We start from the raw sequence: 57,671 nt of genomic DNA on the forward strand, positions 1-57,671 counted from the left end.
CCGGTGAGATACTGGCGCACAATCATTTCCACCTTAATGGGCTCGGCCTCCTTCACCAGCATGGCGTTGGCATCCACCAGCTTGATGACGTGGTTTGGGATGATGTGAGCCGTCTTTTCAAACCAGAAGTTGGCCAGGCCGTTCAACACGGCGCCTTTGTGCGGAATGGCGGTTTCGAGCACCGAATCGAACGCCGAAAGACGGTCCGTCACGATGATGAGGCGGTCGCCGGAAGGCGCGCGCAGGCTGTCGCGCACTTTGCCGCGGTGGAGGAGAGGAAGTTGGGGGGAAGCGAAGTGAGTGAGCGTGTTCATTAGTGACTTGTAAGGAGACTATTTCTGAATGGCAAATTCTGTAACGGAAGCTACAGCAGTACGCGTATGGGCAATGTGCTCCACAATATTTTTAAAAATCTGAAGGCCTTCTCCTTCTTCGGTAGCACTGGGGTTTTGGCGCCGCCGCCGCGCCCAGTCCGGGTGGTTGTAGGCCGATAAAAACGCCTCCGGGTGCGGCATCAGCCCAAACACCTGCCCTGTCGGGTCCGTCAGCCCCGCGCAGTTCAGCGCGGCACCGTTGGGGTTGAAAGGGTAAATGTCGGTGCCATCGCCGCTGGCGTCGAGGTAGCTCAGGCAGTTGAAGCCGCCAGTTTCGATGCGCTGCTGAATGGCGGCATCGGAAATCACGAGGCGGCCCTCGCCGTGGCGCACGGGCACTTCCAGCGTGTCGATTCCTTTCAGGAAGGGCGTGTGGGATTTGGGGTTCACGCGCAGCGTCACCCACCGGTCTTCGTAGCGGCCGCTGGCGTTGTGCGTCAGGGTTACTTCGGGGGTCATTTCGCCGCTCAGGTTGGGCAGCAGGCCCAGCTTCACCAGCACCTGGAAACCGTTGCAGATGCCGAGCACGAACTTGCCGTCGGCGATGAATTGCTTGATGTCGTCAAGCAGCGTGCGGCCGTTGGCACCGGTCTGGCGGTAGCGCAGCTTGTTGGCCAGCACCACGCCCGAGCCCAGGTCATCGCCGAAGCTGAAGCCACCGGGGAAGTTCAGGGTATCAAAATCGTGGATGCTCACCTGCCCGTGTAGCACCTGGTTGAGATGCACGATGGTGGGCTCGGCGCCGGCCATGCGGTAGGCGGCGGCGAATTCCTCTTCGCAGTTGATGCCAAAGCCCGTCAGAATCAACGCCCGCACCATACCAGCCGAAGCAGGCACTTGGGTTTGTGCCTCCGATTGAACTTTATGTGCTGCCTGCATGGCTTCTTGTACCATTTCAAAAGTGTTTTGGGCCAATGGAATTGAGTCTTGTGCCATTACAGTGAATTGGAGTGGCTGAGGTTTTCCTTCGACGCCACGCCAAGCAGCCTGTTTACCGGGCCATTGGTCCACACGCTTCGCAGCACATCCGTGTCGGCCGAAATCACCTCGTGGCCGCCAAGGCGCACCACCAGGCGCACATCCTTTGTCACGGTACCGAGGCGCGTGGCCCGGCTGCCGAGCAGCGCTTCAAATGCCACCACATCTTCCGGCGCCACCGTGGCCAGGAAGCGCGAGTGCGACTCCGAAAACAACTGCGCCGGCAACGTCAGGCCCGTTTCAGGCAGGTCGATGCTGGCGCCGCAGTGGTAGCCAAACGTGCATTCGGCCAGCGCTACGGCCAGGCCGCCATCGCTCAAGTCATGGCAGGACTGAATCAGGTTCTGGTCGTTGGCCTGGCCCACGAGGGTATAAAGTGCCTTGGCTTTTCCGAAATCAACCTTGGGCACGTTGGCTCCCAGCTCGCCGTGCAGGGCGTAGAATTCGGAGCCGCCCAGCTCGTCGTAAGTTTCGCCGAGGAGGTACACCACGTCATCAGCCTGCTTGAAATCGGAGGTGATGGCCCGGCGCACGTCCTCCATTTTAGCCGTCATGGAATAGAGTACGGTGGGAGGCACCGAAATCTTCACGCCATCGGCCTTGAAGTCGTTTTTCATCGAGTCCTTGCCGCTGGTGAGCGGGATGCAGTAGGCCGTCGTGGCGTCGCGCAGGGCTTCGCACATGCGCACCAGCTTGGCCAGCTTCTGCTTGCCGTCGGGGTTGCTGACGGGGTCGTACACCGAATCGGGCACGCAGAAATTGTCGTTCACCGACCAGAAAAGCCCATCGCCCGGCGTCAGGTTCGGGAGCTTCCCGCCCACCGCGATAATCTGGCGCACCGCCTCGTCAAACGAGCCGGCCGACATATGGTAAGCATCCAAATCGCCGTATCGCGGCAGGATGCCGTTGCTCACGGCCACGCCTTCCCAGCTCTCAAAGTTGAAGCGCACCACGGCCGCGTCCTGCGGGGCCTGGCCCGTCGCGCCCATCAGCGGCTTCACAATCGTGCGGCCCTTCACCTCGTGGTCGTACTGGCGAATGACCGACTCGCGCGAGCAGATATTGAGCGAACCCAGTAGCTGGCCGAGGGTGGCGGTGTAGTCGGTTGGCAGCATGATGTGCGGCTTGTTCACCTCACCCCTGCCGGGCACGGTCCCGGCCCCTCTCCGCGGAGAGGGGAGCCAGACAATTCCGTTGTGGGCATTCCCGGTGCCCCCTCTCCGCGGGAGAGGGGGTCAGGGGGTGAGGTGAACAGGGGCTCCGTCGCCGTCGGCCGGGTCCATTCTGCTTCCAGCACCTTGCGCGGCACGCCCTCGTGCAGGAACCCCATGTTCAGCCGCGCCACCGGCGCGCCATCGAAGCGCACGTCCAGAAACCCATCGGCAGTGAAGTGGCCAATATCGGTCAGCTCCACTTCCATTTCCTGGCCCAGCGCCATTATTTCAGCCATTTTGCCCGGCTCCACCACCAGCGTAAACCGCTCCTGCGACTCGCTCACGAAAATCTCCCAGGGCCGCAGGCCGGGGTATTTCAGCGGCACTTTTTCCAGCTCCACCACCGCACCGCCCGAGATGCCGGCCAGCTCACCCACGGACGACGACAGGCCGCCCGCGCCGTTGTCGGTGCTGCATTTCAGCAGGCCGCGGCGGGCCGCCAGCAGCAGGAAATCCATCGCCAGCTTTTGGGTGATGGGCGAGCCGATTTGCACGGCCGTGGCGGGCGCGGTTTCATCGAGCTCAATGCTCGAAAACGTGGCGCCGTGGATGCCGTCCTTGCCCACCCGGCCACCGGCCATGACGATGCGGTCGCCGGCATCGATGTTCTTTTCCCACGAGTTTTTGCCCGCGAACTGCATGGGCATCACGGCGCCGGTGCCGCAGTACACCAGCGGCTTGCCGGCATACCGGTCATCGAATACAATGGCGCCATTCACCGTCGGCACGCCCGACTTGTTGCCGCCGTCCTCAATGCCCTTGCGCACGCCTTCCAGAATGCGGCGCGGGTGCAGCTGCCCGGTCAGCAGCGGCCCGTCGTACTCCGGGTTGCCGAAGCACAGCACGTTGGTGTTGAACAGCAGCCGCGCGCCGCCAATGCCGGTGGCCAGCGGGTCGCGGTTGTTGCCCAGAATCCCCGTGATGGCCCCGCCGTATGGGTCGATGGCGCTGGGCGAATTGTGCGTTTCCACCTTCCAAACAAATAACGAATCGGAGTTGATGCGCACCGCGCCCGCGTTATCCGAAAACACCTTCACCAGCCAGTCGTTGCCGTTGGCGCGGAGCTGGCGGTCCACTTCCGAAGTGGCGTCCTTGATGTAGGTTTTGAACAACGAATCAACCTGCTTCTCCTCGCCCGTTTCCAGGTCTTTGTAGTTAATGAGGGCCGAGAACTCCTTGTGCTTGCAGTGCTCCGACCACGTTTGGGCAATAATTTCAAGCTCGCAATCCGTGGGGTCGGCGGGCATGCCGGCGGCCTGGCGCTCAGCCTGCGTGTCGGCGGCGGCAAAGTGGTTGCGCACGGCCCGCATCTCCTCTAGGTTCAGCGCGTAAATGTTCTCCTTTGAGAGCTGCACGAGTTCCGCATCACTCCGGCCGGTCAGCGAAATAACTTCGGTAATGGCCTCGGCGCCGCCGCCGGGGCGCGGCGTGTAGTCGCGGATGCCATCGGCCACGCGGCCCACTTCCAGCCAGTTGATGAGCTTGTTGCCGAGCAGCTCTTCCGCAATGCGGCGCAGGTCGGTTTCCGGCAGGTCGTTTTCGAGCAAATAGAGGCGCTTGCTGAAGATGTGCTGGGTATGGGTGTCCAGCGGCTCGTTCAGCAAGTCGGCCAGGGCGTTTTGGGCCGAGGTGCCTTCATCGTCGGTCACGCCAGGGCGGCGGGCTACCAGAATGTAAGTGGCAAAGCCTCCGGGGGCGGCCAATTCATTCAGGCGCACGTCGTGCAGCACCGGGTCGGCGAGGCAGCGGGTGGCAAAATCCCGCACTTGGGTTTTGCTCAGCGGGTAGCGCACGGTGTAGAGCGCGGCGCTGCGCACGTTGCCGGTGGCCAGGCCCAGGTGGCGGGCGGCGGCTTCGGCCACGCGCTGGCCGTCGCCGTCGTGCTGGCCGGGTTTCAGCGTGAGCTGGACGGTGTGGGTGGTGGTGTTATCGGACATTGAGAAATCAGAACGTCAGGGGGAAACCGTCATGCTGAGCGGAGTCGAAGCATCTCGCTTGTGGCAGTAAATCAATCGTTGTAGCATTATTGGTTAGTGATTGCAAGCGAGATGCTTCGGCTTCGCTCAGCATGACGGTTTTTTTCAACAACCAAAAATCAAAACGCTTTTTCCGGCCGACTGCCGGGCTTTACTACCGGTACGCCGGCGGCGCACAGGGGGCAATTCTCGGGGGCAAAGGTGGCAGCCTGCACCGAAAGGAGCGCGAAATGCGGGAAATCCAGCCCGCCATTCCCGCCCGTGCGGTCAATCAACGAAGCCACGGCCAGCACTTCGGCGCCCATAGCCCGCAATACGTTAGCTACTTCCAGCGTGCTTTTGCCAGTCGTCACCACGTCTTCGGCGATGATGATTTTTTCGCCCGGCGTCACCACGAAGCCGCGCCGCAGGGTCATCTGCCCATCGGCGTCGCGCTCCGTGAAAATGCCGGGCACGCCCAGCTGGCGGGCCAGCTCGTAGCCTATCACTACACCGCCCATGGCGGGGCCGACTACCACATCGGGCTGTAAACCAGCAGCCTTAATCTGACTGGCCAGCGCGGTCGCGGCGGGTGCAGCCAGCTCCGGACGGCACAGGAAGCGGGCGCACTGCACATAGGTATCGGAGTGCAGGCCCGACGAAAGCCGGAAGTGCCCGCGCAACAGGGCATCTGCCTGCTGCAGCTGCTGCTCCACCCGCTCGGCATCGAGGGCAATGGGCAAAGGGGCGGTTAAGGTGGTTGGGGTCATTGGTTGCAGAAAATCTAATACGCAAAAAGCCGCGGTGAAGCGGCTTCTTGGTCAGGCAGATTGAGGGCTTGTCACAACCCGGTGTTGGTTGATTTCTTCTTGCAGCTGGCGCGCCGCAGCGCCTGCGTCTTTCGCCTGCCAGATGCCCCGTGAGGAGTTTATCAGCAGGCCGCTGCCATCGGCGCGCAAGCCAGCTTGTAGCGTGGCCGAAAGGTCGCCGCCCTGCGCCCCAATGCCCGGCACCAGGAACCATTGCTCCGGGCATGAGGCCCGCAGCTTGGCCACTGTCTCGGGTTCCGAAGCGCCTACCACCAGGCCCACGGTGGACTCGGTCAGTTCCTCGTCCATGAGCTTGGCCAAGCGGGCGGCCCAGTCGCTGATGGAGCCGCCCCGCGTCATGGCGGCGTCCTGCAGGCCGTGCTGGGGTTTATTGGAGGTTTTGGCCAAGGAGAAAACCACCTTGCCGGGCCGGGCGAAGGGCCGGATGGTGTCGTCGCCCATGTAGGGGTTCACGGTCACGCCATCGGCGCCCACAATGTCGTAGGCGAAGCGGGCATACTGCTCGGCAGTGTTGGCAATGTCGCCAAACTTGCCGTCCAGAATCACGGGGATGTCATCGGGTATGCTTTGCACTGTTTGCTGGAGCAGGGCCACTCCGTTTTCACGGCTCAGAAAGAACGCCAGATTGGGTTTGAATGCGGCCGCGTAGGCAGCGGTTTCGGCTACCACTTCGCGCAGCCGCTGGGCCACAGCCGCGTCGTCGCCGGTGGGGTCGAGGCCCACACAAAGCAGGGAATTAGCAGTTTGAACGCGGTTGAGGAGCTTTTGCATCGGAAAGGGCGGGGAGTTTGGATGGAAAAGAAGTACGAATCAGGCTAGCGGGCCACGGGTGCTTTGTGGGCTACTTCCGAGGCCAACCGCGCCGAGAGGCCTGGCGACAACCATTCGCCGCTGGCCACTTGCACGGCCTGGGCACCCACCCGAAGGTAGTCTTCCACGTCGCGCAAGGTAAAAATACCACCCGTTCCAAAAACAGGAAGCTGCAGTTTCTCGTCATTCGCCAGCTCCCACACGCAACGCAGGGCCAGCGGCCGCAACGCCTCGCCCGAGAGGCCGCCCACCAGCGGCGCGGCGTTGGGGTTGGCGGGCAGGTGCATCACTTTCAGGGTGTTGGTGGCGGCCAGCGCGGTGGCGCCGCCCTCCTGTGCGCCCAGGGCCAGCCCCCGGATGTGGTCGGGCCACGGCGGCAGCTTCACAATCACGGCCGCGTCATCGCGGAGTTCGGTGCGCACGGCTTCGGTGGCTTCGCGCACGTAGCGGGCCGTTATCTCAGGACCCGCGCCAGAATGCGGAGCCGTGATGTACACTTCCACGCCGGCCAGTTGCTCGCCGGCCTCGCGCTGCAGGTAGCGCGCAATCTTGCGGAAGCCCGGCACGCCGGGCGCCGTGATGCTCACAAACACCGGCACGCCGAAGCGGCACAGACGCGGCAGGTGCTCCTGCACCAGCAACTCGGCCCCCTCGGTGCGCAGGTCGGTGCGGTTGAGCAGGGTCTGGTCGGCTACCTGCAGGATGCCTTCATCGCCGGGCAGGCCGGCACGGGGCTCCATGGTCACAGTTTTGGTGAATATTGCGCCCAGCTGCTCGTAGCCCGTCCCGTCAAGCTCCCAGGGAGCGGTGGCCAGGCACACAGAATTTTGTAACGTAATGGCGCCGAGTTTCATAGTCTTCAGTTGTTCGTTGCTCGTTGTTGGTTGTCGGGCCGTGTAATAGCGCGTTCAACCGGGGAATTCCGCTTCCTGAAGTTAGCACAACGGGAAAACAATTGCTGGTTGTCAGTTGCCAGCTTCGAGCCGGGCAACGCCCAACCCACTCACTAACAACTGACAACCAGCAATTTACAACTATAATTAGATAACGTTGTCGCGGTTAATCAGGAAGGGCACGCACTCGCGGATGTCCGTCTGGCCGAGGATGAACTGGGCCACGCGGGCCATGCCCACGCCGGCACCCGAGTGCAACTTCACGTCGTGCTCCTCGTGGAAGCCGAGGTACCACTCAAAGTCTTCCAGCTTCATGCCCTGGCGGATGAGACCGGCCAACATCGAGCTGGTTTCCAGCTTGTGGCGCAGCTTGGCCCCGTCAAACTCACGCTCGGCCGAACCCGCCGACTCGCCGGCCAGCGGCAACAGCAGGTCGGAGGAGTTCACCACGCGGGGGTCGTCGTCGTTGTTGCGCATGTTGAAGAACTTGATGTCGGCCGGGTAGTGGGTGATGAAAATGGGGCCCTCCAGCTCGGTGAGGCGGTTTTCTTCGTTCGCGCCCAGGTCGTCGCCCCACTGCAGGTCGGGGAAGCCCTCGGGCTTGAGGCGCTCGATGGCGTCGGCGTAGGTCATGCGCTTGAAGGTGAGGTCTTTGATATCCTCCGCGTCGCGGCCGAACAGGGCCAGCTCCTTGGCGCACTTGGTGGCTACTTCGTTGGCGGCGGTGCGCACAATGCCGCTCAGGTGGCCCAGCAGCTCGTCGAGGTCGCCGAGGTGCTCAATTTCGAACAGCGTGAACTGCGCCAGGCGGCGGTTGTCGGCGTTCAGCTCCTTGCGGAAGCTCTGAATTTCGCCGCACACGCGGCCGCCTTCCACGGCCTGGGTCAGCATTTCGATGTAGAGCTGGTTCGACTGGGGCAGGAACATCTTCTTGCCGTCGTACCAGTCCAGGGTAAACAGGGTGTCGGTGTTTTCGCAAGCCCCCGTCACGCCCACAATGTGGGGCATGTTGTGGATGGTCACGAAGCCTTCCTGCTCGCAGTACTTGCGGGCGCCGCGCATCATGGCGTCCCATACTTTGATTACCGCCATGCGCTTGGGGTCGGTGCTCAGGTTGCGGTTGCCGGCGTGAGCCGAGGCGAGGGTGGCAGCGGCCACTTTCGGGGCGAGGGTGTTGGTGTCCATTTTTCTTTTGTATGGGGGTTAAAAGAGAAGTAAGATTAGTCGAGGTAACTGAACCGATTGGACATAAAAAAACCGTTTCGAATCACGAAACGGCGGCGGGGCAACAACCAGAAAAAACGAAATGAAAATCGGCAAAACCGACGGCGGCTAAGACCTTCCGGTCTCGCTGCGGGGCTGTATTCAGCGTCCCGCACTTCATCAATTGGTGATTGGGTTGAAGCACGATGCAAAATTACGGAATCATTTCGCCGGGCAAATCATAGGTGATGTTAAGTTTTAATTACGACTTTTTTTCAACTTTTTTTTCGCCCGTCATTTTATGCGAATCAAAAGAGATAGCCGGGATTTTTAGCAGGTATAGTGCTGTAAATCTTTTTCTAACAAAATTTTGCGCTTGCGCCGCATTTGGGAAACCCCGTAACTTTGACTCTTTATTCCGAGATAAAAGCAATGTTTGCTTCCGGACACAAAAAAGACCGTGGTACTCGTCTGAGTACCACGGTCTTTTTTTGTCAGCAACGGCTTATCCTGCCGGGGTTGGCTCAGCTGGTGGGGCCGGTATCGACGTTGGCTTCGATGACGTCCTGCACCGAAGTGGAGACGGCCGATAGGATGTTGTAGCCCGTGGCCGACTCGATGGAGTTGACCGTGCAGCGGTAGGTGCCCCAGTCCGAATTGATGGTTTGAGAATTGGGCATGTTCACGGCGATGATGCGGGTGCTGGTGCTTACGCGGCCGGCATCGGAACTGCCTTCGGACAGCACCACCACCACCTTCCAGGTCCTGTTGGGCACGGTTACGCGGCCTGCGTCAATGGTGGTGGCGTAGCCGTTGGTGCCATCGCCGCCCTTGCCGTAGCTCCCGCAGATGATGTAGAGCTCCTTGCCCTCGCTTACCAGCTTGCGGCAGTAGCTTTCCAGGCTGGCCCAGGTGCGTTGGTTGTTGTTGGGGGCCTGGGGTATCATGTTGGTCATGAGAAACGTGGCCGAGTTATCGGTGATGGAACCGGTGCGGTCGGCGCTGGGGGTTTGGTGGCCGCGGTCGAAGCCCGAACCCGAGTAGCTGCTGCCGCCCACGCGGTACCAGCCGCTGGGCAGGGTGGCGTCGGCGCGGAAGTCGTCTTGGCGCGGGGTGCTGCCCAGCCAGGCGCTGCTCAGGTGCCAGCTCACCCAGTTGGGCGTGCCCCGGTCGCGGTGGTACGACATGGCGTACTGTGACTTGGACAGGAGGTAGTTGTAGTAATAGGTGGTATTGGTGGTGGCGCCGCTGGGGTTGCCCATGGCCAGGTGACTGTCGCGGGTGGCGTCCTGAGCCACTACGGCGGCGGTTGGTTCGGCAACGGGGGTCATTTCCTGTTTCGAACACGAAGTGGCCAACGCCACGAGTAGCGCCAGGCTACTAATTCTGATACAAGTAAGCTTCATAGGTGAGCGAAATGAGAAAATGGTGGAGTGGGCAGTGGCAGCAAAGGTCTCCGGCAGGAGTTTCGCTACCACCACTACAATGTTACGCGCAGGAAAAGATGCTGGCAATTAAGTGCCCTATAACATTATGTGCTTTTTATACAACCGTGTAGCGCTATAAGTGCTGGCTTTACTTTGGCAGATTCCGCCCGTGCAGGCCCACTTTCGGGTATTGGAAAAACCAGATGGGCCGGCATAAAGAGCCCCGCTGGAAGTACCAGCGAGGCCCTGTGGCTGCACAAAAGAGAGGTGCTTTAGCGGCCCTCTACTGCGAGGCGTTGCGTGGATAGCGCTTGACCGTTCGCTCCGCGCAGCACCACGTGGTACATGCCGGGGGCCAACGTGGCAGGCAGCACCAGGCGGGTTGCCCCGGCTCCGGTTACCGGCATCTGGCTTACCAGTTGACCGAGCGGCGAGTAGGTTTGCACGGTGCTGCCGGCGGGCAGGTCCTGGAGGCGAATCATCACGGAACGCACGTCGGAGGCAGGGTTGGGGTACACTTCCAGCCGCGTCGCGCTGATGCGCTGGTTCACCTTCACCGAAACAACGGGCGAGAAGGCTTGCTTGCCGTCTACATCCACCTGGCGCAAGCGGTAGTAGAGGATGGCCACGCCCTGGGTGGCCGCTTCTTGGTCACGCAGGGTGTAGGTTTGGGTACGGCTGCTGTTGCCCACCGACTGCACCTGGCCAATGGCCTGGAAGCCAGCATCCTTGCCCGTGGAGCGCTCCACTACAAAGTGGCTGCTGTTTTTCTCGGAGGCGGTGGCCCAGTTGAGGTCGGCAGCACCGTTGGCCCAGCGGCCGGTGAAGGCGGAGAGTTCCACGGGCAGCGGGGCTGCAAACGAGAACAGCGGTATGTCCTCGGCAAACCCGTAGAATACCCGCGTGTTGGAGGAAATGGATGCGGCGCTGTTCACTTCCAATGCGACGTACTGGAAGTCGCGCGTGGCCAGAAACGAAACCTTGAACTTGTCCGTCGAACCGGCCAGCAAGCTCACCGTGAGCAAGTCGGACCCGGTCTTGGTTTCGATGAGATTTTTGTCGGCGTCGTAAGTGAGCAGGGTCAGCCGTTGGAGTGCGGCCAGGTCGAGCAGCCCCGCGCCCTGCTGAATAACCACGCCCACGCGGTTGCCCGCGCGGCCAGTGCCGTTGAGTTTCAGCCGCAGGCTGGCCCTGGTCGTTCCGGTGATAAGTCCCAAACCCGTGGTATTTAGCTGCGCGAAGTTCGTCAAGATGCCATCGGCGGCGTTCTCCGGGTCAACCACCTGCGAGAGCGTGACCAGCCCCAGACCAACGAGCGAAATGGTTTGTGGGGCGCTGGCCAGGTATTGCTCGGGCGAGGTAGGGGCCGTAGTGTCAGTAAGCACGGGGTTCAAGCCCTCAAAAAACTGCGGCTGCAAGCCAAAACCGTAGTAAACGTTCAAATTGTCGACGGCGGTGAGCAGGCCCGTCCGCGAAATGCCGACTTCGTCGAAGGGCAGGGTGGTTGGAAACGAGACCTGGGCTTTGCCGCCCGGAAGCACGTTCAGTTCCAGCAGGCCGGTGCCAGTGCGGGACTCCTGTAGCACGCCGTTGCGGTAGGTACTAACCCGCAAGCCACTGAGCACGCCCGCATCGAGCAGCCCCGCCTGCCCCACCACAAACCCGGCGTAGTGGCCGGCCGGAACGCCACTGGCCGGCACGCCCGCCAGTTTGGTGCGCAGCGAGGGCTGGCAGTCCACGGTGAGCACGCTGCGGAACGTGGCGAAGTTGGTCAGGTCAAAGTCTGCCACGCGCTCCGGATTGTCCACGTCGGTGAGCACGCATGCCAGGCCCGTGTAGTCCCGGGTGTTGAACTCGGCGCTGGTGGGCGCGGCGAATTGCGACAGGTAACCCGCCGCCCGGGTTTGCACGCCCGGCTGCACCCCATAGGCGTAATAGATATTGGTGGTGTAGCTGACGCCGACCAATCCGCCAATTTCAATCTCCACGGCATCAAACGACTTAGACGACGAGAATTCCAGCTGCGTGGGGCGGTCGGTGGCCAGCAGCGAGGCCCGCACCAGGTCGGCACGCACCACTTTTTCTTCGCGCAGCTCGGGCGTGGCCCCGCTCAGGTAGGTGCGCAGCGTAACGGTGCCCAGCGCGTTGAGACTGAGCAGGCCGCTGGCGTTGGCCAGCAGCACCCCGGCGCGGTAGCCGGCTGGCGCCTCGCCCGTGAGTTGCAGCCGCAGCCCCACGGGCTTGCCCAGCGTCGCGGTCGCGTCGGTCCGGAGGACGGCAAAGGTGCTGAAGTCCCCATCCGAGGCATTCAGGCCAGCCGTCACGTTTCCGCTGCCCGTCACCTGGGGCGAGGGCTGCGTGATTTGAAACAAGTTGCTGCCCGTGGAATAGTAAGCAGGCAAGGACTGGGCTGATGCCCCAGTGGCAAAGGCACTGCCCACCACCAAACAAATAGCTGCTATAAGGGATAGAACTCGAACTCGAGCCAGTGAAACGGAAGTAGGAGTAAAGATTCGCATGATAGGCTATGAAAATATTTTAAGCAGCTGGCACAGTGCCGTTCAGCTTAGTGCAATTCATTGTCCATGCGCGAAAATTCTTTTTGTTGAGCTAGTAACCAATCACATATGTTTTTCGTAATATTGCCACAATTATCCCATTATTGGAATTTGTTCCTAAATCGAGAAACACATAAGATTTTAGCGTCAAACTATTCCATATTATGCCTCGTATGTGCCTCATTTTGTCGAGTTTTTTATTCTCACCAATTATTCTGGCCCAGTATCACAATATAATTTTTTCAATAATTTTCACCTGATTCAATACGACAATCGGACTACTAACGACTCTGAGAGTTGATTAAATGCGGTTCCTATCCAATCATTCTTCTCATTATTCGCATGACTTCATCCATACCCTTCAAAATTTTTGTGGTTGAGGACAACAAGTGGTACGGCGAACTCCTTTTGCACCGCTTGGGCCAGAACCCCGACTACAGCGTGCACCGGTTTACCACCGCCCGCGCTTGCCTCGACCAACTAGGCGAGCAGCCCGACCTCATCACCCTCGATTATTCCCTACCCGACAGCAAAGGCGAGCAGGTGCTGCGGCAGATTCGGGAGCGGCTGCCGGCCACCGAAGTCATTGTGATTTCGGGCCAGGAAGACGTAACCACCGCCGTGAGCATGCTGCGCCAAGGGGCGTACGATTACCTGGTGAAGGACGAAAACACGCTCGACCGCCTCTGGAACATCGTGGGCAAGGTGAGCGAACAAGCCAGCCTGCGCCGCGAAAACAACCGCCTGCGCCAGCAGATTGGCGCCCGCTACAGCCCCGGACAAGCCATTCTGGGCGAGCACGCGTCGGTGCAGCAGGTGCACTCCCTCATTGCCAAAGCGGCCCGCACCACCATTACGGTGAGCGTGAGCGGCGAAACGGGCACCGGCAAAGAGCTGGTGGCCAAGGCCATTCATTTCCAGTCGGGCCGGGCCAACCAGCCGTTCGTGGCCGTGAACATGGCCGCCATCCCCCGCGAGCTGGTGGAAAGCGAATTGTTCGGCCACGAAAAAGGTGCCTTCACGGGGGCCGTGGCCCGGCGCGTGGGCCGGCTGGAAGAAGCCAACCGCGGCACCCTCTTTCTGGACGAAATAGCCGACCTCGACCTGAGCCTGCAAGCCAAGCTGCTGCGCGTGCTGCAGGAGCGGGAAGTAACGCGCGTGGGTGGCAACCAGTCGGTGGCGTTTGACGTGCGCCTGATTGTGGCCACTCACCGCGACCTGCTGGCACAAGTGCAGGCCGGCCGCTTCCGCGAAGACCTTTATTACCGTCTGCTGGGCCTGCCGGTGGCCTTGCCCCCGCTGCGCCAGCGCGGCAACGACGTGCTGCTGCTGGCCGAAGCTTTCGTGGGGGACTTTTGCGCGCTCAACAACCTGCCGCCGCGCCAGCTCTCCGACGGGGCCCGCAGCCTGCTCCTGAGCCACCCCTTTCCGGGCAACGTACGGGAGCTGAAAGCCGTGGTGGAGCTGGCCGCGGTGCTGGCCGATGGCGAACAGATTCAGGCCGCCGACCTGCCCTTGCGCGACAGCCGCCCCGCCGTGGGCGCGGGCAGCCAGCTTTCGCTGCGCGACCAGACCACGGCCATTGTGCAGCATTGCCTCGATGAGATGGGCGGCGATGTGCTGGCCGTGGCCGCGAAGCTGCGCATTGGCAAGTCCACCATCTACCGCATGCTGCAGCAACGCGAGCTGCACCTGGCCTGAAACCCGTGAGCGGCCGGCGCTGTTGCCTTTATTTGCGCCTGATTCCTCCCGTTTAGCCGAGCTCCTGCCTTATGCGTCCTCGTTTTTCCCGCCGGGCGGCGGTTCCGGCCGTGCGCCGAGTAGCCGCTCATGTAGCCCGCACCGCGGCCAGCGGTACCGTGCCTGCAGTGGAAGGCGGCGGCAGCACGGCGCCCCTCTTTGGTAATGGCTCGGCCGACCGGGTGCCGCTCATTCTGTTCAGCTACGATGTGGAGCACCAGCACCTGCTGCACTGCAACCGGCACTGCCATACGGTGCTGGGCTATTCCAGCCAAGAGCTGCTAAGCATGGGCCAGGCCCTGGGTGAAACCATGCTGCACGCCGACTCGCTGGCCCAGTTCCAGCGCAACGACCTGCACCACGTACTCACCGGCAACCGGGCCCTGACTTGGGATTGCCGCCTCCGCCACCGCGACGGCGGCTGGCGCTGGCTGCGCATCCGCCTCCGGGCCAGTGTTTTCGGGCCCGATGGCCAGGTGCGGGAAATAATGGGCAGCGCCGAGGACGTGACCCGGCATCGCGCCGCCGTGGAGAGCCTGCGCCAAAGCCGCCACCTCCTGCGCCAGGTAGTGGACCTGGTGCCAAACCTCATTTACATCTACGACCTGCGCGAAGAACGCAACACGTACTCCAACCAGCGCATTGAGCAGTTCCTGGGCATCAGCAGCGCAGAGCTGCTGGAATTCCGCGAGGGCACGCTGCTGCCAAGCATTGTGCCGGACGATACGCTGGCGCAGCTGCGGGCGCATTTCCAGGAAGTAGCCCAGCTGCCCGACGGCGAGACGCTCGCCCTGGAGTTTGCCGTGCAGCACCGCAACGGCACCACGCGCTGGCTGCGGAGCGCCCACACGCCGTTTGCCCGCGATGCCCAGGGCCAGGTAACGAGCATCATTGGCGTGGCCGAAGACGTGACGGAGCGGCGGGCCACCGACGCCCAGGGCCAGGCCGCCGCCGATAAGCTGGCCGAGCAGCACCGCCTGTTTCACCAGGTGATTGACGCCCTGCCCCACCCCATCTACCTAAAAGACGGCCACGGCAACTACCTGCTGGCAAACCGCACCATGGCCGCCCTCTACGGCATGACGCCCGACGAACTGGTACGCTACGGCGAAGCCAACACGCGGGTGGAGCACGGTCCCGAGACGGACCGCTACCTCAGCCAGGACCAGCAGGTCCTGGCCACTGGCCGGGACCTGACCCTGGAAGAATGCTACACCTACCCCGACGGGCAGGTGGCGTGGTTCAGCAGCGTGAAGCGCCTCTTTGTGCGCTCCGACGGCACGGCGCAGGTACTGGGCGTGGACAGCAACATCACCGAGCTGAAGCTGATGCAGCAGGCCCTGGAATCGGCGGTGGGCGAAGCCGAGGTGGACGCCCAGGCCAAGCAGGACTTTCTGGCCAATATGAGCCACGAAATCCGGACGCCGCTGCATGGCATTCTGGGCCTGACCGGGGTATTGGCCAAAACCACGCTCAGCCGCAGCCAGCACGACTACCTGCACCTGCTGAGCGAGTCGGCGGAGCACCTGCTCACCGTGCTGAACGACGTGCTGACCACGGCCCGCCTCGGCGCCGGCAAGCTGCGGGCCGAGGCCCAGCCCTTCAGCCCCGAAGACTTGCTCATGGGCTGCGCCGCCCTGCTGCGGCCCCGGGCCCGCGAAAAAGGGCTGCGCATGCGCGTAGAAAAACCCACGAACCTGCCCCGCGTGCTGGGCGATGCCCACCGGCTGCGGCAGGTGCTGCTCAATCTGGTGAGCAACGCCATCAAATTCACGGCCACGGGCCAGGTGCTGCTGCGGTGCCGCCGCGTGCCGGCCCCGGCCCGCCACGCGGAGCCGGCGGGCACCGTGTGGCTGCAGTTCACGGTGAACGACACCGGCGTGGGCATTGCGCCCGAAACCCTGGACAAAGTGTTCGAGCCGTTTGCGCAAGCCACCGCCAGCACCGACCGCGAATACGGCGGCTCGGGGCTGGGCCTGAGCATTTCCGAAGGCCTCGTGGCCCTCATGGGGGGCGTGCTGCGGGTGAGCAGCGAGCTGGGCGGCGGCAGCACCTTTGCCTTCACGCTGGCCTTCGCGCCGGTGCCCGAGGCCGCGCCCGCCAGCGCACTGCCCCTTCCCGCGGCTCCCGAGGCTCCGGCTGTTGGCCGCGTGCTGCTGGTAGAAGACAATATGGTGAACAGCCTGCTGGCCGAAACCGTGCTGCGCAACTGGGGCTGGCAGGTGACCACGGCCGCCAGTGGCTTGGCCGCCATTCAACTATTTGAACAACGCCCGTTCGACCTCGTGCTGATGGACATTCAGATGCCCGGCATGGACGGCGAAACGGCCGCCCGCGCCCTGCGCGAACACCCCGACGCCATTCGGGCCGCCACGCCCGTCATTGCCCTCACGGCGCGGGCCCAGGCGGGCGAGGCCGAACGCCTAGCAGCGGCTGGCTTTGCGGGCTATCTTGCCAAGCCTTACCGGGAAGAGCAGCTTCTTCAGGCCATGCAGGCCGTTTTGGCCCGCCACACCACGCACACCACTTCTCTATTGCCTCTCACACTTGCCACCATGTCTTCTGCAACCCCTTCATACGACTTAAGTAATGTGCGCCAGCTGGTGCGCGGCGATGAAGCCATCGTCCGGCGCCTTGCCTGGGCGTTCATCGAAACCACGCCCGCCATTCTCACCGCCCTCGACGAGGCCCTGACCAAGCCCGACTGGGAAGCCGTAGGCGACGCCGCCCACCACCTCAAAAGCTCGCTCGACGGCCTGGGGGTAGAAAGCCTGCGCCATACCATTCGGGAAGTGGAAGCCTACGGAGCCACCCCGCCCGCCCCCGAACAGGCCGCTGAGCAAGTGGCCCAGGTGCGCGCCGTGACCGAGCAGGTGATGGCCGAACTCCGGCAGGAGTTCCCGGAGCAGCCATAGTCCTTCCAGCGTTGTTACGTCCGGACGGGTCGGCCTCGTGTCAGCCTCATTCCTGCCCCTACTTACATGACCGACTCCCCAGCCCAGCCTCCTATTCAAACCAATACCCTTGTGATTGGGGCGGGCCAGGCGGGGCTGGCCGCCGCGTACTATCTGCAGCAAGCCGGCATCGACTTCCGGGTGCTGGAAGCCGCGTCCGCTGCGGGTGCTGCGTGGCCGGCCCGCTACGACTCGCTGCGGCTGTTTTCGCCGGCCTGGGTGAGCGGCCTGCCCGGCCTGCCCTGGCCGGCTAAGCCCCTGCATTACCCTTCCCGCGACGAAACCACCGCGTACCTGTGCAGCTATGCGGCGCACTTTGCGTTTCCCCTGGATGTGAACCAGCGCGTGACCCGGCTGGCGGCCTCCACCGGCCGGGCGGGATATACCGTGTGCACTGCCGCCGGCCGCACGTACCACACCCGCCGGGTAATTATAGCCACGGGACCCTACACCACGCCCAAGGTACCGGCCTGGGCGGCAGAGCTGCCCACGGCGGTGGCCCAGCTGCCCAGCCGCGACTACCAGCGCCCCACCCAGCTGCCGGGCAACGGCCCGGTGGCAGTGGTAGGCAGCGGCAACTCCGCGTTGCAGATTGCCGCCGATGTGGCCGCCACCGGCCGCCCCGTGTTTGTGGCTTTCGATGAGCACACCCCGGCCATGCCCAACGGCCAGCTCATGTGGGCAGGCCTCGTCCTCACCGGCCTGCTGGGCGTGTCGCGCCACTCCTGGCTGGGCCGCAAAATGCGCAATAGCCCGGAGCCGGTGGTGAGCGGCGATTTAAAAAAGCTGCGCGGCTTTGCCAATGCGCGCTTCATTGGCCGGGCCGATGGCGTGCTGCCGACCGGCGCCATTCGGGGCCGGCGGGAGGCTTCCCCTCCCCTAGACGCGGTGGTGTGGGCCACCGGCTACCAGCCCGATTACGCGTGGATAGACCTGCCCATTTTGGAGGTCGATGGCCAGCCCCGCCACCACCGGGGGCTCACGGAGGCACCGGGAGTCGCTTTTCTGGGGCTCGACTGGCTGGATAGCCGCCGCTCGGCCCTGCTAAACGGGGCCGGGCCGGATGCCAAGCGGATTGTGGCCGGGTTATTGCAAATGCCTGAATGTTATTGAAACCCCGGCCCGGCTTTCCGGGTTGAGTACAACAGAAGCGGCCCCCAGTAAGGGCACGCTTTTATCCACCTGATTCGCCTTTACCATTATGGTTATTGTCATGCTCGGCGTATTCGCCGCTATTTTCGCGCTCACTCTCGACACATTCTCTTCTGACAAGCCTAAACTCGCTCCCGTACGCGTTCGAGTGAAGTAGTATTCATCGCAGAGACAAGGCACAAAAAAAGCAGCTCTAGGGCTGCTTTTTCTATGAATAACGTGTTGCTGATGCGGCTACTTAGCGAATTACGAGCTTGCACATCTGGCTGGTGTTGTTGGCTTCGAGACGGACGTAGTACAGACCGTTGGCGAATTTGGTCAGGTCCAGCATTTTGGTGTAGCGGTCGTTCATTTCAGTGAGCGTTTCGCGGTACATCACCGAACCAATGACGTTGAGTACGCTCAGCTGCACTTTTTTACCCTGCAGGTTATTGATGGTGAGGTGCACGATGCCGGTGCTGGGGTTGGGGTACAGCAGCAGGGTTTTATCGTCGCCGGGTTTGGTTTGCTGGCCAGGACTGCTCAGGGTAGCTGCCGCCGCCGTTGGGGCGTTGAATAGGGTGCCCAGGCTGAGGCCGAAGCAAATAAAGCAAATCAATGGTAAGAGTAAGCGTTGCATCATAGTAATAATTAGAGGTCGGCAGAAACAAGCGCGGGGCGCTCAGGATTAACGAGTGGCGGCGGTTTTAGTTAGCAAAGGTAAGGCCCTTAAGCCACAAGCGCTAGTAATATATGCAGAAACTTCGATAGATTACGCTGGTTTGCTGTTCTTAGTTCTCTTTTTTTTGACATATTAAGTGGATATTTTGATGATTGGCGGCGGTCTGGCCGGCTTGGCAGCAGCCTTGGACATGACGGGACGCGGGCACCGCGTGGCGGTGGTGGAGCGCAAGCAGTATCCGTTCCATAAAGTGTGCGGCGAATACGTGAGCAATGAGGTGCTGCCCTACCTGCGGCGCCTCCACGCCGACCCGGCCGCGCTGGCTCCGGCCGCCATCGGGAAATTTCTGCTGTCGTCGCCGGGCGGACGTACGCTCACGGCCCGGCTCGACCTGGGCGGGTTTGGCGTGAGTCGCTACGTGCTGGACGATTTTCTGTACCGCCTGGCCCTGGCGCGGGGCGTCACGTTCTACCTGAAAAACACCGTGACGGACGTGGCCTTCGACGCCGCCACCGACCAGCACCACGTGACGCTGGCCGACGGCCGCGTGCTCACGGCCCGCGTGGTGCTGGGGGCCTACGGCAAGCGCACCAACCTGGACCGGCAGCTGCAGCGCTCGTTTTTTGCGCAGCGCTCGCCCTACTTGGGCGTGAAATACCACCTGCGCCTGCCGGGCTTTCCCCGCGATGTCATCGCGCTGCACAATTTTGCCAACGGCTACGCGGGCATTTCGGCCATTGAGGAAGACAAGCTGTGCTTCTGCTACCTCACCACCCGCCAGAACCTGAAGGACCACGGCACCATTCCGGCCATGGAGGCGGTGGTGCTGAGCAAAAATCCGCGGCTGCGGGAGATTTTGGGCACGGCCGAGATGCTGTACCCCCAGCCGGAGGTCATCAACGAAATTTCATTTGCCCCCAAGCAGCCGGTGGAGCAGCACGTGCTGATGTGCGGCGATGCCGCCGGCCTTATCACGCCGCTGTGCGGCAACGGCATGGCCATGGCGCTGCACGGCGCGGCGCTGGCGGCTGCGGCCGCGCACGGTTTTTTGGCCGGCACTACTACCCGCGCCGCTATGGAAGGCGGCTACGCCCGCGCCTGGAACGCGCAGTTTGGCAGCCGGCTACGGATGGGCCGAACGGTGCAAAAGCTGTTTGGCGGGCCCGTGCTGAGCGAGCTGGTGGTGGGTGGGCTCCGGCACTGGCCCGGCGCCGTGCAGGCGCTGATGAGCCGCACGCACGGCCAGGTGTTTTAAGCCGTTTCCGGCAAAGGCTGCCCTTGCAACACGGCCCGGCGGCCGGGCAAGGCCAGAATGTTATGCAGATTATTTAATCTAAGCACCGCGCAAAAATGTTTGTTTTACCGTAGTTAGGCATTGTTGATGCGCGGGCTTCCGTACATTGAGCTGCCCGAAGGAGCGTCCTTTCCCCAACTTTCGAATCTGTAATTCCTCCCGAATGCCGAGTTACCTAGGTGCCATCGGCACTGCGAATCCCGTTCATCGCATTGCCCAGCCGCAAATAGCCGAATTTATGGCCCAGGCGCTGGCTTTTGGCGATAACGACGCGCGCAAACTGCGGGCCCTGTACCGGGTGACGGGCATTGAGCACCGCTACTCGGTACTGCCCGACTACGGCCGCCCCAACGGCGAGTACACGTTTTTCCCCAATACGCCCACCCTGGAGCCGTTTCCCAGCGTGGGGCAGCGCATGGCCGTGTACCGGCGCGAAGCCCTGCCCCTGGCCACCGAAGCCGTGCGCGACTGCCTGCGCCAGGTGCCCAGCGTGGCCATGGCCAGCATCACCCACGTGGTGACGGTGAGCTGCACCGGCATGTACGCGCCGGGCCTCGACATTGAGTTGGTGCAGGCCCTGGGCCTGCGGCACGACGTGCGCCGCACCTGCGTGAACTTTATGGGCTGCTACGCCGCCGTGAACGCCGTGAAACTGGCCGACGCCTTTTGCCTGGCCGATGCCAACGCCCGCGTGCTCATTGTGAGCGTGGAGCTGTGCACCCTGCATTTTCAGAAAAGCCCGGAGGAAGACCACCTCATCAGCAACGCCCTGTTTGGCGATGGCGCGGCGGCCTGCCTGGTGCAGGCCAAGCCCCTGCCCGATGGCGCGCCCAGCCTGGCCCTGCAGGCCTTTCACTGCGGCCTGGAGCCCGACGGGCACGACGACATGGCGTGGCACATCAACGACTTTGGGTTTGAGATGACCTTGTCCAGCTACGTGCCCAAGCTCATTCAGCGCGGCATTCGCAACCTCACCGATGGGCTGCTGCAAAGCCTGCCCGTGGAGCTGGCCGACGTTCGGCACTTTGCCATCCATCCGGGGGGGCGCAAGATTCTGGAAACCATTGAGACCGAGCTGGGGCTGAGCCGGGACGACAACCGCCACGCCTACCGCGTACTGCGGGACTACGGCAACATGTCGTCGGCCACGGTGCTGTTTGTGCTGCGCGACGTGCTGGCCCACTCCACGCCCGCCGAGCACGGCGCGCCGGTGCTCAGCTTCGCCTTTGGGCCGGGGCTGACCATGGAGGCCATGCTGCTGGAAGTGGTGCACGAGGCGGCCGGCGCGGCGGTGAGCAGCAAGGCCAAGGAGTCGGCGGAGGTCGTTTAATTTCCGCATGCCGTGAATTTTACTGCCCGCGCTTCCGGCCCCGAGCTGATGGACGACCTGACGCTGGCCACCGATGCGCTGCGCCAGAACCTCGACGAGCTGGAAACCATCAACACGTGGCTGGGCGGCTACCAGCCGGTGCTCAATGCCCTGGACCGCCTGAAAAGCCGCTTTCCGCAGGGCCAGGCGCTGCGCCTGGCCGACTTGGGCAGCGGTGGCGGCGACACCCTGCGGCACGTGGCCCGCTGGGCCCGCAGCAACCGCGTGCCGGTTACCCTGACGGGCATCGACGCCAACCGCTTTATGCTGGATTACGCAGCCGCCAAAAGCCGGGAATATCCGGAAATCAGCTACCAGCAATTCGACATTTTCTCCCCCGAATTTCAGGCCCAGCCCTACGACGTGCTCACGTGCAGCCTGTTTTGCCACCATTTCGAGGACGATGAACTGGTGACGCTGCTGCGGCAATGGCAGCAGCAGGCGCAAGTAGCGGTGGTGATTAACGACCTGCACCGGCACTGGCTGGCTTACCACAGCATTAAATGGCTCACGCGGCTGCTGGGCGGCTCCTACCTGGTGCGGCACGACGCGCCGCTGTCGGTGGCCCGGGCCTTCCGCCGCCAGGACTGGGTGGCGCTGCTGGCGCGCGCTGGTATCCGGCGCTACGAGCTGCGCTGGCGCTGGGCGTTCCGCTGGCAGGTCATTATTGCGGGCCAGGGCTAATAGAGTGCGGCGGCCACCCGGAAGGTGTTGGCGTGGGCTTCCACAATGTCGAGGATGCGCTCGGAATAGCCACCGCCCATGCACACCACCACGGGCAGTCGGTGGCGGTGGCAGAGGCTGAGCACCAGCTCATCGCGCTGGCGGCAGCCGGCGCGGGTGAGGCCCAGGTGGCCCAGCTTGTCGGTAGCCAGCACGTCGACGCCCGCCAGGTAAAACACGAAATCGGGCTGGACTTCGTCCAGGAGGCGCGGCAGGGTTTCGCCCAGCAGCTTCAGGTAGTGGGCGTCATCGATGCCGTCGGGCAAGGGCAAGTCCAGGTCGGAGGCTTCTTTGCGGGCGGGATAGTTGCGGGCCCCGTGCATAGAGAAGGTAAATACCCGCGGCTCGTGCTGAAAAATAGCCGCCGTGCCGTTGCCCTGGTGCACGTCGAGGTCCACGATGAGGACTTTGCGCACCGCGGGCACGTGCGTGAGCAGCCACATGGCGGCGGCGGCCTGGTCGTTGAGCAGGCAAAATCCTTCGCCCCGCGCCCGGAACGCGTGGTGCGTGCCCCCAGCAATGTTGAAGGCCACGCCGTGCTGCAGGGCCAGCCGCGCCGCCTCGATGGTACCGCCCAAAATGGTGATTTCGCGCTCAAACAGCTCGGCCGACCACGGAAAGCCCGTCGTTCGCTCCTCCAGCCGGGTGAGCTGGCCCAGGCGCAGCCGCTCGTAGTAGTCGGCAGCGTGTACCAGCAGCACGTCGGCTACGGGGGGCGGTGTGGGCACAAAAAAATCGGCGCTGGTGGCCGTTCCCTCGTGCAAGAGCTGCTCGGGCAGCAGCTCGTATTTCAGCATGGGAAAGCGGTGGCCGGCTGGCAGCGGGTGGGCGTAGTTGGGTGCGAAGGCAATGGGCAGCATAGGGCAGCAACAAATTAACCGCAGAGTTTGGCTGCCCGGCAGCGCACAACCGCTTGGCAACACCCACTGGCGCACCGAAACTGTGCGCCGCCTGAACCCCAGGGCAGCTCAATAAAAAACCCTCATTGCGCTAGGCAATGAGGGTTTCCGTGAGGCGTATTGGGCTCAGCCATTTGCCAGAGCACGCCGAAACATGCTAGCAAAACGCCCCTGAATACGGTGTGTATGGCGTTTCGGTATTCGCTTGCTGGCACATTCCGGCGCTGATATTCCTGGAAACCGGGGGCAATTTTGACTTTTGCCCCCGGTCCGGTTTGCTGCCCCGGTTACGGCCCACTACTGATTTATCTTATTGGTAAGCTCGGGAAGGGAATCTTCCAACTCTGAGGTGAATGGGTTGTTTTTACTGTAGATGACGGAGGCATACAATCCATTTGCCGCGGCCACTACATGCCGGACGAACCGGCCAGCGTTGTGCCGCTGAAACCAGAGGCCAAACAGCTTGTGCCGGTATTCCTGCTTGCCGTCCGATTGGTCGCAGACATAGACCAGCACCCGCTTTACATCTTGTAAACTTGCCTCCAGACTCTGCATGAGCGTGGCCAGGATTCGCGGGTCATGTTGTAGCGGGTCGCCACCGCTTCGACGCGCCAAGCCCATCATCAACGCATGGGGCGCAAAGTCCAGTCCATCAAAATAGCCGGAGGCATCCGAAAAGTAGATGAGATAACGCTCCCCTAAATCCGTTGTGAACGCATACCCTTGTTCCGTACTAGTGACCTGGTACGGAGAATGGGTGAATAAAGGTGACGTCATCAAGCGCCGATTTCTTTTTGTTTTTGCCGCACAGAGCCGCCTGAATGCGCTTTTTATCGGCATCCATTTGCTTGACTACGCTGTTCCAATCAATTTTCTGAACGGTCGAGGGCATGGTGGGGGCGATTTGCGAGGCCCAGAATATAGGCGGGGATTCCGCTTGACAACCTGTCAAGCAGCACAAATGTAACGGCCCGTTACAGATTTTGGTTTGTTTGACTGCTAAAATATGCCATTCCGTGCCAGCTATTTGATATGGATTGGAGCATTTCGGGCACATTAGCCGGCCTTCTGCGTTCGCAGAGCCTTCCGTGGTGCCGGCGGGCCGAACTCCTCTCCTACCGTGGGGTGCCCAGCGCCGCCGCCCAGGCCTGGAGCAGCTGCGGGCCGTAGCGCTCCAGCGTGTCATACCCGTATACGCTGGCCGAGACGTGGCCGAGCGCAATTTCTTTTAGCTGCTGGTCGCCCTCACTGCCCAGCACGAGCAGCGCCGCCCCGGTGTGGCGGGCCGTGTGCGTGGTGACGGCCTGCCAGAGCGGCCCGACCTCCTCGTGGCGGGTTTTGCCCGAAAAGGAGTTGGCCACGAACTCGCGGGTGAGGCCAGCGGCCTGGCCCAGCTGCTTGAGCCGGCGGTTGCGCTCCTGCTGGGTGGGCATGGGCAACCGCCCCTCCCAGCGCTGCCAGATGGCGGCCGCCTCCGGGGGCAACGGGATGCGTACCGGCTCCCCGGTCTTTTCCTGGTAGAGCTCGACGCAGTGCGTGGGACCGAAGCCAGGCAGCTCGTGCAAGCCGACGTGGTGCGGCCGCAGCGCGCGCAGGTCCACGTCGCGCAGCAGCAACAGCAGCTGGAACAGGAATACGTCGCGCTCTTCGGCCAGGTCAGCGGGCAGCTGGGCACTGAGCAGGGCCAACACTTCGGCACGGCGCAGCGTGGGGGCCCGGCCGTAGCGCACGGGCAGCCGACCCAGCCACTTCGGCACCGCGAGGCCCGCCAGGCGGTGGCACTCGCGCAGAAAGGCGTAGTGCCGCTGCACCGTCGAGTCGCGCCGGCCCTGGGCGTAAAGCCAGCCCACGTATTGGGCCAACCGCTCCTTGGTCAGCGTGGCCAGCCGCAACCGCGCGTCAAACTCTCCGAGGCTGCTCACCACCTGGCCGTAGAGGCGCAGCGTGCTGGCGGAAAGCAGATGCGCGTTTTCTGCCTGCCAGCGCTCTGCAAACTTCGCCCACGGCGTGGTGGGGGTCAACTGAGCTTCGACGGCGGCCTGAGCTTCGGCTTGCTGCTGTTTGGGCCGGCGGCGGGTGCCGGTGCCGGCAGCGCTCACAGCGGCTTCAATCTCCGCCTGCGTCACGTCGGCTTCGGCCCGGCCGGCGGCCTCGGCGCTCAGGAACACGCTGCCCACAGCCGTGACCAGCCGGCCCAGCCGCAGGTTGAGCTGATTGGCATCGGGCGCGCTGGTGTGGATGCGCCGGGCCTTGGTGGGCTGCCAGTGCGCCGGCACCACCTTGACGCCGGTGGGCATTTTCCAGCGGTGGCCACCGGCCCAGTGCAGGTCCCCGAAGATGTTGGCGCGCCCGGCCTTGTCGGGGCGGTCGAGGCGCTGGCGGAAGATGAGTTCCATGAGGCAAATGCAGGGTTATTGCTGACCAGCTTGCTTCGTGTTCTGCTTCACGCTCTTGCGGCCCTGCTTTTCCTCTGTTCCTATGGGGTCTTCAAACCCTGCCCCTCGGTAATAGACATCCGTTATTTCAACCACCTTGCTCGGGTCAATGTCGGGAGCCAGAGCCGAAGCCAGGAGTTGTCGAATCTTCGCAATCTCACCGGAGTCATCATTTTTAGCCAGGTAGTCGACCAACCCCCAAATAGCTAACCTGTCTTTCTCGCGTTTCTCATCCTCCGCTTTACTCCGCTCCTCCCACATTTCCTCGAATACCTTATCGATATTATACCCGGGAGGTAGGAAAGGCTCTACTGTTTCATTCTCTGCTGCCATGCGCGCGGGGTGGCCTAGTTGTGCTTCCGGAAGCAGCATATCACCCTTTCCAAACAACACCCAGTCTGTACTTATCTGCGGATAAGCTTCAAGTATTTTAATAAGCACCTTGAATGACGGGTCGCCCTTCCTACCAGCCAATAGTTCTTGTGCACCCTGTGGGGAAATACCTGCCTTTCTGGCAAAAGCCGCTTTTTTACCTTTTTCGAACAGGTCGACCAATAAATTTAGTCGCTGATTCACAGAGCCTTGTTCCATTTATCCTTATTTGTTGTATATAATTCAACTACAAATGTTGCTTTTATTCACATCTGTTGACTACGTTTGTTGCATCGCAGCAATACATCAACAAATGTAGATAAATGGAACCAAATTTCAACCTTGCTCGCCTGCTGGCTCCCGGAGATGTGAGCGCTATTGCGGCGAAACTTGGACTTTCGACCTGTGCGACCAGCGCCGCCATTCGTCGTGCCCGCCCCAGCCACCCCGCGGTACGGGAGGCCTACCTACTTGCTAAAAACTCGGGTGCCTTGGAAGTGGCGCAAGGCTTGGCAACACTCAAAGCCGCTTAGCCCGATGCTGCACAACGTCTCCTTCACCACGGCCAACGGCGTGCTGGCATTCGAAGACCGCGAAGCGGTGCTGCGTGTACTTGCCCAGGAACAGACGGCTCGCCTGGCTGCTGAAGCAGAGCAGGCAGCCCTCGCTACCATCTACACCGTGGCCACGCTGGCCACGCGGCTCGGCATCAGCGTGCGGGTGGTGGGCGACCTCTTGCGCGAGGGCCGCATCCGCTATACCTGCTGCGGTCTTAAAGCGTACCGCGTCACTGAATTGGCCGTGCGGGAGTTTCTAGGCGACGCCGCCGCCCCACCCAATACGCGATAAATCAGCCTTAACCCCCTGATTTTCTGGATTTACCGTCCGCTGGCCTACACCAGTCAGGCCTCGCCTTTGCCTTCACTTTTTCCACTCATTCCCCATTGATGCCATGGAAACTTCCTCCTTCCCTCTCGCAGAAATCGCTGACGCCCAAAACGAAAGCAACATCTTCGCTTTTGACCGTGGCTGCATCGGACGTCACCTGACCCGCCTGCAACGCATCTACGCCACCAAGTGCGCCCAGCTCGAGGCTTTTTACTTCTTCTTCGACGAGGGCCAGCCCGACATTGTGCTGCGCAGTGGCACCGGCAAGGAGTTGGCCCTGCGCCTGCCGGCCGGCTCGCAGGTTGGTGACATTTACTCGAACCTGCGCGACGCGCTGGATTCAGAATTGCGCGAGTTGGAACGGCAAATCGTCTTAGCCCACCAAGAAGTCGAGCGCGACGCGTACGAAACTCAACTCTGTGGCCACACTAGCAACGGAAAGCCGGATTACGTGCCGGCTATACTGGCCCTGTGCGTGCCAGTGGCGCCAAACGCAACGCACAGTACCTCCGAAACTGCTGACGTGCTGGTCAACCTCTTTCACTCCACAGCGGCTTAAACGTGGGAAGCTTCTCCCAAGCCATGCGCCGGCGGCTAACACAGCCCGCGCACTTAAAGCTACCCGCCGGTGAACAGCAAATAGCCCTGGCCAATGGCCGTAAGCTATGGGTAACCCGGGTGCCCCGGGCGGAGTGGCGTGCCCTGCAACCCGGCCACCAGCTGCTCGTGCTGCGCGCCAGCCGCCGGTGCACCGTGAGCAGCCTGGAGCCGTGCGAAGTGCATAAAAACGCACTGGTCCACCCCGCCGCGCCGTGCATTGCCTTGATATGGGGCTGGCTGGCGCCTGGCAAACCCGACACACGCCATGCCACCATTCTCCGGCTCCACGAGCTGGCCGTGGTGCTGCGCTACGAACTACGCGAAACCGCTACCCCTGACGTGGTGGCCACCATCCTTCCCACCCCGAACTGAGCCAAGTATGCTAGTCTCCTTCTTCTCTAAATCAATGAATTCTGAGCCCACCGAAGCGCTCCACCTGCCTGGGCTGCTGGCCGACATCCGGGACGGGCACTGGGCTGAACAGGTGCTGGCCGTACGGGCGCTGGACCCCACCAGCGCAGCCTATCGCGAGGCAAAGAAGAAGTTACCCAGCTTCACTGCCTCGGGCAGATTCCAACGACGCATCCCGACCGGCCTGCTCGAGCACTCGGGCTTTCTCTGCCTCGACATTGATGCGAAGATGAACGCAGGCGTCGACTTGGCTGCGGCCCGCCGAAAGGTAGAAGCCGACCCCGCCACCTACGCCTGCTTTGCCAGCGCCGGCGGTGTGGGGCTGTGTGCGCTGGTCCGCATCCCAGCCGATAACCACGCGGGTTGCTTCCGTAGCCTGAGGGCCCACTACAAGCAGACCCACGGCTTGGTAGTAGATAACCTCATTGACGTGAGCCGCCTGCGCTTCGTGAGCTATGACCCGGCGCTGTACCTGAACGAGCAGGCCCGGGCATTTGCGGAATCACTGCCCGAGCCCACGGAGCCCAATACGACCGTGTTCGCAGTGGCCACCATCCTTCCCACACTGAATTGAGCATGCTGGTTTCATACTACCCCGTTAAACACAAAGGCAAGGCCGCCGACATTGAATTCACTGAATTCCTCTCCGGCGTCAAAACCGGGCGCTGGGATGTGCAGGTTCGGGAGGCGCGGGCGCTCTATCCTGGCAAAGGATACGACCAGGCGAAGCTTAGCATGCCGAGCGTCGCCGCTTCGGGGGTGTTTGCCACCAGTTACTACGTGAACGACGAGCAGGGTAAGGCCGTGAGCGATGAGCACGGGCAGCACAAGTTCTGTACCGGCCGCACCCTAAAGGACCTGCAGGCCCACAGCGGCATTATCTATCTCGACATTGACCGGAAGAAGAACCCGGGCATGGACGTGGCGGAGCTCCGCAGTCGAATTCAGGCCGACAGCTACACGTATGCCTGCCATCTGAGCCTGTCCGGTGACGGTTTGGCCGTAGCCTTTCGGGTGCCCACCGAAGACCCCTACGGTAGTTTTCGGGCACTGGCGGCGTACTACAAGAAACGTTTTGCCGTGGTCGTCGACGGATTACCCGACCCCACGCGGCTGCGCTTTGTTACCTCGGACCCTGACCTGTACTTGCATGAGCAGGCCCCGACGTTTGAAGAAACGCTGGAAGAGGCCAAGCCCACCCCGCGCGCCTACCCGGCCGGCCAGCCCTACACGACCACCGACCAGGGTTACGGCGCAGCCATGCTCAACACCGCTGTCAAACGAGTGCTGGCCGCGGCCGATGGGGAGAAGCGGACGGTGCTCAACAAGGCAGCGCTCACACTTGGCGGCGTGGTGGGCAGTGGCTTTCTCAGCGAAGACGAAGCCTACTATGCGCTCGAGCAGGCGATTCTGTCTCACCCGCTGAACAACGAAGCGCACGCGTTAAAAACCATCCGCATTGCCCTGTGCGACGGCGCGAAGAAGCCGCTGCTGCCAAGCCCGCTGCAGCGCCAGGTGCGCGAGCAGCAGCGGGCGGAGGTACCCCGCGAAGCCATCATTCAGTTCCTATCGGCCAATGCCGGCATCGCCCCTGAAAAGCTAACGGTGGCCATTGACGCCGTGCTGGACGAACCCAACCCGGCGCTGCTCACCTTCTGGCGGGTGGTGTACAAGGAAGGCACCAAGACCAGCCAGGACACCTACAAGCTCCAGATTGACCGCACCAAGTTTCGGGAGTGGCTCTCGATGCAAGGCTTCAGCTTCCGGCCCGCGGGCGCAGGCGGGGCGGTGGAGTTCCTGCGCACCGAGCACAACATTGTGCGCACCGTAGAACGCTACCACCTCAAGCAGTACGTACTCGACTTCGTGGAGCAGCTGCCCCCGCGCTTTGACAGCGTGAGCCGGGACGAGTTGGACGAAGCGCTGATGATTCAGATTAAAAGCCTTTTCGACAAGGAAACGCTCGACTGCTTGCCGCAGCTCACCACGCCGTTGTTGCGCGATACCCGCACGACGGCCCGCTTCTTCTTTCGCAACGGCTGGGTGGAGGTCACCGCGCAGGGCGTGACGGTAAGGCCATACGCGGAGCTGCCAGGCCTTATTAACCAGAACCAGGTTCACTCGTTCGACTTTCGTCTGCTGTATGACCTGGAAGCCATGCAGTGCGACTTCCATGCCTTCATGCGTAATGTCACCGGGCAAGACCCCACGCGGTTGGCCCAGCTGCAACGGGCCCTGGGCTACCTGCTCCACGCCTACAAGGACGTGACCAATGCGCGCTGCGTGATTTTTATGGACGCCATCGGCGAGGTGGGCATCAGCTCCGGCGGGACGGGCAAGGGCCTTCTCATGCAGGCTGTAGCGCAGCTGGTGGAAGTCGCCCAGCTAGACGGGGAGATGTTTGACTTGCGCGACCCCTTCCGCTACGAAGAGGTAACCGACACGGCACGGGTGGTATTCTTCGACGAGTGGAAAGCCACGCGCAACCCGTTCACGGCCCTGTTTTCCACGCTCACCGGCGGGCTGCCCATCAACCGGAAATACCAGGCCAAGAAGACGCTGGCCTTTGCCGAAGCGCCTAAATTCGCCATAGCCACCAACGAAGTGGTGACAGGAGATGACGACAGCAGCACCCGCCGCAAGGTGGAGATTGCGCTGGCCAAATGCTACTCGGCAACCTACACGCCCCGCGACGAGTTCGGCACGGGTTTCTTTGGTGAGCACTGGGATACCATCGAGTACAACCGATTTTTCAACCTGGCCATGCTCTGGGTGCAGCAGTACCTGATGCACGGCTTGCTGCTGCTCAAGGATGAGAACATCGCCGCCCGTGGGCTGATGCAGGAGGTGGGCGCCACCTTCCATGAGTTTGCTTCGGACTTGCTGGAGCAAACCAAGCGGCCAGCGGAAGAGGGCGAGGAGCCAAAGGCCCCGCTGTGGCTGGCCGATACTTACGAAGCCTACCAAAAAGCGACGGGCGACAAGCGCACCGGCGCGCAGGTGTTCAGCAAAAAGATGGTGCAGTTCGGGTTTGAGAAGGTGAAAAACCTAGGCCGGCTCTACGGCGACTCCCGCCGCTTTCAATGGCACTACACGCTACCCACGGAGCCACCTGCAGGCTTCCTGTAAAGTTGGCACCGGCAACTTGGCACCGGGCTGAACCGTCACTACGGCCCTGCTAGGGCTGTTTTTGGGGGTCGGTGCCAACTTTCAACTTGGCACCAAAACCTTTTATATACGCTAATTATCCCTTTATCATTCTTTAATACTATTTGTCGCGTGAAATATTAGAAAAAGTAAAATAACATCTCTCTATAAAAAGGTTTTGGTGCCAAGTTGAAAGTTGGCACCAGGGCTTAAAAACAGCTTATACAGCATCAAAAACGCACTTTTGCCCGGTGCCAACTTACTGGTGCCAACTTCTAAAGTCCTCTTTTCAACGCTTATCTCATGACGTCAGCCCAGCCCGCTCCCGCTGCTAAACCCATCCCTACTAACCGGGATGAACCTAGCCACACGATTTACTCCAACGGCTATGCCAACTTGAATGGGGAAGTCGCTCAAGGCTTACTACCAAACCCTGCCAGCATTTTCAAGCGCAAACCTCATAAAACCTCACATCTGACACCTAGTGGCGCAGCACACGGCCCAAAAATGCAGCAGCAACTGGCAGCAAGTCGCAGCCCCTGGGTGGTGCAATTGCTAAAATTTGCTAAGGTTTTTCTTGGCTCAAATTGGCACTGGCCTATTAACAGACCATTGCATGTCTAGCCAGTGACATCTTCTCAATTAGGTGTCCGCGCCACCGAGTTGCCAAACCATGCCACCAATTAGAGCGGTCGATGCCGAGAAATGTTAAGAAAGGCTAAGAAAGGCTAAGGTTTCCAGCAGATGCACCCGCCGCAATGCCCGCAGTTTTCGGCACCGATTCTCCACTTTAATCCAGTAAGCATGCCCCTCATCGTTGACGTCCTGACCTTGACCCTTTACCGCGATGGCTTGGCCAACCTCAACGGCGAGGCCACCCGCGCCCTGCCAGCAGGTGCCGCTTCGCTGCTACTCCTCCCTCCGAATCGGGCCAGCCCGCATTGGGTCTTGGTGCCGGCTACCGGTGGGCTGCTGGGCGACATACAGCTAGTGGGTCGGAGCGACCGGGGTAACCTGCGCTTCCGAGCACCAAGCTTAGCGGTGGCCTTGTTTGCCGCGGTGCCACGTGAGCAGCCAGCGCTACGCCTGGTGCTCGAGCCCGCGCCGGCGCTGGGTTGGTGCCTTGTTGCACAAAATCGGTGCACCAATAATTAGCCACTCTCCTGCTGGCTTCGGCGGTGGGCTTTAGAAAAGGGACTGGTGCTGGATTGTTGAGAATTGTTGAGATAAACGCCACAATCGAATCCCAGCTGCACGAATTCTACCTATCGCATACTGCCTAAGAATGCCTGATACCCGAACAGGCCCTCGCGGCGCGTCAAAAGCCAAAATGTATAAAGAACTATAGCTCATCCCCACTTACCATGACCGAACCCTTACCTCTCATCCCGCCCACCGACACGGAAGGCCAGCGGCTCACAGCCCCCACGGCCTGGCCAGAAATTACCCTGGCTCAATACTTAGCACTCCGGGCACCGGCGGCTCCCTGGGTCGCTGTACTCACTGGGCTTTCCCCTGAGCAGTTGGCCACGCTTCCCGAGGCCACCCGCGCGCAGCTCCTTGACCGTTTAATGTTCGTCCTCGACGATGCGCCGCTGCGAGAGTTGCTGCCGACGCCGGGCCTCTACGAAGTCTGCAACTGCTCTTGTGGACTGCTCCTCCAAGCGCAGCGGCACGCGGCCGCTCACCCCGAGGCCTCGCCGCTGGCTTTCGGCGCTTATCTGCATGCACTTTACTCCACCCCGGCTGCCACCTCCGTCGATGAGCAGGCTGTGGCCGCAGCTCACGCGGCCGTTCTGGCGCGCCCTGTTACGGAAGTCTATGCCGACGCTGCCCACTTCCTAGCTAGTTACGAGCGCTGCGCTGCCGGCATCAGGACCGATGGCCCCATACAACCGGGGTTGTCCCGCATCATGAAAACAGTACCTGCGCCCAAATGGACTTGGCTATGGTTGAAAGGGCGGCTGTGGCCCTGGGGAGCGTGGGGACCGAACCCGACCTGTCTCGTCCCCTTGCGTGCTTCATGACTTGCCCTCTTGAAATCGTCCCCTATCGCTTCACTTATTCATCCTAATCATGGCTGACCCACAGAACACCATCATTCTCTCCATTAAGTTATCCGAAGGGGATACCGAGGAGAAACTGCAGCAAGTCGTACTGGCCATCGAGGCGACAAAGAAGGCCCAGGCGACCCTCACCTCTGAGCGAAAAGCGGGCACGTTAGCCGATGCTGATTTTGCCAAGCAAACAGTGGAGCTGGCCAACAAGCTAACGCTCCAGCGCGCGCAGCAGCGCGACCTCACGAAGGACCTGACCCTGTACCGCACAGCCGTCAATGGCGTGGAAGGCTCGTATCAGTCTGCCCAAGCAGCACTCAGCCTGGCACAGCGCCAGTACCAGGTGCTGGCTGGCTCTGCTGATAACAGTACCGAGTCGACCCAAGCCCTTTCGGAAGTCATCGATGGCCTACGCAACACCCTGAAAAAAACCGATGCCGACCAATCGCTCTTCATCCGCCAGGTGGGTGGGTACCCGGGGGCCTTCGACGAGGCCAGCACGGCGGTGAAAGCTTACGCCAATAATCTCATCGGGCTTAAGCAGCAGCTCGAAGACCTGACCGCGTCCCGCGCCACGGCCGACGTGGGCACGGCCCAATTCGAGGAGCTAAACCGGGCCATCCTCGACACCCGCACGGCCATTCAGCAAGCCGAGGGCAAGATTGATGAGTTTGGCGACCGGGTGCAGAAAAACAGCCGCAAAGAGGACATTGACACGCTAGGCGATGCCTTTGGAGGAGTCACGGCTGCAATTCAACTGAGCTCGTTGGCCATGGACGACCAGGAGGATGCAGCACAGGTAACGGCGAAGGCCACCCAGTTTCTGGCCAACGCCGAAGCGGTGCGCACGCTGCAAATTGGATTGGCCAACGCCCAGGATGCCGTGGCCATCGGGCTGCAGAAGGTTCGGAACCTGCTCTTCACGGAGCAGGCCACGGTCACCGCGGCTGCTTCGGCGGCCACCGTCACCCAGACCGGCGCCACCGTCGTTCAGACCACGGCCACTGGGGGCGCCACCATTGCCCAGCGGGCCTTGAACCTAGCCATGACTCTGAATCCCATCGGCCTCGTGGTGGTGGCTGTGGGCGCACTCGTTGGCGCATACTTCGCGTGGCGCGGGGCGAGTGATGCCACCCAAAAAAAGGTTAAGGACATCACCGAAACCGTACTGCGGTTTGGTACGCCCATTGGCCTCATCATCACCGGCTTTGAAAAGCTAAGCGAAAAGAGCGAAACGGTGCGCCGCGTGCTGGGTTCGCTGGGTGAGGCGTTTGATTTTGTCGCTGGTAAAGTCGCCACCGTGGGGCGGGAAGCGGGCGAGGCCATTGGCTTGCTCGACACCGCCGCCGAAAAAGCGGCGAAGGCGTCGGCCAATGCAGTAGAGAATTCTGAGAAGGAAATCATTTCTTATCAGTTGCGGGCGCGGGAAGTTGAAAAGGCAGGTGCTGCCATTGAGCAGTACCGTTCTACCGAGCGAGAGGGATTTGCCAAGAATCTGGAGGCCTTGCGCATTGATAATGCAGCGCAAAACGCAAGCCGCGCTGAGGCGTTGGTTACAATCGATGCGAAGAAAGCAGCCAATGAAAAGCTCAGTAAGTCCGAGCAGAAGTTTTTTGACGAGCGCCGGGAACGGGAGCAGAAAATCGCAGCTGCGCAGCTGGCGCTCTCCGATTTTGAGCAGGCCACCCAGGACCAAGTCGAAGCCCGGCAAAAGGCCAGCGCCGCCGCTCGGAAAAAGGAGTTGGATGACGCAGCAACAGCGGGAGAGCGGGCCAAGAAACTAGCCGAGCAGAACCTAAAAGACGAATTTGCCAGCCGCGCCAAGGTGCTGGAGAACCGTCAGCAGCAAATTACTCGCGCGCTGGAGCTGACGAAAGAAGGCAGTGCGGAAGAGTTGCGGCTGTTGCGGGAGCAGGCGAGGAACGCCACGGCTATCCAGCTCGCCACCAATTCGGGGGCACAGGTTGGCTTGGCCAAAAAAGAAGCAGCAGCACTGGTAGCAGCTCGCAAAGAAATCTTAGCCAACGGCCAAGCCACCGAACTCAAAGCCGTTAGTGCATTTGCCCAGCGCCGCGCCGTGGCTGCCTTTCAAGCCAGCCTCGACAACCTGAGCACCGAGCTGGCCGGCGTACAGGCAGGAAGTAATGAAGAGGTGCGCATCAAGCAGGAATCGATTCGTCAGCAGCTGGCCTTAGACCTAGCTGGCACTGATGAACGCAAAGACTTGAAAGGGCGGGAAGCGCAGGAAAACCGCCTGCGTGCCGAAGCCACACAGAAACTGGCCGACCTGGAATACCAGCAGAGCCTGCGCAACTTGGAAAACTACTTTGCCGACGTAGCGCAGCGCCTTGAAGCGGACCACGCCAATGGCCGGTTGTCGGATAAGAAGTACCAAGATGCACTCTTAGCGAACCAGCAAACCCGCGTGGAAGCGGCGAAGGTTCTGAATCAAGACTACAACCGCAGCACAGCGGAATTGAACCGAGAAGGGGCCGCGCTCGATGCACAGGCCACAGCGAACTACAAGAGCGAAATTCAAGAACGGATTGCCGCTGGTCAGCAGTTTGGGGCACAGACCGGCCAACTCTTTGCTGACCTGCTGACGGAGCAAGGTGCCACGCTGGAGAGTTTTGTGGGCAATGTGCTCATCTTGCTGCTGGATGTGCTGGAGAAACAGATGCTGGCCACCGTGGCGTCCTCGGTGTTCACGGCCACCGCGGGCAGCGTGGCGTCCCCGCAATCTATTTTAACTGGCGGGGTGGCGGGTTTCGCGCAAGCAGCGCTGCTGACGGCCGCCATTACTGCTGCCTTCGCCGTGGGGAAAGGCGTCATTAAAGCCACGATTGCCGCCCCACCTAAATCGCAGTTTGCCCAAGGCACCGTATTGGGAGGTGCTTCTCACGCCGAAGGGGGAACGCAACTTTATGGCCGGAACGGGCACTGGTTTGGCGAGGCCGAAGCGGGCGAGGCCGTGATTAACAAGCGCAGCACCGCCCTATTTTTGCCCTTGCTCAGCCAGATAAACCAGGCGGGTGGGGGTCGGGCGTTATTCCCTTACAGCGTAGGGACGGCACGCATGGCGATAGGTGGCATGACCGCACCTTTGATGCGCGACTCTTTGGGAGGGGTACCCGTTATAGACTATGCTCGCTTAGCCCAGGCAGTGGGGCAAGAAATGAGCAAGGTAAAAATCTACACCAAGACGCAGGAAACAATAGCGTCCATGGACAAAATCAAGTACACTCAGTCGCTGGCTAATAGCTAAATCGGCTGGACCTGACCACTCCTGTAGACCACGAATTGGGCGCTGTCGAGTACGAGGGCGCCCAATTTGTTTTTGGCCCGGAAGGCATGGGTAAGGCGGGTGCCGATGCGCGTGGTGTCGGTGATGGCTTCTAACTTAATAGCCATGTTGCCCACTTGAGCACGGCGCTCAGCATCTTCCGTCTCTTTGAGCACATCGTACTCGCTGCTCAGCAGTTCGGCTGCAGCTGCAGCTGAATCCTTCCGCGTGTAAGGTACTGGCTGCCCCCACCGCACCGCTTCGTAACTGGCCGGGTCGTTGGCATGCTGCTTTAGGTAAGAGGCCACGGCGGCATGGGTGGGTTCAGATTCGGAGTTGGTACAAGCGGAAATACAGAGTAACGATGGCAGCAGCAGTTTCTTCATGGCACCAAGGTACAAGTGTCGGCTGTCATACTTTCATACCATGGTCCAGCGATAGAAAGGATTGCTGTTAAGCCTAGGACCGAAAACGGTGGGCGCGTTTGTAGGCTAGGCAGGAAGCGCGCGAGTACACGCAGCGGCGGCCAAGTTTCGAGAACTGAAGCAGGGTGCCGGGGCGCTGGCGCTCATTGATGAGCGTGGTGCAGGACTTGATGCCGGTGAGTTTAAGCGCGGTTTTGGTATCCACGTCCTCATTAAGTGAGTTCAGTAAATCTGTGCAAAGTGTGCGCAGGGAGGCGACCTCATCAACCAATTTTTGATGTTCGGCAGCGGTAACAACTTCAATAATAGCAGGCATACTCACTTCTTACGATAAGCATGGCGCATCAGATAGGCATCTACTGCCGACTGCTTGACGCGGGCGCCACGAGCAAAGCCGGTGTCACCCGAGGCAATTTTGGGCAGCACTGCGGCACGCTCAGGCCGGTCGAGGGTACCAGCACGGAATGGCTTGCCGTACGCGAGTTGGGCCATGTACTTGTCCGTGAGCTTGGCGTAGGCGGCCGCTTCGGGAATCGTCAGCCACGGGTCGGGTGCCGGCAGCGTGGCCAGGTATTCGGTTTTCCAGCGTTCCAGGTGGGGAGCAATCAGCGCGGCCAGGAGTTCGTTGGGCAAGGTGAAGGTGGCATCCATTGGTAAGGGAGTTGTAAGCGTAAACCAAAACCCGAGCAATCTATTTGCGGACGGTAAGCAGGAGAATGTTGCAACCATAACCACCTGATAACTAGCTTACGGTTGACCTAGGGTTTTTCGCCGGCCAAGTGGTATGTGTAACCCATTACGCATCGGATAGGACTGAAAAAATGCTTCTAGTGTCTCCACCGGCTGCTATGTGTAACCCATTACGCATTGCGGCTTCTACCCCACCCCGTTATGCCCTACGCCATTTTCCTTGTCAAGAAGCTCACCACTCCGGGCATGGTCACTAACGCCACCCAGCACAATTTCCGGCTGGAGGAAACGCCGAATGCCGACCCGGCCCGCATGGGGCTCAACCAGGAGTACGTGAACCACGAGCACCGCCCGTACCTGGAGCTGGCCAACGAACGCTTGGCGGAGCTCGAGCTGGTACCGCGCCGGCGGGACGCGGTGCGCCTGGTCGAGTTGGTGCTGACAGCCAGTGCCGACGGCTTTGCCCGCGGTGCCGATGGGCGGGTGCCTGACATGCGCGACTCGGCGTGGGTAGCGGATAATTTGAAGTTCGTGCGCAAGCAGTTCGGGGAGGAGAACGTGGTCGGCGTCATGCTGCACCAGGACGAAATCACGCCGCACCTTCACGTGCTCGTCGTGCCCCTAACGCCCGACGGCCGGCTTAGTTGCCGGGACGTATTCAGCCCGGCCCGCCTGCACCAGCTGCAAACCGACTACGCGAAAGCGATGGCGCCCCACGGGCTGGAGCGGGGCATCAAGTACAGCACGGCCAATCACGAGGACGTGCGCCGCTACCACGGGGCCCAGCTGATGAGCAAGGAGCAACTGGCGGAGCTGGCCCGCCCTCTGGATGCCGCGCCGCATCGGTTGCCGGCGAAGCATGAGAAAATGACAGATGAGCAGTACCGCCAGGAATCACAGTCCGGCTTCCGCTTCGCCTTCACCGTGCTGCTGGACAAAGCCAACGAGAAGATTGAGCAGCTGGCCACCGTGGCAACGGCCAATGCCCACGAGCGGGAGCGGGCCCGGGTGCTGGAGAAGCGCCTGGCCAGCAGCCAGAACCTGGTGGTGGAGACCCGTGCGGAGCTGACCACCGCAACCAGCAAGCTGACCGCGCAGTTGCAGCAGGCGCAACAGGAACTCGCCACCCGAACCGTGGAGCTGGCGGACCAAAAAGACCGCGCTGATAAGAATGACCTGCGGTGCATGCGTTTAATCATGAAGCATGTGCAAGGGGAACCGTTGACGGAAAAATCAACGGCCTGGGCACAGGGCCGGCGCCAGAAGGACCACCGCAACATCGAAGGCTTATTGGCCAAGCAGCTGCGGTTACCTCTGCAGCAGGTGACGGACATTGCCCCCGCGTTCCTGGCCCATAACTACGTGCTAGAGGTCATCACTCCAGAGAAGTTTACCCTGACGCACACCAAACTTGGGATGCGCTACAGCAGTGACGAACTGCACCCCAACGGGCGGGACTGCATGGAGCAGTTCCGGGAGGCAGTGGGGAAAACGAAAGGCCGGGAGCAAAGTGGGCCGGCCCTGTCTGATGGTGGGATAGAGATGTAGTGCCGTAAGCACTTGCTGGAGCGAGCTGCCGCGGAAATGACAGTAACGCCGCTACAAGCACCATCTCGTTAATTTTGTCAGCCAAAATTTTCTTACCCGTTGACGCGATGCACCAAGCTTTACCGATGCTCCTTAGCCGTTTTTTTCTTGCCTGCTTGACCGTACTGCTCCCGTTGGCGTATGCACAGGCCCAACCGGTGCCTCCCCCGCTCACCCAGTGGGACCGCACGCTGGGGGGTACGGAAAACGACTACCTCAAGGCGGTGGTGCCAACCACCGACGGGGGCTACTTTCTGGCCGGCTACTCCAATTCGCCGGTGAGCGCGTTTAAAAGCGAGCCCCGCCGCGGCGTTGACGATTACTGGGTGGTGAAGGTGAATGCGCAAGGCATCCGCCAGTGGGACCGCACCTTCGGTGGCGCCAGCGGCAGCCTCAACTACCTTCAGGACGCCCAGCAAACGGCTGACGGCGGCTACATCTTGGGCGGCTATTCCGATTCCGGCGTGGGCGGCGAGCGCACAGCGTCCAGCCGCGGCAACTACGATTACTGGATTATCAAGCTCGATGCCCAGGGCGTGAAGCAGTGGGACCGGGCTTACGGAGGCACTGGACCTGACTACTTCGCGAGCCTGCACCAAACCGCGGACGGGGGCTACATCCTGGGCGGCTATTCCAGCTCACCCGCGGGCGGCGAAAAAACGCAGCCGCGCCTCGGGGTATCGGACTATTGGGTAGTGAAAGTGGACGGGCAAGCGTCCGGCAATGGGACCGCACCTTCGGCAGCTTTTCGGTCGGCCCCTTTAACAACGGGGCCAGCCAGTTGCAGCGGGTGCGCCAGACCGCGGATGGGGGCTACATCCTGGGCGGATTCATCGGCAGCAGCGCGGGCGGCGACCTCACCGGGTCCATCCGCGGCAACGCTGATTTTTGGCTCGTCAAGCTCACGGCGCAAGGCGCGAAGCAGTGGGACCGCACCATCGGCGGGCCGGGCACGGACCTGCTGTTCGGCCTGTTCCAGACGCCCGACGGGGGCTACGCCGTGGGGGGCACCTCCGATTCGGGGGTGGGGGACGACAAGAGCGAGCCGAGTCGTGGCACCGGCGATTACTGGCTGGTCAAAACGGATGCGCAAGGCGTCCGGCAGTGGGACCGCACCTTCGGCGGGTCGGCCTACGACAACCTGAGCGACGTGTGCCCCGGGGCCGACGGGGGCTACGTGCTGAGCGGTACGACGGCCTCGGGCCCGTCCGCGGACAAAACCGAGCCGGGCCGCGGCGGGGCCGACGCGTGGCTGGTCAAGGTCGACGACCAGGGCGCGAAGCAATGGGACCGCACCCTTGGCGGTCCGGAAGCGGACGTCGTGGACCGGCTGCACCCCACGACCGACGGCGGCTACATCCTGGCCTGCAGTTCGGCATCAGGCGTTTCGGCCGACAAATCCGAGCCGAATCTAGGCGCAACCCAGCGGCTCGACATGTGGCCGGTCAAGCTGGCCCCGCCCGCGGTGCGCATCGCCGGGCCCACGGTGTTATGTCCAGGCAATCCAGCGCAGCTCGTGGCCACAGCCACGGCTACCGTAGTGGCGTACCGCTGGAATACGGGTGCCACGACGCCAACGCTTGCCATCACCCTCCCCGGTACCTACACCGTCACGGCCACGTTTGCGGGCGGCTTCACCAGCACCGCAGCGCAGGTCGTGGCCCCGTTCACGGCGGTGGCCACCATCGGGGGTGATTCGCTCCTGTGCCCGGGGCGTAGTGTGGTGCTGACCGCCCAGGCCAATGGCGCCACGGGGCTGCTATGGAGTACCGGCGCGACCACGCCCAGCGTGACGCTCAGCCAGCCCGGCACGTATTTGGTGGTGGCGACCTACCCAGGAGGATGCACGGCCCGGGCCCAGCTGCGGATCCGGGCCGTGCCCGCGGTGCCTGCGTTTTCGCTGGGCCGCGACACCACCGTGTGCGAAGGCAGCGCCCTGGTGCTGGCGGCACCCGCGGGCCTGGCACCCGGCGTGGCGTACCGATGGTCGACTGGTGCCACGACGCCCACGGTGCGGGTCACGCAAGCAGGCACATACAGCGTGCAGCTCGTCACCGCCTGCGACGTGCTCACAGCGAGCCGAACCGTTTTGCATCGGCCCTGCGTGACCATCCCTACCATCATCACACCCAATGGCGACCGGCTCAACGAGCAGTTCGTCATCCTGGGGCTGAACGGCAATTGGGCGTTGCAGCTGTACAACCGGTGGGGCCAACGTGTTTATTCCACTGACGCTTACCGGAACGAATGGGGCCCGAGCGCTGCACCAGGCGCGTACTATTACCTTCTGACCCAATCAGGCAAAGACTTGGTGTACAAGGGGTGGGTAGAGGTTGTACGGTAGTATCGGGCACCCCCACGGGCAATCCCACGGCTGGGGAGATGCCGTGGAGTGCCGGCACCATAAACGAACGGATACCAGCGACCTAAAAAGCCCCAGCAGTAATGGTGGAGTTTTTCCGTAGGGCCAACCAGTGCAAGGCGCTGCGCAGCCGCAGCCAGCCCCACCAACGGACGGCGTCTGTTTAGCCAGTATCAAGTAGCCTACGTCGTAGCAGAACCGCCCGTACGTGCTATTCCCGCTTCCAGTTCAGGTTGAAGTCCTCTTTGCTGCAGTAAGCGTGCAGCCGCGACACCGGATTGACCATCACCACTTCGGCCGGTCTGTCCTCGCTTTCTTCCATGGTGCGCAGTTCCAATTCGTAGGCCTGGCCGTGGCGAAAGCCCGCGAAGCCGTCCATACCACGGAAGGTGTATTTCTTTTCCTGAAAGTCCATGGCTCAAATTTAACGAGGCCGCGCGCCGTCGAACGCCCACACCGGCCGTCGGCTCAAAGAAAAGATGCCCCAGGCTAACTGGACGGCCGAGCAGACAGGACCGGGGCAGAGCCACTACGCAATTCGGCAGCGCGGCGGGGAGTTGAGTGGACCCATCGCGGAATGCTTTTGCGCTACGCAAATGGTAGCTTTGCCTTCCCCCCCTCCCCTTTTTTATGTCTTGGTCTTACTCGCGTAACAACCCGTCGTGTGGCGTTGCCGCCGCCGGCGCGCTGCTGCTGCTTGCTTTAGGATTTTTTGCTCCGAAGGCATCCGCCCAGACCTTTGGGCCGCCCACCGTGTATCCCTTGGGAACGAACCCGCAGGGCATTGCCCTCGCCGACGTGGATGGCGACGCGCGGTTGGACCTGGTGGTGACCATCACGGCGTCTGGTTCGGTCAGCGTCCTGCTGAACCGACCCGCCGCGCCGGGGGCGTTCGCGCCGGCGGTGACCTATCCCAGCGTGGCGGGGTTTCCCGTGCGGCTGGCCGTGACGGACGTCAACGGCGACGGACGGCCCGACATCCTGCTGGCCATGCAGCAAGGCGGGGGCGTGGGCGTCATGCTGAACTCCCCCGCGGCGCCGGGCACGTTTCTGCCCCTGACTACTTACCTCACCCAGGGGGACCCCCGGTCACTCGCCGTCGGCGACGTCAACGGCGACGGCCGGCCGGACGTCGTGGCCCTCAACCTCACCGACGGCACCGTGGGCGTGCTGTTCAACTCCCTCGCCATCCCGGGCACCTTCTCTACCCCGCCCGCGGTGTACGCTACGGGCGGGACCAGCGCGCAAGGCATTGCGTTGGGCGACGTCAACCGCGACGGACGCCTGGACCTGGTCGTGGGGGGAGGGGGCACCGGCCGCGTGGGCGTGTTGCTCAACCAGGCCGCCCGCCCCGGCACTTTTGCCCCAGTCGTCACGTACGACAGCGGCGGGTCGTATCCGCAGGATGTCGCGGTGGGCGACGTGAACGGCGACGGCCGCCCGGACATCGTCGTGGCGACCGGCAACAACGCGAGCGTGGGCGTGCTGCTCAACTCCGCGACCGCCCCCGGGACCTTCCCGGCCGCGGCGACGACGTATGCCACAGGGAACGACGGCGCGTTTAGCGTGGTCTTAGGGGACGTCAACGGGGACCGCCGGCTCGACATTGTGACGGGCAATTACCAAACCTTCCCAGCCCACGCGAGCGTCGGCGTGTTCTTGAATTCCGCGACGGCTCCGGGTACGTTCCCCGCCGTCGCCGCGGCCTTCAACAGCGGGGGAGAGAGCACGCACGACGTGGCGGTGGGCGACGTGGATGGCGACGGGCGACCCGACATCGCCGCTGTCAACTACGCGACGTCCACGGCCGCTATCCTTCGCAACACGGGCACCTTCTTAGCTACGAAACCCGCACCTTGGGCCGTCGACGTGAGTTTGTACCCCAACCCCACCCACGAAGGCTTCACGTTGGAGCTGCCGCGAATAGTCGGCGTCTCCCACCTGCAAGCGGAGTTGCTCAACGCTTTGGGCCAAGTAGTTCGCCGGCAACACGCCCTGCTACGCAGCGAGGGCACGCGTCTGCTGGTGGCAACGAATGACTTAGTGGCGGGTGTGTACACGCTCCGTCTACATGCGGACAACGCTGTGCTGACGCGGCGCGTTGTGCTTCAATAGAATATCCATCGACGCTTCGGTGATGGGTTTTACGCCGTGTTGCCCATCCAGTCCGGCAGCTTGACGAACATGGCGTAGTGTTCCAGCCGGTCGTCCTCGCTGCCGGCTTCGAAGGCGAACACGTGCGTGATTTCTCTGCGGTTCACATCGTAGTTCACCTCGGCAAAGAACCCGCCCGGCAGTTGGTGCAGCTGCACGGCCTGGTGCACGTCGCCCCAACGGCGGGCAAGGTAGGTGCCTTCCCGCAGCAGGTAGGCCAGCTGCACTTCATCGGAAAGCAGGCTGAAGTCGTGGAAGGTCACAGCAGTAATGTAGAGAGCGGGCATGAAAAAGCCCCATTGGGTAAATGGGGCTTTTTTAGTACCAGGTTAAACTAACCGAGCCAGCAATTCCATATGATGTTGCATAGATGCCTGTTTGGGCGAACCCAAACCGGGGTAATGACTTGCTGTGTCCCACTTCTGAAACATGGCAATGCCGCTTGATAATGGCATTGCTGCTACAGAAGGAGAACTCACTAGAGTGTTACATGCTTGTGCAAACTTAGGAGCTGGTGCTCCTTGTATACCCGCGTTCACAGTGGAAGAAAAATGGTGCATTACGAGCCCCGTAGCGTGGGCTCCTGCGAGATGTAAGGTAACGACCTTCGGCTGGCCACCACCTTCACTGAAATGGTCGCCGTTGATGAGGTAGTCCCCCATTCCTACGAGCCCATCCGCTCGCCAAGTGCCAACATTTGACTCAAAATTGCTTAGCGCTGGATATTCCGAATTGCGTTCTTGCTTCTCGAAACCGTCAACGAGCATCACATGTCCACTGTGCCAGCTTAACGTCGGCCGCAAGCGCCGAGACTTTGTCTCATCAAAAATCAGGTATTTGGGAGGATTAGCCCTCAGCACAGCATCGATGGCTGTCATGTTGACTGGCAAGGGAATGTGCCGAAAAATCACTGCCTTTTCGTTTGCAGGATTAGAAGCCAAAAACGCTTGCAACTGGGCAGGGCTAGCGTGTTGGTCCACGATGTATCCCAGATGCAATCCACTGTGGACTGCCAAGCGCCAGTAAGCAACGATTGTACTGTGCTTATCTGAATACGCCCGCTTCCCCTGGGGTGAAACGGATTCACGATGAGGATGAATGGCCGCCCATCTTGGGCCATCCGTGTGAAAAAACGCGCCGAAGCGGAAGCGACGTGCTCAACGATAGGCAGCATCGTGGTGTAGGTAGCCATGGGGACACCCACCAAGGCAAGCATTTCAAATTGCTTGCCTCGTACATACGGAAAATACATGCGGTAGCGGAAAGGTTGGTGATGGTTATGCAGGCAGTCCCAATCGTTCTCGTGCGGTAGCACAATAGCGTTTGGATAACTCGCGTCCAAAGAACAACATTTTCAAGGAGCTATCGCAATCAGATATTAAATTAAATTGATGCGTATTCGGGCGACGTGACTTCAACGCCTGTGCGAAGACAATATGCGCGCATTCATTGTCCAATCCCAAATACCATTCGTGGCAAAATGTGTAAACCAAAGCCGTGCCCATTAAAGGCATTTTGCCCACCCACTTTTCATATGCAGCTACCAATTCAGTTTGTCTCAAGGTTAGCACTGCTTTGCTTGGGTCAAAAAGCTGAGTGGTTGAAACAGCGGGGCGGATGGTTTCGATTTTGGCGTTATTGTCCAAAACAATGATGCCCACGGTTTCGTCGACTTTCTGCTTGATGGCGTCAACTCCTCCCGGATGGGTTACAATGTTTAGGCAATCGTATAAGGATTGATAAGAGCCCAACTGTCCAGCCAAGCGGTCAAAATTATCCAGTTCCGTTTTTATTTCATAAGCGACTGTTTGGCCATTGATGATTACGATGTCGGCTATTGACCGGTCAGAAGCGACTTCCCGAAGCAGCGTGGCAGAGTTATCACCGTGGTAACGCAGCAGGATTTGGTTAGCGATTTCGTTTTTGTAAACGTATTCACATCGATAATTCTTTCGCAGGTATTGGTAAGCGATGCTCAAACCCTGTACCAAGTCCCACTGCTCAGTGGTCGGGTAAAGGCCACAATGATATAGCAGGGACCGAATGCTTTCTTCGTGGACACTATCATCCAGGCGCTTCGTTAAAGAAGCCCCAAATACCTGCGATAAGGCATAGTTATAACAGGGGTCAACTATAGAACGATTAAGCTGCATTGGTGTCGCAAATTGCGATGTGGAGACATGAATGCAACAAAAGGAAACCAGTTTGGCTTCCTCGATTTACAAAGAATTACGCAAAATTACTGCCGATTGCGCTACTCCCAGCACTGCTTGCCAAAGAACTTCCCTCGGTAAGCATGTGTGGCCTGCGCTACAAAATTGGCCTTGATTTGAACAGGTCGAGGGCCATGCTAACAAGGTAGGCAATGGGCACGAAAAGCCCCGCCGATGAATCGAGGCTTTGTTGAGTAAAAAGTAAGCGACCGTTAAAACGTCACGCACTCAATAATGCAGATTAGAGCAACGACGGTAAACACCAATCTACGACCAGGAATATTACCCGGCAGCGTCCACTGACGTAGCAACGGTATGAACCCAATGGTATACTCCATCACCAAGTAAATGACACTGAACACAAGCCCCAACGAAGCGGCTACCGACACCCAGTGTTGCAAGTTATTCATGGTTAAATAACAGAATTTAGTGGCCTTTTCGTTCGGTTGGGCAGACTATTGCCTGGTCGGTGCTGGCCTCTCTGGGCCGTTATCCGCCGCTGGAGAGCTGCCTCCGGTAGGCGACTGGGAAAGAGAAGCCGTAGCTGCTCTTTTCCCTGCAGCAGAGATGGCGCCGGTGACTGAAGTATCAACAGCTGCGACGGGCATTGTTTCAGAAACCTGCTCGGTTGCCCTCGGCTCGACGGGGGCCTGGCCAGCGACTATACGCAGCATGTCCAGTCCCTGTTTGGCTTCCATGGCGCCTAATGTACGAGCCAGAACCGCTCGCATGTTTTCCTGTCGGTTGTGCTCCTTATAGGCCTCGAGCATGATGGGGAAAATTCCCTCCGTACCAATGTCTATTTTCAGTGCGTCTGCCTTAACGTGGCCCCCAAAGAGCGCAACCGTTAACGTAGAAGCCAGAAAGGTTGTCACCATTCGGTTCTTACCAATGAACTCGAGTACCCCCGGCGACTGGATGTTCTGGCGAACGTCGATTTCGCCGCAGGCTGCGTCAATGTTGGCATCCTCGCAGAATTGCTCGCACAGGGCAAACAATGCGCCTCCCATGGCAAAGTAATCGCGGCCATCGATGCCGTCCGGTGTGGTGATATCGAGTCGAACATGCGTTTGCCCGTCTTTAGTATAAATAGAGTGCATCTCCCGGTCCAGGTAACTGGCGTGAGGGTTCAGCGTCGACATTGCTTGCGGAGCGCGGAAGGCTTCGTACAAATTAGAGTCGAGGCTGCGAGATGGCTTTCTAGCTACCCACTCGACACGTCGGCGCTTGCGGTAGATGGTCTTATCGTCGGTGGTGGTGGTGTCCACCTCAAATGCTTCGTCACCCGTTACGATGCCGAAGGCGTATTCATTGGAACCAGCTGAAGGCATCACGACTACGTCCCCCTCTTGCATGTCCGTGTAAAACCGGGTGAAAAGTCCTAGCACCCGGCCGAGTTTGTTCTTGTCGAATTCGGGGTACCGATTGATGATGGCTCCCAAAATTCCTCCCTCCGTCTTGTCACGTTGCACCAGAGCACGCTTGATTTGCGCATAGGTGACCAGATTGTAACCAATGCCCACACTCCCGGAATCTAGGAAGTCCTGAAAGAATGCCCCTCCATTAGTTCGAATAAACCAGTATTGGCGAGTCGCATCGAGTACAGGGATACGCGCGACGATTTGCTCTAGCGCATCGAGTAACTGTTGGTTCATTCAGGCTGGCGGAAGAAGTTGGAAAAGTTTTGCGACTGGTAGGCCGTTTACTAGGGATTTACGCTAATCTTAATGACCCGCGCTTACTAGACCGGGGGCAAAAACGGGGGCAAACAATATAAAAACCCTCACTGCGCCGGGCAATGAGGGTTTTCGTGAGGCGTATTGGGCTCGAACCAACGACCTCCACCGTGTCAGGGTGGCGCTCTGAACCAACTGAGCTAACACCCCGGAATGCCTGCGCACTGCGTGGCGGCACGCCCAAAGGTAGCACGCAGCGGCGGCAGATGCACGGGCAGCGGCGGCTTTTTTTGGCCTTCGTCCGGGCCCTGCGGCAACCTTATGCTCCCGGTAAAGTATAGTGGCAAACGGGAATAGTAATCTTACCCCGCCTTAGGCTTCATTTTCCTCATCTTCTTTCTCCCATGAAAAAGACTCTTCTCTTTCTATTATTGGCTGTGGGTTCTTCCACGGCAGCTTTTTCCCAGGCCCGCCCGGGCGGTAGCCAATCGTCGGTGGACTACACCGGCGGCGGCGTCACCGAATCGCGCAACACCGGCTTCGGCATTAAAGGCGGCTACAACTTCAACACCTTGCGCGGCGACGATATTTCGGGCATTGAGCGCCAGTCGCGCAGCGACTTGCACGGCGGGTTCTACGGCCAGTTTGGACTCAACGAGTTTTCGTCGGTGCAGGCCGAACTGCTGTACTCCCGCCAGGGCTTCGAAGCCAACACCGGCGTCGGCGCCGGAGCCTCGGCCCGCCAGCGCTACCGCATGGATTACTTTATGCTGCCCGTGATGTACGTGGGCAACTTCACCGAAAACCTCAGCTTCCACGTGGGCCCGCAGGTGTCGCTGCTCACCAACATTCGCCGCGACGAAAAGACGCTGGATATTTCCGCCAACGGCTTCAATTCGCTTGATTATGGTGCCGTGGGTGGTCTGGAAGCCCGCGTGGGTCCCGCCCGCCTGGGCGCCCGCTACAACCTGAGCCTGGGCAAGCTATTTGAAGACGGCAACAGCCAGACCGGCATCATCAACCCGTCTTTCTCGAACAGCAAGTTATACAACAGCCTCGTGCAGGTGTATGTGGGCATCGGCTTTACCCAATAGGTCAGGCTGCCTGGTTTATTTCCCAAAAAAGGAGGCTCAATCAGCCTCCTTTTTTTATGGGCATGCCGCACCCCGGCCTGGCGGGCGGCCCGCGGTGGCGGTGTTGTTTATAAAACCTTCTGGCGGCCGGGCAATTATTGGGGAAAGGACCACCCAGGGCCGGCGGCTTATGCCCAGGACGGTAATTTATCGTCGAAAGCATATGGCATCGGGTTTCGGTAATACCATCCGGCCCCTTGCTGCTTGTTGGAATTGAAGCCCTGGGGTTTCCTTTTTTGCTGCTTTCCGTGCCCTTCTTACATTCCATTGCCCATGCTCACGCCCGCCCAAATCGCAGTCATATTCCAGGGCAATGAGCAAGTGGTGGTCCGGGGCCTGGCGGTGCTGGCGGCCTGGGCCCTGCTCAACCTGGTGGTGGGCGGGTACCTGCTGGCTCGTGCCGACCGCCGCTACGAATCGTATTATTTCCAGGCCATGAACGTAGGCTGGGGTTTGGTAAACACGGCCCTGGCGGGCTGGAGCATCCTGCAACTGCGGTTTTCAGTGCCCGCGGGCGTGAGCGTGGCCGACCTGTTTCGGGAGCAGCTGCTCAACGAAAACCTGTTTTTGCTGAATGCCGGGCTCGATGTGGCCTACATCATGACGGGCTTTTACCTGCGCGCCCTGGGAGCACATCCCGGCCGGGAAAGGCCCGAAAGAATGCTCGGGTTTGGCCGTTCACTGTGGGTGCAGGGCGGTTTTTTGCTGGTTTTCGATGCCATGATGTGGGCATTGCTTCATTGGCAGGGTCAGGCGTGGGTGCAGCAGTTAACGTGAAATAATCAAATTGCGCCTTGTCGTCCCACAATGGGACAACTGGCCCATTATGAGAAAACTGCCAGTTTGTTCGCTTGGCAAATCCATCCATAAGTCGTGGAAATTGCAGAGTTCAACCTAAAACTTATAACGGTGCTGCCGAAGTGCGGAATTTTGAGCCATCCTTTTAGCCTAGCCGGGCAATCAGGTGACTGCTACAATTTCCGACTGCTTTTTCGCTCATGCGTCAGTTCCTCGCCGCCCTCGCCACCTTCTGCACCTTGCTCACCAGCAGCTTTGCGCTGCAAGCCAAACCGCTGGACCGCACCGAAACCGTTGCCCTGACTTCGCCGGCTGGCGGCGTGCGGCTCAGCGGGCTGCTCCGGATGCCCAGCGGCCCCGGCCCTTTCCCCGCCGTGGTGCTGCTGCCCGAGCGTGGCTCCGATGCCGACAACCCGCGCTCGGCAGATAACCAGCTGCTCAATACCCTCGCCGACTACCTCGTGAGCCAGGGCATGGCCGTGCTGCGCCTGCAGGAGCGCGGCCAGGGCGGGTCGGAAGGCTCATTCAGCACCACTACGCTGAGCGAGCGTTCGGCTGATGCCATTGCGGCCCTGAACTACCTGCGCACCCGGCCGCAGCTCGATGTGACCCGCCTGGGCCTCATCGGTCACGGCGAAGGAGCCAATGTGGCCCTGCTGGCCGGCGCGCAGCCGCTGGCCCCCACGTTTATTGTGGCCTTGGCGGCGGCGGGCCTGCCCGGCCGCGAGGTGCTGGCCACCCAGCCCGTGATGTACGGCAAGTTTCTGGGCAACGACTCAACCGACATGCAGCGCCAGCGCCAGTACCGGCGCGACCTGGCCGCGGCCGAACAGGAAGCTGCGAAAATGCGCGCCAACGGCTCCAACGCCGCACAGGTGCAAACCTACCTCGACCAGCAGCGCATGCGGCAGAAAATGGCCATTCGCCGCGACGAAGCCAGCCTCATCAAACACCAGCGCGCCATGCTGGAGATTGTGCGCCAAACGCCCGACAATGCCCAGGCCCAGGCCATTCTAACCAATATGCTGCGCCAGCGCTACCCCGGCATCGCGCCGGCCGATGTGCAAGCCAGCGTGCAGCTGCTCACCACGCCCGCCTACCGCAGCTACCTCACCTTTGACCCACAGGCCAGCCTGGCCGGGGTGCGCTGCCCGGTGCTGCTGCTGCAAGGCGACGACGACACCGTGGTAAACCCGCTGGTGAACGCCTCGCTCCTGAAAAAGGGACTGCACGGCAACCCCCGCGTGGCCGAGAAGAACTACCCAGGCCTCAACCACGCCCTGCAGCTTACCAGTGCCATTGCGGCGGGCATGTCGCCCGCCCCCGTTTCGATTGATGCGCCAGCTGATATCCGCACCTGGATTCTGGGCCAGAAGTAGGAAGTAGTAGTTCAACAGTAACCGGACTGCTCATTGCCAGAGCATTTTGTCTGCTAACCAGTTGCTATTCAAACACAAAGCCCCGGCTCTATGCAGAGTCGGGGCTTTGTGTTTGAATAGCAGCCAGCACATTGCTGCGCTGGCACTGGCAGGCTAGCTATTACCGCCGTGCTGGGGCTCGAGCATTTCTTCCACAATCTTCTTGTTGAAGGCAGGGATGTCCTGGGGATTGCGGCTGGTGATGAGGCCGTGGTCGCACACCACTTCGGCATCTTCCCAGTGGGCGCCGGCGTTGCGCAGGTCGGTTTGCAGGCTGGGCCAGCTGGTCACGCGTTTGCCGCGCACGGCATCGGCTTCGATGAGCAGCCAGGGGCCGTGGCAGATGGCGGCCACCACCTTGCTGGAACCGGCAAATTCGCGGATGAAGGCCACCACGTCTTTATCCATGCGCAGGATGTCGGGGTTCATCTGGCCACCGGGCAGCACCAGGGCATCGTAGTCGGCGGGCTTGGCGTCGCCAATGACCTTATCGACGTCTACTTTGCTGCCCCAGTCTTTAACGGGACCGTCCCAGCCCTTAATGGAGCCGCTTTTGAGGGAGATGACGTGGGTTTCGGCGCCCTCGCCTTCCAGGTATTTTTTGGGTTCGTCGAGTTCGGATTGCTCAAATCCGTCGGTGGCGATGATGGCAATTTTCTTGCCTTTGAGTTTGTCGCTGCTGAAGATGCTCATAGGTAGGGTAGCGGTAATGGAAAGGCCGGAGATATGCCCGGGCCTATTGCTTTACGCCCCGCAGCTCCTTTGGTTCGCCCGGCACCGGAGGGTGATTAGGGTGAAATCAGGACAAATGATGCCAGTCCCGGACGTTTCCGTTGCGTGAAACAGTGCCATCGCGCGCCCCGCACATTGCTCTCCTACCGGTGTTTGCATGCCGCCGATAACTGCCGGGGCACGCGAGGCGGAACCGCCCGGCCCAAGCTTGTATTTTTTTCCTTTGAAATAGAACCCAGCCCGTGCACTGTATTCATTTTTTGGGGTATCTTACTGCCTATGATACGCTGCTGGATGGTTCTGCTTGGTTGCCGCCGTTTTCTACTCGCCTTGGCTTTGGCACTGGTGGCCCCACTGGCGGCCTCGGCCACGCACATTGTGGGTGGCGAACTGGATTTGCAGCACAAATCAGGCACAACCTACACGCTCAGCCTCAACCTGTATTTCGACGCTATTAACGGCGCCCCCGGGGCCCTGGACCCGCAGCTCACGGCCAGCATTTTTTCGAAGGCCACCAACGAGCGCATCACCAACGTGGTGCTGACGCTGACCTCTAAGACCTTTGTGAACTACACCAGCCCGGCTTGCGCCGTGGGCTCGCTCAGCACGCGCAAGCTGGTATACACCCGCGACCTTACCCTCGCCCCCGCCCTCTACAGCAACCCCGCGGGCTATTACGTGGCCGTGGAGCGCTGCTGCCGCAACGTCACCATCAGCAACATTGTGAACCCCGGCGGGGCCGCCCAGGCGTTCTACCTGGAGTTTCCGGCGGTGGTGCGCAACGGGGCCGCGTTTATTGACTCCACGCCGCGCATCTTCCCGCCGCTGGGCGACTACGCCTGCCGGGGCGAACTGTTTTACTACGATTTCGGGGGGCAGGACCCCGACCAGGATTCCCTGGCCTACGACATGGTGACGCCCCTCAACGGCTTCACCACATCGGTCCTGCCGTCGGTGGCGCAGGCAGGCAGCGCGCCCTACCCCCTCATTCAGTGGAGCGCGGGCCGGAGCATCACCAACCAGATTCCCGGCAGCCCCGCCCTGGGCATCGACGCCCGCACCGGCCGCCTCACGGTGCGTCCGGCCAGCCTGGGATTGTACGTATTTGGCGTGCGCTGCTCGGAGTACCGGCGGGGCGTGAAAATCGGCGAGACGCGGCGCGATTTCCAGCTGTTTGTCCTGAACTGCCCCACCAACGCCACGCCGCGCCTGCAGGTGCGGGCCACGGGCAGCCCGGCCCTGTACCGGCCCGGCCGCGACACCCTGCGCCTGGTGCCGGGCGGCAACCGCTGCCTCACCATCCGCTACACCGACCCCGACCCCAACTCCGTGCTGACGCTGAGCAGCCGCCCGGTTAACTTCACCGGGCCCACGCCGCTCTTTACCACCAGCCGCACCGGCACCGTGCGCGCGCCCGGCGCCCCCGACACCCTCACCACCACCCTGTGCTTCCCCGACTGCATCGACACCCAGGGCAAGGTGTACCTGCTCGACCTGATTGTGGCCGATAATGGCTGCAGCCTGCCCCGGCGCGACACCTTGCGCGTGGCGTTCACGGCCACGCTGGCGCCCAATGCCGCGCCCCGGCTCACCAGCACGTTCCCACCCGAGCCGGCCCTGCCCCTGCCCAACGCGCCGCCGGCCGTGGTGCGCGTGGCGCTGGGCAGCCGCTACACCGCCACCCTGCTCGGCACCGATGCCGACCGCAACGCCCTGACTCTGACCGCCACCGGCGATGGCTTCGACCTGGCGGCGCGGGGCATGCGCTTCACCGCTCAAAACGGCCCCGGCGAGGCCACCGGCCTTTTCACCTGGGAGCCCAACTGCGATGCCGGCCGCAGCACCGTCACCTCCCTCACCGTGCGCTTCCGGCTGACCGAAACCGGCCCCTGCGTGCCCATCCCCAGGGAGCGGGTGGTGCGCTTTGAATTAGTGCCCGAAAAAGATTCCGCCGCCTTCCGCCCGCCCAACATCATCACGCCCAACGGCGACACCAAAAACGACTTCCTCAGCATGCCCGACCTGCCGGCCGATTTCTGCGGCCGCAGCTTCGCCGGCATCACAATCTACTCGCGCTGGGGGCAGGTGGTGTACCAGTCGCCCGACCGCAACTTCCGTTGGGGCGGCGCGGGCATGGCCGGCAATTACTTCTACCTCGTGAGCTACACCGACGGCCGCAGGTTCAAGGGCTGGGTGGAGGTGAAGCCGTAAAGCAGAAGGACAGAATCAGCCGGGCAGATGTGGGGTGCGGCATTGTGCGGGTTGGCGGTGGCGCCGGGCTACTTTTGCTCACCTTAACTGCAACACCTCCTATTTTCCCGCCGTCTGTTTTTTTCTATGATTCGAATTTTTCTTGCCTTCCTGTTTGCCGGTGCCCTGTGCCCGGCCGCGGCCCAAACGCTTTACATGCCCCGCGACATTCAGCGGGCCTACGACCGAGGCACCCGCAGCCCCGATGGCCGCCCCAGCCCCAAATACTGGCAAAATCGCGCCCGCTACGACATCACCATGCAGGCCGCGCCGCCGGCCCGCGACATTCGGGGCCGCGAAACCATCACCTACTTCAACAACAGCCCCGACACGCTGCGGCAGGTGGTGATGCGCCTCACGATGAACATCCACCAGCCCGGCGCGGCCCGCGACAGCGACGCCAACCCCGATTACCTCACCTCCGGCCTCGTCATCGACACTTTTAAGGTGAATGGCCAGGGCCGGCCGGCACCTTTTGCTGACGGCGGCACTGCCCGCAGCCTGCCCCTGGGCAAGCCGCTCGCGCCCCGCGATTCCATTAAATTCACCATTGCCTGGCACTTTCCGCTTTCCCTTGAGAGCGGCCGCGAGGGCGTTATCGACCCCAATACCTTTTTCCTGGCCTATTTCTATCCCCGCGTGGCCGTGTACGACGACTACGCCGGCTGGGACCGGCTGCCGTTTGTGGACAGCAAAGAGTTCTACAACGATTTCAACGACTACAGCTTGCGCGTGCAGGTGCCCGCCAACTACATCGTGTGGGCCACCGGCACCCTCCAAAACCCCGACCAGGTGCTGCAAAAGGCCGCCGCCAAGCGCCTCAAACAGTCCTTCACCAGCGACAAAGTCATTCACGTGGCCACCGCCGCCGACCTGGCCAAGAAGTCCATCACCGCCCAAAACCCCACCAACACCTGGGTCTGGACCGCCACCGACATTTCCGACGTGACCGTGGGCCTGAGCAGCGGCTACGTCTGGGACGCGGCCAGCGTGGTGGTGGACGCCCGCACCAAGCGCCGCGCCAGCATGCAGGCCGCTTTTGCCGACTCCACGGCCAATTTCCACCAGTCGGTGAAGTTTGGGCAATACGCGCTGGGCTGGTTTTCGGACCCCAAAAACTGGCCCGGCGTGGCGTATCCGTTCCCCAAAATGACGGCTTTCCAGGGCTTTGCCGACATGGAATACCCCATGATGCTGAACGATAGCCCCCAGGAGGACCCCAAATTCGGCCAGTTTGTGCAGGACCACGAAATCGTGCATACCTACTTCCCTTTCTACATGGGCATCAATGAAAGCCGCTTCGCTTACATGGACGAAGGCTGGGCCACCACGTTTGAGCGGCTCATCAACACCAGCCAGAACGGCGCGGCTTATGCCGACGAGTTTTACAAGAAATTCCGCGTCAGCCGCTGGATAAACGACCGCAACTCGGCCCAGGACCTGCCTATCATCACGCCCAGCAGCGAACTGCGCGCCGGCTACGGCAACAACGCATACGGCAAGCCCTCGCTCAGCTATTTCGCCCTGAAAGACATGCTTGGCGATGTGCTGTTCAAGAAATGCCTGCACGCTTTCATGGCCGACTGGCACGGCAAGCACCCCATTCCGTGGGATTATTTCAACTCGTTCAGCACCACCTCGGGCCAGAATCTGAACTGGTTTTTCCAGAACTGGTTTTTCACCAATAGCTACATTGACCTGGCCGTGACGGCCAGCGGCAGCACCGTTACGGTGCAAAACGTGGGCGGCTTCGCCATTCCCTTCGATGTGGCCGTGGCCTACACCGACGGCACCACGGCCACCCTGCACCAGTCGCCCGCCATCTGGCAGGTCAACCAGCAGCAGGCGACCATCACCGTGCCCAAAACGGTGAAGTCCGTGACCTTGCAGCAAGGCGTTTTTCTGGATGCCAACGAGAAGGACAACGCGTGGACGCAGCGCTAGCCGCCCCCCGAAGCTCGTCAGATTAAAACCTCAGCGTTAAAATCCGATTAAAAAAGAAAAGCCGTAAGTTGGCCTGCCCAAAGCTCCTGGGTAGATACCAACTGACGGCTTTTCTTATTATCTGCGCGCTGTGCTGCTACTTTTTCTATTTCTGGCGGTCCTGCTGCTCACGTACTCCAACGGCGCCAACGACAACTTCAAGGGCGTGGCTACGCTGTGGGGCAGTGGTACGCTGGCCTACCGCCCGGCCCTGATTTTGGCCACCATAGCCACGTTTGCCGGCTCCGTCTGCTCGTATTTTTTTGCAGAGGAGCTGATTAAGAACTTCTCGGGCAAAGGGCTGGTGCCCGATGACATTATCCAGTCGGTTGATTTCACGCTGTCGGTGGCGCTGGCAGCGGGCGTCACGGTGCTGCTGGCCACGCGGTATGGCTTTCCCATTTCCACCACGCACGGGCTGGTGGGCGCGTTGGTGGGGGCCGGACTGGTGGCAGTGGGCACGGCGGTAAATTTTGCCAAGCTGGGCGCCAGCTTTTTTCTGCCGCTCATTCTGGGGCCGGTGCTGGCCGTGGGGCTGGGCAGCTTGGTGTACGTGCTATTTCGGCAGGGCCGCCGGGCGGCGGGCATCACCGAAGAATCGTGCGTGTGCGTGGGCGACATCTGGGTGCCGGCCGCCGCGGCGCCCGCCGTGGCTTTCACGGCGCTGCCCACGCTGCACGCCGGCACGGGCACCCAGGCCGAGTGCCAGAACCTCTACCAGGGTAAATTCATCGGCCTTAATTTCCAGCCCCTCATCAACAACCTGCACTACGGCAGCGCCGCGGCCATGAGCTTTGCCCGCGGCCTCAACGACACGCCCAAGCTGGTGGGACTGCTGCTGCTGTGCAAGTTTTTCGCCATGCCCGTCAACGTGCTTATTCTGGCCGTGGCCATGGCCATTGGCGGCTTGCTGAATGCGCGCAAGGTGGCTAACACCATGAGCAAGAAGATATCGAAGCTCAACCACGGCCAGGGTTTTACGGCCAATCTGGTGACGAGCCTGCTCGTGATTGCGGCCAGCAAATTCGGCCTGCCGGTGTCCACCACGCACGTATCGGTGGGCAGCATCTACGGCATCGGCCTGGTAAACGGCACGGCCAACTCCCGGGAGATTGCCAAAATCGGGTTGTCGTGGCTGCTCACGCTGCCAGTGGCCGCGCTGCTGAGTGCGGGCTTCTACTACGCCTTTCACACGCTGGGCCGGTGATGAGTCTTCGTAAACGACCATAAATTAGAACGTCATGCTGAGCTTGCCGAAGCACCTCTACCGCTTCATTGCATGGCTCATACGAAGCGGTAGAGATGCTTCGACAAGCTCAGCATGACGGTCCGCCTTACCTTAACACTCTCCCGTTTACTCTTTTTTACGTGAAGCAACTCCTACTCCTGCTGCTGGCCACCTTTCTACCGCTCCTAACGTTTGCCCAGCTCACGACCAGCGCCTTTGAGGGCCAGATTGGGGGCCGGGATGCGCCGGCATTCCCGGCGCCACGGTGGTGCTGACGCACGTGCCCACGGGCACCCGCAGCGGCACGCAGTCGGACCCCGGCGGCAAGTTCCTGCTCAACAACCTTAAGCCCGGCGGCCCCTACCAGGTGCAGGTGAGCTTTGTGGGCTACACCACCGAAACCAAAACGGACCTGTACCTGAGCCTAGGCAAAGTAACGCGCCAGACTTTCACGCTGCAGGAAACCAGCACGGAGCTGGCCGGCGTGCAGGTCACGGCCAACAAGAGCGACCCCTTCACGACCGACAAAAACGGCCAGGCTTACCACCTGGGCCAGACGGCCATCCAGAACACGCCCACGGTGAACCGCAGCCTCGGCGACCTCACCAAGCTGATGCCGCAGGGCAACAAGAACTCCTTCGGCGGCTCCAACTACCGCTTCAACAACCTCAGCATCGACGGCATGGCCACCAACGACGTGCTCGGGTTTCAGGAACCGGCCAGCGGCGCGGCGGGCTCGGTGGCGGCCGGCACGCCCGGCGCGCTGGCCGGCACCCAGCCCATTTCGCTCGATGC

At 61.2% G+C, this 57,671-nt stretch carries 51 protein-coding genes and 1 tRNA gene (2 of these 52 only partly in view); 25 read left to right on the forward strand and 27 right to left on the reverse strand.

Features of this window, described 5'->3' with window-relative positions:
* The 10 genes from BEN47_RS17750 to BEN47_RS17795 form a co-directional block, all read right to left on the reverse strand.
* Positions 1 to 314, reverse strand: the 5' end (the start) of a protein-coding gene (locus BEN47_RS17750; protein ID WP_070730307.1) for a phosphoribosylaminoimidazolesuccinocarboxamide synthase. The gene continues 1,105 nt to the left of window position 1, outside the view; the window shows 314 of its 1,419 coding nt (coding positions 1–314); it begins with the start codon at positions 312 to 314; its stop codon lies off the left edge, out of view.
* An 18-nt stretch (positions 315 to 332) separates the two neighbouring features.
* Entirely contained in the window at positions 333 to 1,310 is a 978-nt protein-coding gene (locus BEN47_RS17755; RefSeq protein ID WP_204378343.1) for a phosphoribosylformylglycinamidine synthase subunit PurQ, read from the reverse strand.
* On the reverse strand, positions 1,310 to 2,467 hold the full coding sequence (locus tag BEN47_RS17760; RefSeq protein ID WP_239691653.1) for an AIR synthase-related protein: 1,158 nt from the start codon (positions 2,465 to 2,467) through the stop codon (positions 1,310 to 1,312). The genes BEN47_RS17755 and BEN47_RS17760 overlap by 1 nt, the downstream gene beginning before the upstream one ends.
* A gap of 14 nt (positions 2,468 to 2,481) precedes the next feature.
* Positions 2,482 to 4,503, reverse strand: coding sequence for an AIR synthase-related protein (locus BEN47_RS17765; protein ID WP_239691654.1), 2,022 nt, complete (start codon positions 4,501 to 4,503; stop codon positions 2,482 to 2,484).
* Positions 4,504 to 4,661: 158 nt separating this feature from the next.
* Positions 4,662 to 5,291, reverse strand: coding sequence for an orotate phosphoribosyltransferase (gene pyrE, locus BEN47_RS17770; RefSeq protein WP_070730311.1), 630 nt, complete (start codon positions 5,289 to 5,291; stop codon positions 4,662 to 4,664).
* Between the two features lie 51 nt (positions 5,292 to 5,342).
* A complete protein-coding gene (gene pyrF, locus BEN47_RS17775; RefSeq protein WP_070730313.1) occupies positions 5,343 to 6,122 on the reverse strand; it encodes an orotidine-5'-phosphate decarboxylase in 780 nt (259 codons plus the stop codon).
* Between the two features lie 44 nt (positions 6,123 to 6,166).
* A complete protein-coding gene (locus BEN47_RS17780) occupies positions 6,167 to 7,015 on the reverse strand; it encodes a dihydroorotate dehydrogenase (RefSeq protein ID WP_070730315.1) in 849 nt (282 codons plus the stop codon).
* A gap of 186 nt (positions 7,016 to 7,201) precedes the next feature.
* Complete coding sequence (locus tag BEN47_RS17785) at positions 7,202 to 8,239, reverse strand: amino acid--tRNA ligase-related protein (protein ID WP_070730318.1); 1,038 nt, start codon at positions 8,237 to 8,239, stop codon at positions 7,202 to 7,204.
* A gap of 542 nt (positions 8,240 to 8,781) precedes the next feature.
* Complete coding sequence (locus BEN47_RS17790; protein ID WP_070730321.1) at positions 8,782 to 9,663, reverse strand: DNA/RNA non-specific endonuclease; 882 nt, start codon at positions 9,661 to 9,663, stop codon at positions 8,782 to 8,784.
* Positions 9,664 to 9,956: 293 nt separating this feature from the next.
* A complete protein-coding gene (locus BEN47_RS17795; RefSeq protein ID WP_158011086.1) occupies positions 9,957 to 12,086 on the reverse strand; it encodes a T9SS type A sorting domain-containing protein in 2,130 nt (709 codons plus the stop codon).
* A gap of 498 nt (positions 12,087 to 12,584) precedes the next feature.
* Here BEN47_RS17795 and BEN47_RS17800 point away from each other — a divergent pair, with 498 nt between their 5' ends.
* The 3 genes from BEN47_RS17800 (at position 12,585) to BEN47_RS17810 (ending at position 18,049) form a co-directional block, all read left to right on the forward strand.
* Positions 12,585 to 13,943, forward strand: a complete 1,359-nt coding sequence (locus BEN47_RS17800; protein ID WP_070730324.1) for a sigma-54-dependent transcriptional regulator — start codon at positions 12,585 to 12,587, stop codon at positions 13,941 to 13,943.
* A 71-nt stretch (positions 13,944 to 14,014) separates the two neighbouring features.
* On the forward strand, positions 14,015 to 16,897 hold the full coding sequence (locus BEN47_RS17805) for a PAS domain-containing hybrid sensor histidine kinase/response regulator (protein ID WP_070730326.1): 2,883 nt from the start codon (positions 14,015 to 14,017) through the stop codon (positions 16,895 to 16,897).
* A gap of 66 nt (positions 16,898 to 16,963) precedes the next feature.
* Positions 16,964 to 18,049, forward strand: a complete 1,086-nt coding sequence (locus BEN47_RS17810; RefSeq protein WP_070730328.1) for a flavin-containing monooxygenase — start codon at positions 16,964 to 16,966, stop codon at positions 18,047 to 18,049.
* A gap of 277 nt (positions 18,050 to 18,326) precedes the next feature.
* Here BEN47_RS17810 and BEN47_RS17815 read toward each other — a convergent pair whose 3' ends face one another.
* Positions 18,327 to 18,710 (reverse strand): T9SS type A sorting domain-containing protein, encoded by a 384-nt coding sequence (locus BEN47_RS17815; RefSeq protein WP_083322556.1) that lies wholly within the window; start codon positions 18,708 to 18,710, stop codon positions 18,327 to 18,329.
* A gap of 175 nt (positions 18,711 to 18,885) precedes the next feature.
* Between BEN47_RS17815 and BEN47_RS17820 the strand changes: the two genes are divergently transcribed.
* From BEN47_RS17820 to BEN47_RS17830, 3 genes are all read left to right on the forward strand, one after another.
* The gene (locus BEN47_RS17820; RefSeq protein WP_083322557.1) at positions 18,886 to 20,004 is read left to right on the forward strand and encodes an NAD(P)/FAD-dependent oxidoreductase; all 1,119 of its coding nucleotides are present in this window, start codon (positions 18,886 to 18,888) and stop codon (positions 20,002 to 20,004) included.
* Between the two features lie 202 nt (positions 20,005 to 20,206).
* On the forward strand, positions 20,207 to 21,373 hold the full coding sequence (locus BEN47_RS17825) for a type III polyketide synthase (RefSeq protein ID WP_070730335.1): 1,167 nt from the start codon (positions 20,207 to 20,209) through the stop codon (positions 21,371 to 21,373).
* A gap of 12 nt (positions 21,374 to 21,385) precedes the next feature.
* Entirely contained in the window at positions 21,386 to 22,096 is a 711-nt protein-coding gene (locus BEN47_RS17830; RefSeq protein ID WP_239691655.1) for a methyltransferase domain-containing protein, read from the forward strand.
* Here BEN47_RS17830 and BEN47_RS17835 read toward each other — a convergent pair.
* From BEN47_RS17835 to BEN47_RS17850, 5 genes are all read right to left on the reverse strand, one after another.
* Positions 22,093 to 22,995 carry a histone deacetylase family protein gene (locus BEN47_RS17835; RefSeq protein WP_070730338.1) on the reverse strand — a complete coding sequence of 301 codons (903 nt, stop codon included), beginning with the start codon at positions 22,993 to 22,995 and terminating at the stop codon, positions 22,093 to 22,095. The genes BEN47_RS17830 and BEN47_RS17835 overlap by 4 nt on opposite strands.
* A 336-nt stretch (positions 22,996 to 23,331) precedes the next feature.
* Positions 23,332 to 23,811, reverse strand: coding sequence for a DUF6169 family protein (locus tag BEN47_RS17840; RefSeq protein WP_125921770.1), 480 nt, complete (start codon positions 23,809 to 23,811; stop codon positions 23,332 to 23,334).
* On the reverse strand, positions 23,768 to 23,926 hold the full coding sequence (locus BEN47_RS21580; protein ID WP_158011088.1) for a hypothetical protein: 159 nt from the start codon (positions 23,924 to 23,926) through the stop codon (positions 23,768 to 23,770). Before BEN47_RS21580 ends, BEN47_RS17840 begins: the two co-directional genes overlap by 44 nt.
* 223 nt (positions 23,927 to 24,149) lie before the next feature.
* On the reverse strand, positions 24,150 to 25,430 hold the full coding sequence (locus BEN47_RS17845; RefSeq protein WP_070730344.1) for a site-specific integrase: 1,281 nt from the start codon (positions 25,428 to 25,430) through the stop codon (positions 24,150 to 24,152).
* 15 nt (positions 25,431 to 25,445) lie between these two features.
* A complete protein-coding gene (locus tag BEN47_RS17850) occupies positions 25,446 to 26,024 on the reverse strand; it encodes a helix-turn-helix domain-containing protein (protein WP_070730348.1) in 579 nt (192 codons plus the stop codon).
* A gap of 354 nt (positions 26,025 to 26,378) precedes the next feature.
* Here BEN47_RS17850 and BEN47_RS17855 point away from each other — a divergent pair, with 354 nt between their 5' ends.
* The 7 genes from BEN47_RS17855 (at position 26,379) to BEN47_RS17880 (ending at position 32,042) form a co-directional block, all read left to right on the forward strand.
* A complete protein-coding gene (locus BEN47_RS17855) occupies positions 26,379 to 26,690 on the forward strand; it encodes a helix-turn-helix domain-containing protein (protein ID WP_070730350.1) in 312 nt (103 codons plus the stop codon).
* A gap of 103 nt (positions 26,691 to 26,793) precedes the next feature.
* Complete coding sequence (locus tag BEN47_RS17860) at positions 26,794 to 27,288, forward strand: hypothetical protein (RefSeq protein ID WP_070730352.1); 495 nt, start codon at positions 26,794 to 26,796, stop codon at positions 27,286 to 27,288.
* Between the two features lie 23 nt (positions 27,289 to 27,311).
* Positions 27,312 to 27,701: a hypothetical protein gene (locus BEN47_RS21135; RefSeq protein ID WP_139147390.1), complete on the forward strand. Its 390-nt coding sequence runs from the start codon at positions 27,312 to 27,314 to the stop codon at positions 27,699 to 27,701.
* A gap of 34 nt (positions 27,702 to 27,735) precedes the next feature.
* A complete protein-coding gene (locus BEN47_RS17870; protein WP_070730355.1) occupies positions 27,736 to 28,314 on the forward strand; it encodes a BT4734/BF3469 family protein in 579 nt (192 codons plus the stop codon).
* A 2-nt stretch (positions 28,315 to 28,316) separates the two neighbouring features.
* Entirely contained in the window at positions 28,317 to 30,869 is a 2,553-nt protein-coding gene (locus tag BEN47_RS17875) for a BT4734/BF3469 family protein (RefSeq protein WP_070730358.1), read from the forward strand.
* A gap of 321 nt (positions 30,870 to 31,190) precedes the next feature.
* Positions 31,191 to 31,511, forward strand: a complete 321-nt coding sequence (locus BEN47_RS21585; protein ID WP_125921775.1) for a hypothetical protein — start codon at positions 31,191 to 31,193, stop codon at positions 31,509 to 31,511.
* A gap of 180 nt (positions 31,512 to 31,691) precedes the next feature.
* Complete coding sequence (locus BEN47_RS17880; protein WP_070730360.1) at positions 31,692 to 32,042, forward strand: hypothetical protein; 351 nt, start codon at positions 31,692 to 31,694, stop codon at positions 32,040 to 32,042.
* Positions 32,043 to 32,455: 413 nt separating this feature from the next.
* Here BEN47_RS17880 and BEN47_RS21145 read toward each other — a convergent pair whose 3' ends face one another.
* The gene (locus BEN47_RS21145; protein ID WP_125921777.1) at positions 32,456 to 32,725 is read right to left on the reverse strand and encodes a hypothetical protein; all 270 of its coding nucleotides are present in this window, start codon (positions 32,723 to 32,725) and stop codon (positions 32,456 to 32,458) included.
* A 238-nt stretch (positions 32,726 to 32,963) separates the two neighbouring features.
* On the opposite strand from BEN47_RS21145, the gene BEN47_RS17890 reads away from it, so the two are divergent.
* The gene (locus BEN47_RS17890; protein WP_070730364.1) at positions 32,964 to 36,209 is read left to right on the forward strand and encodes a coiled-coil domain-containing protein; all 3,246 of its coding nucleotides are present in this window, start codon (positions 32,964 to 32,966) and stop codon (positions 36,207 to 36,209) included.
* On the opposite strand, the gene BEN47_RS17895 is transcribed toward BEN47_RS17890, so the two are convergent.
* The 3 genes from BEN47_RS17895 to BEN47_RS17900 form a co-directional block, all read right to left on the reverse strand.
* Positions 36,206 to 36,613: a hypothetical protein gene (locus tag BEN47_RS17895; protein WP_070730367.1), complete on the reverse strand. Its 408-nt coding sequence runs from the start codon at positions 36,611 to 36,613 to the stop codon at positions 36,206 to 36,208. The genes BEN47_RS17890 and BEN47_RS17895 overlap by 4 nt on opposite strands.
* A 73-nt stretch (positions 36,614 to 36,686) precedes the next feature.
* Positions 36,687 to 36,968, reverse strand: a complete 282-nt coding sequence (locus tag BEN47_RS21150) for a hypothetical protein (protein WP_125921780.1) — start codon at positions 36,966 to 36,968, stop codon at positions 36,687 to 36,689.
* A gap of 2 nt (positions 36,969 to 36,970) precedes the next feature.
* Complete coding sequence (locus BEN47_RS17900; protein ID WP_070730368.1) at positions 36,971 to 37,303, reverse strand: hypothetical protein; 333 nt, start codon at positions 37,301 to 37,303, stop codon at positions 36,971 to 36,973.
* 240 nt (positions 37,304 to 37,543) lie between these two features.
* On the opposite strand from BEN47_RS17900, the gene mobV reads away from it, so the two are divergent.
* Entirely contained in the window at positions 37,544 to 38,890 is a 1,347-nt protein-coding gene (gene mobV / locus BEN47_RS17905) for a MobV family relaxase (RefSeq protein ID WP_070730369.1), read from the forward strand.
* 829 nt (positions 38,891 to 39,719) lie between these two features.
* Positions 39,720 to 41,273: a T9SS type B sorting domain-containing protein gene (locus BEN47_RS17915; RefSeq protein ID WP_125921782.1), complete on the forward strand. Its 1,554-nt coding sequence runs from the start codon at positions 39,720 to 39,722 to the stop codon at positions 41,271 to 41,273.
* A gap of 229 nt (positions 41,274 to 41,502) precedes the next feature.
* On the opposite strand, the gene BEN47_RS17920 is transcribed toward BEN47_RS17915, so the two are convergent.
* A complete protein-coding gene (locus tag BEN47_RS17920) occupies positions 41,503 to 41,706 on the reverse strand; it encodes a hypothetical protein (protein WP_070730375.1) in 204 nt (67 codons plus the stop codon).
* A 215-nt stretch (positions 41,707 to 41,921) separates the two neighbouring features.
* Here BEN47_RS17920 and BEN47_RS17925 point away from each other — a divergent pair, with 215 nt between their 5' ends.
* A complete protein-coding gene (locus BEN47_RS17925) occupies positions 41,922 to 43,406 on the forward strand; it encodes a T9SS type A sorting domain-containing protein (RefSeq protein WP_070730377.1) in 1,485 nt (494 codons plus the stop codon).
* Between the two features lie 29 nt (positions 43,407 to 43,435).
* Here BEN47_RS17925 and BEN47_RS17930 read toward each other — a convergent pair whose 3' ends face one another.
* The 5 genes from BEN47_RS17930 to BEN47_RS17955 form a co-directional block, all read right to left on the reverse strand.
* Positions 43,436 to 43,732: a hypothetical protein gene (locus BEN47_RS17930; protein WP_070730378.1), complete on the reverse strand. Its 297-nt coding sequence runs from the start codon at positions 43,730 to 43,732 to the stop codon at positions 43,436 to 43,438.
* Between the two features lie 42 nt (positions 43,733 to 43,774).
* Positions 43,775 to 44,461 (reverse strand): sce7725 family protein, encoded by a 687-nt coding sequence (locus BEN47_RS21155; RefSeq protein WP_317039533.1) that lies wholly within the window; start codon positions 44,459 to 44,461, stop codon positions 43,775 to 43,777.
* A 261-nt stretch (positions 44,462 to 44,722) separates the two neighbouring features.
* The gene (locus tag BEN47_RS17940) at positions 44,723 to 45,598 is read right to left on the reverse strand and encodes a sce7726 family protein (RefSeq protein WP_070730382.1); all 876 of its coding nucleotides are present in this window, start codon (positions 45,596 to 45,598) and stop codon (positions 44,723 to 44,725) included.
* 515 nt (positions 45,599 to 46,113) lie between these two features.
* Entirely contained in the window at positions 46,114 to 47,313 is a 1,200-nt protein-coding gene (locus BEN47_RS17950; RefSeq protein ID WP_070730388.1) for a DUF8426 domain-containing protein, read from the reverse strand.
* A gap of 156 nt (positions 47,314 to 47,469) precedes the next feature.
* Positions 47,470 to 47,544, reverse strand: a tRNA-Val gene (locus BEN47_RS17955).
* A gap of 194 nt (positions 47,545 to 47,738) precedes the next feature.
* Here BEN47_RS17955 and BEN47_RS17960 point away from each other — a divergent pair.
* From BEN47_RS17960 to BEN47_RS17970, 3 genes are all read left to right on the forward strand, one after another.
* Entirely contained in the window at positions 47,739 to 48,428 is a 690-nt protein-coding gene (locus tag BEN47_RS17960) for a porin family protein (protein ID WP_083322559.1), read from the forward strand.
* Positions 48,429 to 48,740: 312 nt separating this feature from the next.
* The gene (locus tag BEN47_RS17965) at positions 48,741 to 49,244 is read left to right on the forward strand and encodes a DUF6992 family protein (protein ID WP_070730391.1); all 504 of its coding nucleotides are present in this window, start codon (positions 48,741 to 48,743) and stop codon (positions 49,242 to 49,244) included.
* 221 nt (positions 49,245 to 49,465) lie between these two features.
* On the forward strand, positions 49,466 to 50,644 hold the full coding sequence (locus BEN47_RS17970; protein WP_070730393.1) for a serine aminopeptidase domain-containing protein: 1,179 nt from the start codon (positions 49,466 to 49,468) through the stop codon (positions 50,642 to 50,644).
* 153 nt (positions 50,645 to 50,797) lie between these two features.
* On the opposite strand, the gene BEN47_RS17975 is transcribed toward BEN47_RS17970, so the two are convergent.
* Positions 50,798 to 51,376: a type 1 glutamine amidotransferase domain-containing protein gene (locus BEN47_RS17975; protein WP_070730395.1), complete on the reverse strand. Its 579-nt coding sequence runs from the start codon at positions 51,374 to 51,376 to the stop codon at positions 50,798 to 50,800.
* Positions 51,377 to 51,745: 369 nt separating this feature from the next.
* On the opposite strand from BEN47_RS17975, the gene BEN47_RS17980 reads away from it, so the two are divergent.
* From BEN47_RS17980 to BEN47_RS18000, 5 genes are all read left to right on the forward strand, one after another.
* The gene (locus BEN47_RS17980; RefSeq protein WP_070730397.1) at positions 51,746 to 53,626 is read left to right on the forward strand and encodes a T9SS type B sorting domain-containing protein; all 1,881 of its coding nucleotides are present in this window, start codon (positions 51,746 to 51,748) and stop codon (positions 53,624 to 53,626) included.
* A 126-nt stretch (positions 53,627 to 53,752) separates the two neighbouring features.
* Positions 53,753 to 55,609 carry a M1 family metallopeptidase gene (locus BEN47_RS17985; protein WP_070730398.1) on the forward strand — a complete coding sequence of 619 codons (1,857 nt, stop codon included), beginning with the start codon at positions 53,753 to 53,755 and terminating at the stop codon, positions 55,607 to 55,609.
* A gap of 130 nt (positions 55,610 to 55,739) precedes the next feature.
* Positions 55,740 to 56,855: an inorganic phosphate transporter gene (locus BEN47_RS17990; protein WP_070730400.1), complete on the forward strand. Its 1,116-nt coding sequence runs from the start codon at positions 55,740 to 55,742 to the stop codon at positions 56,853 to 56,855.
* 161 nt (positions 56,856 to 57,016) lie between these two features.
* The gene (locus BEN47_RS22555) at positions 57,017 to 57,151 is read left to right on the forward strand and encodes a hypothetical protein (protein WP_262490415.1); all 135 of its coding nucleotides are present in this window, start codon (positions 57,017 to 57,019) and stop codon (positions 57,149 to 57,151) included.
* Positions 57,142 to 57,671 carry the 5' portion of a TonB-dependent receptor gene (locus BEN47_RS18000; RefSeq protein ID WP_070730404.1) on the forward strand. The gene runs 2,488 nt beyond the window's last position, so only the first 530 of its 3,018 coding nucleotides appear in the window; its start codon is at positions 57,142 to 57,144; its stop codon lies beyond the right edge, outside the window. The genes BEN47_RS22555 and BEN47_RS18000 overlap by 10 nt, the downstream gene beginning before the upstream one ends.

It is taken from the genome of Hymenobacter lapidarius (assembly GCF_001816145.1).
In the GTDB taxonomy this organism is placed as follows: domain Bacteria; phylum Bacteroidota; class Bacteroidia; order Cytophagales; family Hymenobacteraceae; genus Hymenobacter; species Hymenobacter lapidarius.

Coding starts and splice junctions, on each gene's coding strand:
- BEN47_RS17755 (WP_204378343.1), bottom strand. CDS start 1,310: ATGGCACAAGACTCAATTCCATTGGCCCAAAACACTTTTGAAATGGTA.
- BEN47_RS17760 (WP_239691653.1), bottom strand. CDS start 2,467: ATGCTGCCAACCGACTACACCGCCACCCTCGGCCAGCTACTGGGTTCG.
- BEN47_RS17765 (WP_239691654.1), bottom strand. CDS start 4,503: ATGTCCGATAACACCACCACCCACACCGTCCAGCTCACGCTGAAACCC.
- pyrE (WP_070730311.1), bottom strand. CDS start 5,291: ATGACCCCAACCACCTTAACCGCCCCTTTGCCCATTGCCCTCGATGCC.
- pyrF (WP_070730313.1), bottom strand. CDS start 6,122: ATGCAAAAGCTCCTCAACCGCGTTCAAACTGCTAATTCCCTGCTTTGT.
- BEN47_RS17780 (WP_070730315.1), bottom strand. CDS start 7,015: ATGAAACTCGGCGCCATTACGTTACAAAATTCTGTGTGCCTGGCCACC.
- BEN47_RS17785 (WP_070730318.1), bottom strand. CDS start 8,239: ATGGACACCAACACCCTCGCCCCGAAAGTGGCCGCTGCCACCCTCGCC.
- BEN47_RS17790 (WP_070730321.1), bottom strand. CDS start 9,663: ATGAAGCTTACTTGTATCAGAATTAGTAGCCTGGCGCTACTCGTGGCG.
- BEN47_RS17800 (WP_070730324.1), top strand. CDS start 12,585: ATGACTTCATCCATACCCTTCAAAATTTTTGTGGTTGAGGACAACAAG.
- BEN47_RS17805 (WP_070730326.1), top strand. CDS start 14,015: ATGCGTCCTCGTTTTTCCCGCCGGGCGGCGGTTCCGGCCGTGCGCCGA.
- BEN47_RS17810 (WP_070730328.1), top strand. CDS start 16,964: ATGACCGACTCCCCAGCCCAGCCTCCTATTCAAACCAATACCCTTGTG.
- BEN47_RS17815 (WP_083322556.1), bottom strand. CDS start 18,710: ATGATGCAACGCTTACTCTTACCATTGATTTGCTTTATTTGCTTCGGC.
- BEN47_RS17825 (WP_070730335.1), top strand. CDS start 20,207: ATGCCGAGTTACCTAGGTGCCATCGGCACTGCGAATCCCGTTCATCGC.
- BEN47_RS17835 (WP_070730338.1), bottom strand. CDS start 22,995: ATGCTGCCCATTGCCTTCGCACCCAACTACGCCCACCCGCTGCCAGCC.
- BEN47_RS17840 (WP_125921770.1), bottom strand. CDS start 23,811: ATGACGTCACCTTTATTCACCCATTCTCCGTACCAGGTCACTAGTACG.
- BEN47_RS21580 (WP_158011088.1), bottom strand. CDS start 23,926: ATGCCCTCGACCGTTCAGAAAATTGATTGGAACAGCGTAGTCAAGCAA.
- BEN47_RS17845 (WP_070730344.1), bottom strand. CDS start 25,430: ATGGAACTCATCTTCCGCCAGCGCCTCGACCGCCCCGACAAGGCCGGG.
- BEN47_RS17855 (WP_070730350.1), top strand. CDS start 26,379: ATGCTGCACAACGTCTCCTTCACCACGGCCAACGGCGTGCTGGCATTC.
- BEN47_RS17860 (WP_070730352.1), top strand. CDS start 26,794: ATGGAAACTTCCTCCTTCCCTCTCGCAGAAATCGCTGACGCCCAAAAC.
- BEN47_RS21135 (WP_139147390.1), top strand. CDS start 27,312: ATGCGCCGGCGGCTAACACAGCCCGCGCACTTAAAGCTACCCGCCGGT.
- BEN47_RS17870 (WP_070730355.1), top strand. CDS start 27,736: ATGAATTCTGAGCCCACCGAAGCGCTCCACCTGCCTGGGCTGCTGGCC.
- BEN47_RS17875 (WP_070730358.1), top strand. CDS start 28,317: ATGCTGGTTTCATACTACCCCGTTAAACACAAAGGCAAGGCCGCCGAC.
- BEN47_RS21585 (WP_125921775.1), top strand. CDS start 31,191: ATGACGTCAGCCCAGCCCGCTCCCGCTGCTAAACCCATCCCTACTAAC.
- BEN47_RS17880 (WP_070730360.1), top strand. CDS start 31,692: ATGCCCCTCATCGTTGACGTCCTGACCTTGACCCTTTACCGCGATGGC.
- BEN47_RS17890 (WP_070730364.1), top strand. CDS start 32,964: ATGGCTGACCCACAGAACACCATCATTCTCTCCATTAAGTTATCCGAA.
- BEN47_RS17895 (WP_070730367.1), bottom strand. CDS start 36,613: ATGAAGAAACTGCTGCTGCCATCGTTACTCTGTATTTCCGCTTGTACC.
- BEN47_RS21150 (WP_125921780.1), bottom strand. CDS start 36,968: ATGCCTGCTATTATTGAAGTTGTTACCGCTGCCGAACATCAAAAATTG.
- BEN47_RS17900 (WP_070730368.1), bottom strand. CDS start 37,303: ATGGATGCCACCTTCACCTTGCCCAACGAACTCCTGGCCGCGCTGATT.
- mobV (WP_070730369.1), top strand. CDS start 37,544: ATGCCCTACGCCATTTTCCTTGTCAAGAAGCTCACCACTCCGGGCATG.
- BEN47_RS17920 (WP_070730375.1), bottom strand. CDS start 41,706: ATGGACTTTCAGGAAAAGAAATACACCTTCCGTGGTATGGACGGCTTC.
- BEN47_RS17925 (WP_070730377.1), top strand. CDS start 41,922: ATGTCTTGGTCTTACTCGCGTAACAACCCGTCGTGTGGCGTTGCCGCC.
- BEN47_RS17930 (WP_070730378.1), bottom strand. CDS start 43,732: ATGCCCGCTCTCTACATTACTGCTGTGACCTTCCACGACTTCAGCCTG.
- BEN47_RS17940 (WP_070730382.1), bottom strand. CDS start 45,598: ATGCAGCTTAATCGTTCTATAGTTGACCCCTGTTATAACTATGCCTTA.
- BEN47_RS17950 (WP_070730388.1), bottom strand. CDS start 47,313: ATGAACCAACAGTTACTCGATGCGCTAGAGCAAATCGTCGCGCGTATC.
- BEN47_RS17960 (WP_083322559.1), top strand. CDS start 47,739: ATGAAAAAGACTCTTCTCTTTCTATTATTGGCTGTGGGTTCTTCCACG.
- BEN47_RS17965 (WP_070730391.1), top strand. CDS start 48,741: ATGCTCACGCCCGCCCAAATCGCAGTCATATTCCAGGGCAATGAGCAA.
- BEN47_RS17970 (WP_070730393.1), top strand. CDS start 49,466: ATGCGTCAGTTCCTCGCCGCCCTCGCCACCTTCTGCACCTTGCTCACC.
- BEN47_RS17975 (WP_070730395.1), bottom strand. CDS start 51,376: ATGAGCATCTTCAGCAGCGACAAACTCAAAGGCAAGAAAATTGCCATC.
- BEN47_RS17985 (WP_070730398.1), top strand. CDS start 53,753: ATGATTCGAATTTTTCTTGCCTTCCTGTTTGCCGGTGCCCTGTGCCCG.